Source organism: Paraburkholderia antibiotica (assembly GCF_012927125.1).
Classification (GTDB): domain Bacteria; phylum Pseudomonadota; class Gammaproteobacteria; order Burkholderiales; family Burkholderiaceae; genus Paraburkholderia; species Paraburkholderia antibiotica.
In genome coordinates this window covers 1-57,671 of the sequence record NZ_JABBFZ010000020.1, presented here as the reverse complement: position 1 = coordinate 57,671, position 57,671 = coordinate 1, and the positions used below count along the sequence as shown (strand labels likewise).

The 57,671-nt window shown below is 62.5% G+C and carries 48 protein-coding genes and 4 pseudogenes (1 of these 52 running past the window's edge); 23 read left to right on the top strand and 29 right to left on the bottom strand.

Going from position 1 to position 57,671, the window contains the following annotated elements; genetic code table 11:
• The 5 genes from HHL14_RS26130 to HHL14_RS26110 all read right to left on the bottom strand — a co-directional run.
• Window positions 1-384, bottom strand: the 5' end (the start) of a protein-coding gene (locus tag HHL14_RS26130; RefSeq protein ID WP_169500480.1) for an ABC transporter substrate-binding protein. Its footprint begins 801 nt before the window's first position; the window shows 384 of its 1,185 coding nt (coding positions 1-384); it begins with the start codon at window positions 382-384; the stop codon falls past the left edge of the window.
• 74 nt (window positions 385-458) lie between these two features.
• Entirely contained in the window at window positions 459-1,166 is a 708-nt protein-coding gene (locus tag HHL14_RS26125) for an ABC transporter ATP-binding protein (protein ID WP_169500479.1), read from the bottom strand.
• Window positions 1,153-1,917: an ABC transporter ATP-binding protein gene (locus HHL14_RS26120; RefSeq protein ID WP_169500478.1), complete on the bottom strand. Its 765-nt coding sequence runs from the start codon at window positions 1,915-1,917 to the stop codon at window positions 1,153-1,155. The genes HHL14_RS26125 and HHL14_RS26120 overlap by 14 nt, the downstream gene beginning before the upstream one ends.
• On the bottom strand, window positions 1,910-2,935 hold the full coding sequence (locus HHL14_RS26115) for a branched-chain amino acid ABC transporter permease (protein ID WP_169500477.1): 1,026 nt from the start codon (window positions 2,933-2,935) through the stop codon (window positions 1,910-1,912). The genes HHL14_RS26120 and HHL14_RS26115 overlap by 8 nt, the downstream gene beginning before the upstream one ends.
• Entirely contained in the window at window positions 2,932-3,795 is an 864-nt protein-coding gene (locus tag HHL14_RS26110; protein ID WP_206002522.1) for a branched-chain amino acid ABC transporter permease, read from the bottom strand. The genes HHL14_RS26115 and HHL14_RS26110 overlap by 4 nt, the downstream gene beginning before the upstream one ends.
• 597 nt (window positions 3,796-4,392) lie before the next feature.
• Between HHL14_RS26110 and HHL14_RS26105 the strand changes: the two genes are divergently transcribed.
• Together HHL14_RS26105 and HHL14_RS33845 are read left to right on the top strand one after the other, a co-directional pair.
• Window positions 4,393-5,160, top strand: coding sequence for a class II aldolase/adducin family protein (locus HHL14_RS26105; protein ID WP_169500475.1), 768 nt, complete (start codon window positions 4,393-4,395; stop codon window positions 5,158-5,160).
• 552 nt (window positions 5,161-5,712) lie between these two features.
• On the top strand, window positions 5,713-10,938 hold the full coding sequence (locus HHL14_RS33845; protein WP_169500474.1) for an autotransporter domain-containing protein: 5,226 nt from the start codon (window positions 5,713-5,715) through the stop codon (window positions 10,936-10,938).
• Between the two features lie 186 nt (window positions 10,939-11,124).
• Here the strand turns inward: HHL14_RS33845 and HHL14_RS26095 are convergent, their stop codons facing one another.
• Window positions 11,125-12,216 (bottom strand): porin, encoded by a 1,092-nt coding sequence (locus HHL14_RS26095; protein ID WP_407945307.1) that lies wholly within the window; start codon window positions 12,214-12,216, stop codon window positions 11,125-11,127.
• A 655-nt stretch (window positions 12,217-12,871) separates the two neighbouring features.
• Between HHL14_RS26095 and HHL14_RS26090 the strand changes: the two genes are divergently transcribed.
• The 3 genes from HHL14_RS26090 to HHL14_RS26080 all read left to right on the top strand — a co-directional run bounded on the left by HHL14_RS26090 (window position 12,872) and on the right by HHL14_RS26080 (window position 15,782).
• Window positions 12,872-13,177, top strand: coding sequence for a hypothetical protein (locus HHL14_RS26090; RefSeq protein WP_206002519.1), 306 nt, complete (start codon window positions 12,872-12,874; stop codon window positions 13,175-13,177).
• A 332-nt stretch (window positions 13,178-13,509) separates the two neighbouring features.
• On the top strand, window positions 13,510-14,439 hold the full coding sequence (locus tag HHL14_RS26085; protein ID WP_169500473.1) for a phytanoyl-CoA dioxygenase family protein: 930 nt from the start codon (window positions 13,510-13,512) through the stop codon (window positions 14,437-14,439).
• Window positions 14,440-14,654: 215 nt separating this feature from the next.
• Window positions 14,655-15,782, top strand: a complete 1,128-nt coding sequence (locus HHL14_RS26080; RefSeq protein ID WP_169500472.1) for a VIT1/CCC1 transporter family protein — start codon at window positions 14,655-14,657, stop codon at window positions 15,780-15,782.
• Window positions 15,783-15,828: 46 nt separating this feature from the next.
• Here the strand turns inward: HHL14_RS26080 and ampC are convergent, their stop codons facing one another.
• A complete protein-coding gene (ampC, locus tag HHL14_RS26075; protein ID WP_169500471.1) occupies window positions 15,829-17,010 on the bottom strand; it encodes a class C beta-lactamase in 1,182 nt (393 codons plus the stop codon).
• 219 nt (window positions 17,011-17,229) lie between these two features.
• Complete coding sequence (locus HHL14_RS26070) at window positions 17,230-18,144, bottom strand: LysR family transcriptional regulator (RefSeq protein ID WP_169500470.1); 915 nt, start codon at window positions 18,142-18,144, stop codon at window positions 17,230-17,232.
• 122 nt (window positions 18,145-18,266) lie between these two features.
• Between HHL14_RS26070 and HHL14_RS26065 the strand changes: the two genes are divergently transcribed.
• From HHL14_RS26065 to HHL14_RS26035, 7 genes and pseudogenes are all read left to right on the top strand, one after another.
• Window positions 18,267-18,935, top strand: coding sequence for a glutathione S-transferase family protein (locus HHL14_RS26065; protein WP_169500469.1), 669 nt, complete (start codon window positions 18,267-18,269; stop codon window positions 18,933-18,935).
• A 40-nt stretch (window positions 18,936-18,975) separates the two neighbouring features.
• Window positions 18,976-19,965: pseudogene (locus tag HHL14_RS26060) on the top strand (pyridoxamine 5'-phosphate oxidase family protein); the annotation flags it as partial.
• 637 nt (window positions 19,966-20,602) lie between these two features.
• Complete coding sequence (locus tag HHL14_RS26055; protein WP_230413201.1) at window positions 20,603-21,262, top strand: hypothetical protein; 660 nt, start codon at window positions 20,603-20,605, stop codon at window positions 21,260-21,262.
• Window positions 21,263-21,639: 377 nt separating this feature from the next.
• On the top strand, window positions 21,640-23,106 hold the full coding sequence (locus tag HHL14_RS26050; protein ID WP_169500466.1) for an amino acid permease: 1,467 nt from the start codon (window positions 21,640-21,642) through the stop codon (window positions 23,104-23,106).
• Between the two features lie 454 nt (window positions 23,107-23,560).
• Window positions 23,561-24,775, top strand: a complete 1,215-nt coding sequence (locus HHL14_RS26045) for an efflux RND transporter periplasmic adaptor subunit (RefSeq protein ID WP_169500465.1) — start codon at window positions 23,561-23,563, stop codon at window positions 24,773-24,775.
• A gap of 11 nt (window positions 24,776-24,786) precedes the next feature.
• Complete coding sequence (locus HHL14_RS26040; RefSeq protein ID WP_169500464.1) at window positions 24,787-28,005, top strand: multidrug efflux RND transporter permease subunit; 3,219 nt, start codon at window positions 24,787-24,789, stop codon at window positions 28,003-28,005.
• Complete coding sequence (locus HHL14_RS26035) at window positions 27,998-29,494, top strand: efflux transporter outer membrane subunit (RefSeq protein ID WP_169500463.1); 1,497 nt, start codon at window positions 27,998-28,000, stop codon at window positions 29,492-29,494. Before HHL14_RS26040 ends, HHL14_RS26035 begins: the two co-directional genes overlap by 8 nt.
• A 104-nt stretch (window positions 29,495-29,598) precedes the next feature.
• On the opposite strand, the gene HHL14_RS26030 is transcribed toward HHL14_RS26035, so the two are convergent.
• Window positions 29,599-31,014 (bottom strand): Do family serine endopeptidase, encoded by a 1,416-nt coding sequence (locus tag HHL14_RS26030; protein WP_169500462.1) that lies wholly within the window; start codon window positions 31,012-31,014, stop codon window positions 29,599-29,601.
• 441 nt (window positions 31,015-31,455) lie between these two features.
• Between HHL14_RS26030 and HHL14_RS26025 the strand changes: the two genes are divergently transcribed.
• The 6 genes from HHL14_RS26025 (at window position 31,456) to HHL14_RS26000 (ending at window position 36,937) form a co-directional block, all read left to right on the top strand.
• Entirely contained in the window at window positions 31,456-31,977 is a 522-nt protein-coding gene (locus HHL14_RS26025; RefSeq protein ID WP_169500461.1) for a 2,4'-dihydroxyacetophenone dioxygenase family protein, read from the top strand.
• A gap of 165 nt (window positions 31,978-32,142) precedes the next feature.
• Complete coding sequence (locus HHL14_RS26020) at window positions 32,143-33,444, top strand: MFS transporter (RefSeq protein ID WP_169500460.1); 1,302 nt, start codon at window positions 32,143-32,145, stop codon at window positions 33,442-33,444.
• Window positions 33,445-33,465: 21 nt separating this feature from the next.
• Window positions 33,466-34,194, top strand: coding sequence for an SDR family NAD(P)-dependent oxidoreductase (locus tag HHL14_RS26015; RefSeq protein WP_169500459.1), 729 nt, complete (start codon window positions 33,466-33,468; stop codon window positions 34,192-34,194).
• Between the two features lie 115 nt (window positions 34,195-34,309).
• The gene (locus HHL14_RS26010; protein ID WP_169500531.1) at window positions 34,310-35,236 is read left to right on the top strand and encodes an IclR family transcriptional regulator; all 927 of its coding nucleotides are present in this window, start codon (window positions 34,310-34,312) and stop codon (window positions 35,234-35,236) included.
• Between the two features lie 116 nt (window positions 35,237-35,352).
• Entirely contained in the window at window positions 35,353-36,396 is a 1,044-nt protein-coding gene (locus HHL14_RS26005; protein ID WP_169500458.1) for a rod shape-determining protein, read from the top strand.
• A 22-nt stretch (window positions 36,397-36,418) separates the two neighbouring features.
• Window positions 36,419-36,937 (top strand): SLATT domain-containing protein, encoded by a 519-nt coding sequence (locus tag HHL14_RS26000; RefSeq protein WP_169500457.1) that lies wholly within the window; start codon window positions 36,419-36,421, stop codon window positions 36,935-36,937.
• Window positions 36,938-37,094: 157 nt separating this feature from the next.
• Here the strand turns inward: HHL14_RS26000 and HHL14_RS25995 are convergent, their stop codons facing one another.
• Both HHL14_RS25995 and HHL14_RS25990 read right to left on the bottom strand, forming a co-directional pair.
• Window positions 37,095-37,790 carry a YceH family protein gene (locus HHL14_RS25995; protein ID WP_169500456.1) on the bottom strand — a complete coding sequence of 232 codons (696 nt, stop codon included), beginning with the start codon at window positions 37,788-37,790 and terminating at the stop codon, window positions 37,095-37,097.
• Between the two features lie 254 nt (window positions 37,791-38,044).
• A complete protein-coding gene (locus tag HHL14_RS25990) occupies window positions 38,045-38,440 on the bottom strand; it encodes a PaaI family thioesterase (protein WP_169500455.1) in 396 nt (131 codons plus the stop codon).
• 190 nt (window positions 38,441-38,630) lie between these two features.
• Between HHL14_RS25990 and HHL14_RS25985 the strand changes: the two genes are divergently transcribed.
• The gene (locus HHL14_RS25985) at window positions 38,631-38,861 is read left to right on the top strand and encodes a BON domain-containing protein (protein WP_169500454.1); all 231 of its coding nucleotides are present in this window, start codon (window positions 38,631-38,633) and stop codon (window positions 38,859-38,861) included.
• 91 nt (window positions 38,862-38,952) lie between these two features.
• Here HHL14_RS25985 and HHL14_RS25980 read toward each other — a convergent pair whose 3' ends face one another.
• Together HHL14_RS25980 and HHL14_RS25975 are read right to left on the bottom strand one after the other, a co-directional pair.
• The gene (locus tag HHL14_RS25980) at window positions 38,953-40,185 is read right to left on the bottom strand and encodes an acetate/propionate family kinase (RefSeq protein ID WP_169500453.1); all 1,233 of its coding nucleotides are present in this window, start codon (window positions 40,183-40,185) and stop codon (window positions 38,953-38,955) included.
• Window positions 40,186-40,196: 11 nt separating this feature from the next.
• The gene (locus tag HHL14_RS25975; RefSeq protein ID WP_169500452.1) at window positions 40,197-42,590 is read right to left on the bottom strand and encodes a phosphoketolase family protein; all 2,394 of its coding nucleotides are present in this window, start codon (window positions 42,588-42,590) and stop codon (window positions 40,197-40,199) included.
• Window positions 42,591-43,107: 517 nt separating this feature from the next.
• On the opposite strand from HHL14_RS25975, the gene HHL14_RS25970 reads away from it, so the two are divergent.
• Window positions 43,108-43,287, top strand: a complete 180-nt coding sequence (locus HHL14_RS25970; RefSeq protein WP_169500440.1) for a hypothetical protein — start codon at window positions 43,108-43,110, stop codon at window positions 43,285-43,287.
• A gap of 54 nt (window positions 43,288-43,341) precedes the next feature.
• Complete coding sequence (locus HHL14_RS25965; protein ID WP_169500451.1) at window positions 43,342-43,875, top strand: ankyrin repeat domain-containing protein; 534 nt, start codon at window positions 43,342-43,344, stop codon at window positions 43,873-43,875.
• A gap of 186 nt (window positions 43,876-44,061) precedes the next feature.
• Here the strand turns inward: HHL14_RS25965 and HHL14_RS25960 are convergent, their stop codons facing one another.
• The 6 genes and pseudogenes from HHL14_RS25960 to HHL14_RS25935 form a co-directional block, all read right to left on the bottom strand.
• Entirely contained in the window at window positions 44,062-44,760 is a 699-nt protein-coding gene (locus HHL14_RS25960; RefSeq protein WP_169500450.1) for an HAD family hydrolase, read from the bottom strand.
• A gap of 320 nt (window positions 44,761-45,080) precedes the next feature.
• Window positions 45,081-46,127, bottom strand: coding sequence for a phosphogluconate dehydrogenase (NAD(+)-dependent, decarboxylating) (gene gnd, locus HHL14_RS25955; RefSeq protein ID WP_169500449.1), 1,047 nt, complete (start codon window positions 46,125-46,127; stop codon window positions 45,081-45,083).
• A 397-nt stretch (window positions 46,128-46,524) separates the two neighbouring features.
• Window positions 46,525-47,868: a sugar efflux transporter gene (locus HHL14_RS25950; protein WP_169500448.1), complete on the bottom strand. Its 1,344-nt coding sequence runs from the start codon at window positions 47,866-47,868 to the stop codon at window positions 46,525-46,527.
• A gap of 220 nt (window positions 47,869-48,088) precedes the next feature.
• Window positions 48,089-48,214, bottom strand: a pseudogene (locus tag HHL14_RS25945) (IS481 family transposase); the annotation flags it as partial.
• 556 nt (window positions 48,215-48,770) lie between these two features.
• Complete coding sequence (locus HHL14_RS25940; RefSeq protein ID WP_169500447.1) at window positions 48,771-49,034, bottom strand: PAAR domain-containing protein; 264 nt, start codon at window positions 49,032-49,034, stop codon at window positions 48,771-48,773.
• A 263-nt stretch (window positions 49,035-49,297) separates the two neighbouring features.
• Window positions 49,298-49,885 carry a hypothetical protein gene (locus tag HHL14_RS25935; RefSeq protein WP_169500446.1) on the bottom strand — a complete coding sequence of 196 codons (588 nt, stop codon included), beginning with the start codon at window positions 49,883-49,885 and terminating at the stop codon, window positions 49,298-49,300.
• Window positions 49,886-50,096: 211 nt separating this feature from the next.
• Between HHL14_RS25935 and HHL14_RS25930 the strand changes: the two genes are divergently transcribed.
• The gene (locus HHL14_RS25930) at window positions 50,097-50,342 is read left to right on the top strand and encodes a hypothetical protein (RefSeq protein WP_169500445.1); all 246 of its coding nucleotides are present in this window, start codon (window positions 50,097-50,099) and stop codon (window positions 50,340-50,342) included.
• Window positions 50,343-50,405: 63 nt separating this feature from the next.
• Here the strand turns inward: HHL14_RS25930 and HHL14_RS25925 are convergent, their stop codons facing one another.
• Entirely contained in the window at window positions 50,406-50,867 is a 462-nt protein-coding gene (locus HHL14_RS25925; RefSeq protein ID WP_169500444.1) for an immunity 26/phosphotriesterase HocA family protein, read from the bottom strand.
• A 4-nt stretch (window positions 50,868-50,871) separates the two neighbouring features.
• Window positions 50,872-52,767, bottom strand: a complete 1,896-nt coding sequence (locus HHL14_RS25920) for an RHS repeat-associated core domain-containing protein (RefSeq protein WP_407945306.1) — start codon at window positions 52,765-52,767, stop codon at window positions 50,872-50,874.
• On the opposite strand from HHL14_RS25920, the pseudogene HHL14_RS34010 reads away from it, so the two are divergent.
• Window positions 52,739-52,804 (top strand): annotated as a pseudogene (locus HHL14_RS34010) (SymE family type I addiction module toxin); the annotation flags it as partial. The gene HHL14_RS25920 and the pseudogene HHL14_RS34010 overlap by 29 nt on opposite strands.
• A gap of 37 nt (window positions 52,805-52,841) precedes the next feature.
• On the opposite strand, the gene HHL14_RS25915 reads toward HHL14_RS34010, so the two are convergent.
• From HHL14_RS25915 to HHL14_RS25880, 8 genes and pseudogenes are all read right to left on the bottom strand, one after another.
• Complete coding sequence (locus HHL14_RS25915; RefSeq protein WP_169500443.1) at window positions 52,842-53,231, bottom strand: Imm50 family immunity protein; 390 nt, start codon at window positions 53,229-53,231, stop codon at window positions 52,842-52,844.
• Between the two features lie 25 nt (window positions 53,232-53,256).
• Entirely contained in the window at window positions 53,257-53,466 is a 210-nt protein-coding gene (locus HHL14_RS34005) for an HNH/endonuclease VII fold putative polymorphic toxin (RefSeq protein WP_407945308.1), read from the bottom strand.
• Between the two features lie 384 nt (window positions 53,467-53,850).
• The gene (locus tag HHL14_RS25905; protein WP_206002517.1) at window positions 53,851-54,219 is read right to left on the bottom strand and encodes a hypothetical protein; all 369 of its coding nucleotides are present in this window, start codon (window positions 54,217-54,219) and stop codon (window positions 53,851-53,853) included.
• Between the two features lie 331 nt (window positions 54,220-54,550).
• Window positions 54,551-54,697, bottom strand: a pseudogene (locus HHL14_RS33320) (RHS repeat-associated core domain-containing protein); the annotation flags it as partial.
• 12 nt (window positions 54,698-54,709) lie between these two features.
• Window positions 54,710-55,123 carry an SMI1/KNR4 family protein gene (locus HHL14_RS25895; protein WP_169500442.1) on the bottom strand — a complete coding sequence of 138 codons (414 nt, stop codon included), beginning with the start codon at window positions 55,121-55,123 and terminating at the stop codon, window positions 54,710-54,712.
• 2 nt (window positions 55,124-55,125) lie between these two features.
• Entirely contained in the window at window positions 55,126-55,383 is a 258-nt protein-coding gene (locus tag HHL14_RS33840; protein ID WP_329601732.1) for an HNH endonuclease signature motif containing protein, read from the bottom strand.
• A gap of 191 nt (window positions 55,384-55,574) precedes the next feature.
• Window positions 55,575-55,811, bottom strand: coding sequence for a hypothetical protein (locus tag HHL14_RS25885; RefSeq protein WP_169500441.1), 237 nt, complete (start codon window positions 55,809-55,811; stop codon window positions 55,575-55,577).
• Window position 55,812: 1 nt separating this feature from the next.
• Window positions 55,813-57,671 (bottom strand): RHS repeat-associated core domain-containing protein (locus HHL14_RS25880; RefSeq protein WP_206002516.1); only part of this gene is annotated, 1,859 nt, incomplete at its 5' end.

The window sequence follows — 57,671 nt, the reverse complement described above, 5'->3', positions numbered from 1 at the left end:
CAACAGCTTCTGCTGCTCGTTGCTGGTCTGCACCGCGAAGCCGCCGCCCGAATGCGGCACCAGCACGACCGCGGCCTGCTGTTCCTGGGCGAGACGGCGCGCGTTGATCGCGGTTTCGCTGGGGTTGTATTTGTCGTCGAGCGGGACGATCTCGAGCTTGATTTTCTTGCCCGCCACGTCGATACCGGCCTGGTTCACATCGGCGGCCGCCATCTGCATACCGTCGAGGACTTCCTGGCCGTATTTCGCGGCGCCGCCGGAGAGCGGGCCGGAGAAGCCGATGTGCACGACCTGCTGCGCCATCGCGGCGCCCGAGCCGAGCAGGGCGGTCGCGGCGGCGATCGCCAGCAAGCCGCTGCGAACGCGCAAGCGTTGTTTCGTCATACGTGTCTCCTTGGAAAGATGGTCCGGGATGGGTTCATGTCGGGCCGTACTCGCGCGCGATATGCGATGCGGCGTTAGCCGCCGACGTACGCGCGCCGTACCGCCTCGTTATTCATCAGACTCGCGTGATCGCCTTCGAGCACGATGCGGCCGTTCTCGATCACATACGCGCGATGCGCGATCTTCAGCGCCGCAAACGCATTCTGTTCGGCGAGCAACACGGTGGTGCCCGCGCGGTTGATCTGCTGGATCACGTCGAACACCTGCTTGACGACAAGCGGCGCAAGACCCAGCGACGGCTCGTCGAGCAGCAGCACCTTGGGCCGTGCCATCATCGCGCGACCGATCGCGACCATCTGCTGCTGGCCGCCGGACAGCGAACCGGCCGCGTGATCCTTGCGTTCGGCGAGCAGCGGAAAGAGGCTGAACACCTGTTCGAGATTGCGCCGGTTGCCGGCCCGATCGCCGCGATGCACGTACGCGCCGAGCGTCAGATTCTTCAGCACCGACATACCTGGAAACAGCTTGCGTCCTTCCGGGCACTGGATCACGCCGCTCCTGACGATCTGCGCGGGCGTCATACCGAGCAGCTCGCGATTGCCGAAGCGCAGGCTGCCGCCGGCCGCGCGGCGCAGGCCGCTCATGGTCAGGAAAATCGAGCTTTTGCCTGCGCCGTTGGCGCCGAGCAGCACGACGAGTTCGCCGTCGTCGGCATGCAGGTTGATGCCGTCGAGCGCGCGGAAACTGCCGTAATCGAGCGATACGTTGTCAAACTTCAGCATGCTCGCTCCCGAGGTAAGCGTCGATCACGGCCGGGTTCGCACGGATTTCGGCGGGCGTGCCCTCGGCGATCTTGCGGCCGTAGTTCAGCACCATGATGCGATCCGCGAGCTTCATGATCATGTTCATCTTGTGTTCGACGAGGCACACCGTGACGCCGTGCTTCACCAGCTTGCGGATCAGCTCGGCGAGGCCCTCGGTTTCCTCGGGGTTGACGCCGCCGGCCGGTTCGTCGAGCAGCATCAGGCTGGGCTCGGTGGCGAGCGCAAGCGCGAACGCGACGCGCTTGCGCTCCTCCTGCGAGATGTCGCCGGCAAGCCTTTCGGCCACCGCCGACAGACCGACGAAGTCGAGCGCTTCACGGGCTTTTTCGCGGCAGATGCGCTCCTCCTGCTGCAGACGTCGCGTATTCAGCAGCACGTCCCATAGCCCCGATTGCGTGCGCAGCCGATGACCGACGATCAGATTATCGAGCACGCTCGCGCGATCGAACAGCGCGGTCGACTGGAACGTGCGCGCCACCCCGAGCCGCGCCATGCGGTCCGCGCCGAGCTTCGTCACGTCTTCGCCGTTGAAGACGATCCGCCCGGAGCTCGGCAGATGGGTGCCGCTGATCAGGTTGAAGAAGGTGGTCTTGCCCGCGCCGTTCGGTCCGATGATCGCGTTGATCTTGCCGGCCTCGATGCGCGTGCTGACGTCGTCGACCGCGACGAGACCGCCGAAGCGCTTGCTGAGCGAGTCGATTTCAAGCATGACCGTCTCCATGCGTGGGCTGCGGCGCGCGCGACGCCTGCGCCGCGTTGACGCCGCCGTTCGGTGCCGCCGCGCGGCGCGCGCGCTTGTGCTTTCTCGACTGATACAGCCCGACGATACCGTTCGGCAGAAAGATCACCAGCAGGATCAGGATCGGACCGAACACGACGAAGCGGTATTCCTGCAGGAATTGCAGGTACTGCGTGAGCCACGGAATGATCAGCGCGCCGAGCAGCGGACCCGCGAGCGTGCCGATGCCGCCGACCAGCATGTACATCGTCATGTCGAAGGTATGGTCGACGCCCGCGAGGTCCGGTCCGAGAAAACGCACCGCACCCGCGTAGAGACCGCCCGCGAGTCCCGCGTAGATGACCGACAGCACGAACGCGAGCACCTTGTTGCGCATCAGGTTGATACCGAGCGATTGCGCGAGGCCGTCGCTATTGCGGATCGCCATGAAGGTGCGGCCGAGCAGCGAGTTGACGATGCGATGCATCAGCCACACGCCGAGCACCAGAAACGCGAAGGTCAGGTAGTAGAGCGCGCGCGGATTCTCGAACGACACGAGCCCGAAACCCGACGGCGCCGGAATGCCGATGATGTCCGTCACCCCATGCGTGAGCGAATCCCACTTCTCGATCACGAGAAACATGATGTAGCCGACGCACAGCGTGAAGATCGAAAAGTAGTGGCCGCGCAAACGTAGCGACACGATCCCGACCAGTGCGCCGAACACCGCGACCACCACGCCCGCCGCGACGAACGCGAGCCAGAACGGCACCTGGTGATCGACCGTCAGGATGCCGACCGTGTACGCGCCGAGCGCCATGAAGCTGCCGTGCGCGAGATTGAACTGGCCGGTGTAGCCGGTGATCAGGTTCAGACCCACGGTGGCCAGCGCGAAGATGTACGCGGTGGACATCACGGTGAGCATGTAGTCGTTGCTCGCGGCGAACGGAAACGCGAGCCCGAGCGCGAACAGCAGCGTCCAGCCCGTCTTGCCTTCGAATAATCTCATGATGCGCGCAGTTCCCTCGTGAAGAGTCCCTGGGGACGTACCGACAGAATCACCACCAGCAGCACGAACGCGATGATGTCCTTGTAGTCGGTCGAGATATAGAAGGCGCCGAAGCTCTCCGCCATGCCGATGATGAGACCGCCGACGATCGCCCCCGGCACGCTGCCCATGCCGCCGAGAATGATGATCACGAAGGCCTTCAGGATTACCAGTTGCCCCATCGCCGGATAGACGAGATTGATCGGCGCATAAAGCGTCGCGGCGACGGCGGCGAGCAGGCCCGAGATCGCGAACGTGAGCATCGTCACCTTGTTGGTGTCGATGCCCATCAGCGATGCGCCTTCGCGATCCTGCGCCATCGCGACGATGCTCGAGCCGACGACGGTGAAGCGGAGGAACAGTTGCAGTAGCACGACGAGGGCGAACGCCGCGCCGATGATCAGCAGCCGCTGCAACGGCGCGCTGACGCTGCCCAGATCGACGATGCCCGTGTAGGGTGTCGGCATGCGATGAAAATCGGCGCCCCACAATGCCTGTGCGCCGGCTTCGAGAAACAGCAGCAGACCGATCGCGGCGATCATCGGATGCAGTTCGGACGACTTGCGCAGCGGGTTGAAGACGAGGCGTTCGGCGAGAATCGCGAGCACCGCGACGGCGAGGCCCGAGCCGATCATCGCGACCCAGTAGTTCAGACCGAGCTTGCTGATCAGATAGAACGACACGAACGCGCCGACCATATAGAACGCGCCGTGCGCGAAGTTCGGCACCGCGAGAATGCCGTAGACCAGCGTAAGACCGAGCGCGACGAGGCTGTAAATGCCGCCTAGCGTCAAGCCGTTGAGGAGCTGCTGCAAGAACATATCCACGCTTCGACATCCTCCCACTGAACACACGGGGTGTGCATTGCGTTGGCTTCGATACATGCCGCGCCGCGAAGCGCGTCATGCACGCACGGAACGGTGGCCGCGCTGCACCTTCAAACCGGACGGCGGCTACCGATGCTTGAAAACGCAGCCCTTCGGTGTGAACTGCCGAACGCGAAGAGCAGCGGGGCGAGGGCAATTTGGCACGGGCGTTCACTTTTCGTCAATAGGTTTTTATGCCCGCATGTTCTGCATTGCAGATTATTGGGGAAGTCACTAAAGTTGTGACGGAAGATGATCGATGCGTACGGAAGCGCTGGCATGATGATGCGATGAGCCGCGCCAGTGCTTGCGATCACCGTGAATTGGATTGGCGGCGAACGTTCATGCGGAACAGATCGACATGCAGCGGATGCCGCCTTGGCAGCATGTTGAGCACGTTCGCATTCTGCAATGCAGAAGTTACTCGGGAGTTTCCCGAGGCTTTGCGAAGTCTCTTGCCGTCGCCATAGTCAGGCATGCGTTGCCTGCCTGTTTGTTTGCCTGTTTGTTTGCCTACTCATTTCGCCCGTTCACTCTCCTCGAAGGCCGCTCATGAATTCTCCGCTCGATATTCCCAGCGTTCGTCACATGGTGTCAGCCGAAGAGTGGCAGGTCCGCGTCGATCTTGCGGCCGCGTATCGGCTGGTTGCGTTGTTCGGCTGGGACGACCTGGTGTTCACGCATATCTCGGCGCGCGTGCCCGGACACGAGCACGAGTTTCTGATCAATCCGTATGGGCTGTTCTTCGAGGAGATCACCGCGTCGAGTCTCGTCAAGGTGAATCACGCAGGGCAGCCGGTCATGCCGACGCCGTTCGACGTCAATCCGGCCGGCTTCGTGATTCATAGCGCGGTGCACGACGCGCGGGCCAGCGTCAATTGCGTGCTGCACACGCATACGCCGTACGGTGTCGCGGTGGCCGCGCAACAGGATGGGCTATTACCGTTGTCGCAGCAGTCGGGCTTCGTGCTGACGAACCTCGCGTATCACGACTACGAAGGCGTTGCGTTGCGCGATGAGGAGAAGGCCCGCCTCGTTGCCGATCTCGGCAGCGCCAACTATCTCATGCTGCGCAATCACGGGCTGCTGACCTGCGGTCGCTCGGTGGCCGAAGCGTTTCAGGCGATGTATGTGTTCGAGACGTCGTGCAAGATCCAGATTCTCGCGCAGGCCGGCGGCCAACTGATCGAAGTGCCGCAATCGATCATCGCGACGATGGGCCAGCAGGCACGCGAGGTCAGCAAAGGGAAGGGTGCCGACCTGGTGTGGCCTGGTTTGCTGCGCCGACTGGCGCGGTGCAATCCCGGCTATGACGTATGAAGGCAGCGGATATCGCATGGCACGCTTCACTTCACGCGTCCTCGATTCAATGACGGTCGACGTCGACGTATCGACCTGAAGTGATTGAAGCAATGAAGGGCGGGGCTGCCGCAATGGCGGCCTCGTGAGCTTCCCGCTGCGTGGCAGTCTCAACCGCGTCACGACTAATCAGCGCTAGTCAACGATAACGCGCCATTCAATTGCGTGTCCTTTGCCATTCCTTGTCTTTGCCGAAGAGAGCCGATTGAATAGCGTCCGGTCTATAAAAAATCCAGTCTTTTCCGATATAAAGCGATCACTTTCATTCCCGTCCAATGCCGCTGTAGACGTGGCTTTAAATACCACCTCTAATATTTGTCAAATATCGTAAAACACTGATTACAAATGATCGTGTTGGGACTTGTCCGATTCAAAGCAAGACAGTTCGCAAGTTACGATGTAACCAAATGAAAGATTTGTGAGATTAATGCCCTGTCGGCGCGGAAACGCACGTCCGGAGTCTGTCGCATACGGGTTCGATAAATATCCATATTTGAATAACAGGTAATAGACGTGAATAAATCGTATCGCTGCATATGGAACGAGGCGTTAAACGCGTGGGTCGCGGTATCCGAACTCGTTACGCGCAGCGGCAAAAGCCAATCGGTGAAAGATAACACCCAGAGCATGCAATCAGCCGGCGCGATTTTCACCAGAAAGCCGCTCGTCGCGGCACTTGCCCAGCTTTCCCTGCTGGCGGTCGCGCCATTCGCTTCCGCGCAGGTCGTCATTCCGACGGGAACCGATATCGGCGGTTATCTGAATAGCGGCACGAACTGGTCCGCTTCCGCCTATCAATTCGCGATCAATTCCAATGCGACGTGGAATAGCGCCGTATCGATGAATTCGGCCGCGAAATCCACGCTTTCGCTGGACGGCAATGGTAATGCCATTACACGAGGTGGCAATCAGGTATTTAACCTGACCAGCGCGGTGGATGGTAATTCCATTACGCTATCCAATCTGACATTGGGACAAACCGCCAATTCGGCGTATGGCGTATTTTATGACAATGGCGGTACGCACACGTCGAATATCTATCTGAACAACGTTACGTTCGACGGCCTGCAGGGCGCATACGGCAACGTGTTCTATATGAGCGGCACCACCGGCAGCACGTTCATGAACGTGACCGCCGGTACCGGCGCGAATGGCGCGGTGTTCTCGAACAACGTGTCGACCGGCGACGGCGGCGGCGTCATTTCGCTTTACGGCGGCAACATGACGTTCAACGGCGACTATACGTTCGACTCCAATACCACCGACAACTACGGTGGTGCGATTGCGATGTATCAGAACACCGGCGTTCTGACGTTCAACGGCAACACCGTCTTCAACAACAATTCTGCCAGGAACTACTTCGGTGGCGCGATCGACATCTGGGGCGGCGCGTCGACGCTGACGTTCAACGGCGACACGACCTTCACGGGCAACCATGTGGTGACGTCGTCCACCGGCGCCGGCAATCCACGTGGCGGTGCAATCAACATCGGCTATCTGAGCCCGGGCTCGGGCGCCTCGGTGGTCGAGTTCAACGCTCCGGTCGTGTTCGACGGCAACTACGTCGTCTCGACCGGCGCGGGCGGCTCGGCTTATGGCGGTGCAATCAGCGCATACGGTAACGGCTCTTCGTACAATTATCAGTACCTGTTCAACGCCGCTGCGATCTTCAGGAACAACTACGCGATCAAGGCCGGTTCGGGCAGCGGCGCCGGCAATGGCGGCGCGATCTACTACGATTCGTCCGCGGCGCTGGTGAGCCTGTCGTCCGGTTCGCAATTCCTCGACAACTACGCGTCCACCAACGGTGGCGCGATCTATCTGCAGTCCGGCACGGTCGCGCTGAACGCGCTGAACGACAACATCGTGTTCCAGGGCAACAAACAGGGTGTCCAGTTCGACTCGTCGTATGCGCCCATCGCCGGCACCGGTACGCCGAACGCGATCTACCTCGGTTCGTCGGGCACGCTGAACCTGAACGCCAACGCCGGCTATCAGATCCTGTTCTACGACCCGGTCGGCTCGATCGCGGGTTCGACCGTCACGGTCAACAAGACGGGCGCGGGCGAGGTGGTGTTCTATGGCGACAACGGCGCGACGACGAACTACGACTCGGCCATCCAGGCCAACACATCGGTACAGGGCGGCACCTTCGTGCTCGCCGACGGCGTCAATTACGGCAGCACCTCGGGCGGTACCTTCACGATTACCACCGGCACCGATACGGACGGCAGCGCCACGGCCGGCACGCTGGTCGGCAACGACAACACGAGCGTGCGCGCGCAGACGCTGAATCTGCAAACGGGCGGCACGATCGACGTCGCGGGCGGTCTCTTCACGCTGGACGCGGCCAATATCAACGTGCAGGACGGCGGCCAGATCGCCGGCAGCGGCACGCTCGCATCCACCGGCAACATCACGCTCGGCGGCAACGCGATCATGAACGTCGACGCGGGCAAGACGCTGAACGTGACGGGTCTGCTCGCCGGTAGCGGCGGCCTCACCGCGCAGGGCGGCGGCATGCTCGAACTGTCGAACGGCGGCAACAGCTACACCGGCGCGACCACCATCTCGGCCGGTTCCACGCTGCTCGGCGGCGTCGCCAACGCGTTTGCCGCGAGCAGCGCGGTCGAAGTCGACGGCACGCTGGACCTCAGCCAGAACAATCTCGATCAGACCGCCAACGGTCTTTCCGGCACCGGCTCGGTGCTGCTCGGCTCGGCAGATCTGACCTCAGGCGGCACGGCCGCTACCACGTTCTCCGGCGTGATTTCCGGCACTGGGGCACTGACCAAGAGCGACGCCGGCACGCTCACGCTGTCGGGTGCCAACACCTATAGCGGCGGCACGACGATCGACGGTGGCACGCTGGTCGCGACGAACGGCAATGCACTCGGCAGCGGCGCGGTCGCCAATAACGGCACGTTGCAACTCGACTTCGCCGACAACGGCACGCTGGCCAACCAGCTCACCGGCACGGGCGCACTGTTGAAGACGGGCGGGGGCGCGGCCACGCTGAGCGCCGCGAACTCGTCGGCGGGTGCGGTCAACGTGACGGCCGGCACGCTGGCTTTCGATCAGAACGGCGTGTTCTCCGCGGACAGCCTGACGACCGCCAGCGGCGCGACGACGACGCTCGGCTTCAACTCGCAGCTGGAGATCGCCAACGCGCTCACGCAGTCCGCGGATTCGGTTCTCAACGTCAATGTCGGCGGTCAGAACGCGCCGCTCATCTCGGCGGACTCGGCGACGCTCGGCGGCACGCTGAACGTCGCCGGTTTCAGCTCGTCGGCGCCAGCGTCGGTCAGCGCGGCGGAGGATTCGACGTACGCCATCATCAGTACCACGAATGGTATTACCGGCGACTTCTCGTCGGTCAGCGTGGGCGGCGCAACTGCTCCGGTCGACTACCTCACGGTTGAAGCGCGCAAGAGCGCGGACAACCTGAGCTACGGCGTCGGCTTCGGTCTGACGTGGGACGCGGGCACGACCAACGGCAACGGCACCTTCACGCTGACGGACGCGTCGGAAGCGTTCAATGCCGACGTGGTGCTGGCGGACCAGGCGGCCTCGGCAACGGGCTGGAACGGCAAGGACCTGACCAAGAACGGCGCGGGCACGCTGACGCTGTCGGCGCAGAACACCTACACCGGTGCCACGACGATCAACGGCGGCACGCTTGCCACCGGCACCGAAAACGCGTTCGCCGACAGCTCGTCGGTGACGGTCAACGAAGGCGCGACGCTTGCGCTGAACGGTTTCTCGCAGACGGCGAACAACCTGTCGGGGGCGGGCACGATCGACCTCGGCTCGTCGTCGTCGGCAGTGCTGACGGCGAACGAGAGCTCGGACGCGACGCTGTCGGGCACGATCGAGGGCGCGGGTAGCCTGGCGAAGACCGGCGCGGGCACGCTCACGCTGAGCGGCACGAACAGCTACTCCGGCGGCACCACGATTGCGGAAGGCACGGTGATCGGCTCGGCGACGAGCTTCGGCTCGGGCGGCATCGTCAACGACGGCGCGCTCGTCATCGACCAGCCGAGCGCGGCCATCTTCGCCAACGCGATCGACGGCACCGGCAGCCTGACCAAGACCGGCGCGGGTTCGCTGAAGCTGACCGGCAACAGCAACCTGTCCGGCGCGACCACGGTCGCCAGCGGCCTGCTTAGCGTGAACGGCTACCTCGGCAATTCGGCGGTCACCGTGCAGAACGGCGCGACGCTCGGCGGCAACGGTACCGTCGGCGCAACCCGCATCGAATCGGGCGGCACGGTGTCCCCGGGCAATTCGATCGGCACGCTGAGCGTGAACGGAGACTTCTCGCAAGCGGCGGGCTCGACGTATCACGTCGAGGTCGATCCGGCCTCGGGCAGCAGTTCCGACAGGATCGTCGTGAACGGCGCGGCCACCATCGAGTCGGGCTCGACTCTCGAGGTGCAGAAGATTGCTCCGGGTGCGTATCCGGTCAACGCGGAATACACGGTACTGAGCGCAACCGACGGCGTGACCGGCACCTATGCGCTGACGGGCGACGTGAACGGCGCGTTCTACGCGCTGACCGATGCGTACGACGCCAATAATGTCTACCTGAAGGCCGTGAAGGTTCGCAACTTCGTCGACGCGGCGAAGACGCGCAACGAAATCGCCACCGCGGGCGCGTTGCAAACCCTGCCCGACGGCAATCCGATGAAGGACGCGGTCAGCATGCAGAGCAACGACGACGATGCGCGTCACGCGTTCAACCAGCTGTCCGGCGAACTGCATGCATCGGTCAAGACTGCGTTGATCAACGACAGCCGCTACATCCGCGATACGGCGATCAGCCGCGTGCGCCAGAGCTTCTGTGCACCGGGCGCGGGTAACAGCATTGCGACGGCCGGCGGCGCAAGCGCAGGGTGCTCGGGCAGCGAATCGCAACCCGCGGTGTGGGCACGTGCGTTCGGCGCGTGGGGCGATACGGATGGTGACGGCAATGCCGCCCGTCTGCGTCAGACGACCGGCGGGTTCATGATGGGCACGGATACGCTCGTCGGTGGGCGCTGGCGCGTCGGTGCGCTGGCCGGTTACAGCAACACCAGCCTCAACGTCGACGAACGCAATTCGTCGGCCAGCAGCGACAACTATCACGTCGGCGTCTATGGCGGCACGCAGTGGGGCAACCTCGGCTTCCGCACCGGCGCAGCGTTCTCGTGGCACTCGATCAGCACCGCGCGCTCGCCTTCGTTTGTCGGCTATTCGGACAATGTGAACAGCGACTACAACGCCCGCACGACCCAGGTGTTCGGCGACATCGGCTACCGCTTCACGCTGCCGATGGCGACGATCGAGCCGTTCGCGAACATCGCGTATGTGAACCTGCGCAACAGCAGCTTCAGCGAGCAGGGTGGCGCCGCGGCGCTGGCCGGCCAGTCGGGCACGACCAATACGGCGTTCTCGACGCTGGGCGTGCGCGGTTCGACCGATCTCGCGTTGGGCAGCAAGACGAAGGTGACGCTGAACGGTTCGCTTGCGTGGCAGTACGCATTCGGCAATACCGTGCCGGAATCGACGCTCGCGTTTGCCGGCAGCGATCAGTTCACGGTCGGGGGTGTGCCGATTGCGCGCAACGCGGCGCTGGTGCAAGGTGGCGTGGATTTCCACGTGACGTCGTCGGCCACGCTGGGCCTGAACTACGGTGGCCAGTTCGGCGGCGGCACGACGAGTCAGACCGTGCAGGGCACGTTCAAGGCGACGTTCTAAGCGGGGGCAAAGCCTCGCGCGCTGGTTTCGCTTTCTTCGGCTTCCTTCGGCTTTCGAGCTGGTCGAGCCGAAGGAAGCAGCTAGCGTTTTTCTTCTCTCCGCCGCATCGATCCACGGGCGACGCAATGCCGATCAGGCTTGCGTCGCCCGTTTTTGTTTGCGCGCTTGCTGGGGCATCGGCGCCGTTCAGAAGGTGTGGCGAATACCGATGCTCGCGCCGGCCGTCGTGCCGGTCGGCAGATCCAGCGCGTTGTTGACCGACAGCCCGGTATGCATGCCGCCGTGATTGGTCACGAAGCCGACCTGCGCATACGTGATCGTGGCCTTCGACAGCGAGTACTCGAGTCCGGTCGACGCGAGGATCGAATTGTTCGCTCCGTCGTTCGCATCGCGCGTAACCCACACACCCGCATCGATATTCAGTGCCGGCGTGATGCCGAAGCTCGCGCCGCCCGAGTAGACGCGATTGTTGAACGAGCCCGCGACCTTGTACTGAGTGTATGAGGCCTTCAGAGTCAATCTGTCGAAGGTATAGCGCGCGCCAAGTGTGCGACCGACGAATTCGACCACGCTCGGAATCGCGATCGACGCGGCGCTGCCGCCCGCGTTGCCGCTGTACAGCGCGCCATCGAGCGTCAGGCCGCCGAAGTGGTAACGCAGACTCGCCGAGTACTGGCGACCGGCCTGGAAGTCGCCGGCGGTACCGCCGAACGCGAACATGCCGCTGGCCTGCAAGCCGGCGATTTCCGGCGACGTATAGGAAATGCCGTTGGGGTTGAACAGACCCGTCACGTAGACGTTGTTCAGATAGGTGACGAGGCCGCTGCCGAAATAGGCCATTTCGCGCGGATCGGAGTCGTAGACCGACAGGAAGAACGGCGAGAACTGCAGACCGGCCTTGACCGTGCCGTAGCGGCTATCGATGCCGACCCACGCCTGGCGGCCGAACAGATTGCCGTTCGAGTTGTTCAATCCGCCATTGGCCACGCTGAAGCCGCTTTCGAGCTGGAAGATCGCGCGCATGCCGCCGCCCAGATCTTCGGCGCCGCGCATGCCGAAGCGCGAGCCGGTTAGCCCACTATCGGTAAACGCGTACTGATGACTGGCGCTCTGGCCGGTCGTCGTATTGAGCGTCTTGTTGGTATAGAGCAGCGACGCATCGACGATGCCGTACAACGTGACGCTGCTTTGCGCATTGGCATGCTGAGCCGTGCCGAACGCACATGCACCCATCAAGCCAAGAATGGCTCCCACCCTGTTGCGATGACTGACCGGCATGCTGCGTGTCTCCTTGTTTTTACGTTATCGGACAAACGGTGAAACGGGTGCTGCGCGGCGCGGTTCCGACGGGCCATGGCACACGCCTTCGCAATCGGCAAGGAATGCGAACTATCGGTGAATGACCGGGGACGTGGGGCGGGTCGAACGCGCTTCTTGTGTGAACTGAGTTCCTGATGACGAATGATTCGTGAATGAGTCGTGGTATGGACTCGATCCGATTTGCCCGGGGAATGCAGGCGCAATTTCGCACGATCGTTCGGACTGTGTCAACGAGGGAAATCGCCTGAAAAACTGCAATGCAGGCCTGTTAAGGGAAAACACCTAAAAACAGCTGCGGCGTTTTATTTCCGGAGTAAGTGGCTGTAATGGATAGAGAATTTTTAATTAATGCATTGAAAGGAAGATGATTTGCCAGCGAAGTCTATTCTGCATTGCAGAATAGAGGTATTGCCGGCATGAGTCGGCAACCGATGCCTATGCCGCAATGATTCTGCGCATCGGCATTGCCATTCACGCCGATATCCCACATTTCGCTTTTTGGCTGTAAGCTCCCGTTGACGGGCTCGCGTGGGAGCTACGCGGCCCGTTCTGATGCACACGATTCGCAGACGGACTCCAACTTATTAGCAATTCTCTACAAGGGATATCAGTTATGAAGAGCTTCGCCATCAAACGAATCATGCTTGGGATTTCGGCAGTGGCCCTGATGGCCGGCACGATCCCGTTCGCTGCCGCGCAGGGCACGACCGATGCCGCCGCGCAGCCGGAAACGAGCACCGCGAAGCCGACCAAGGCCGAGCGCAAGGCGGCCCGCAAACAGGCCCGCGCGAAACGCAACGCCGAATTGAAGAAGCTGGAAGACGCGGGCTACCAGCCGGCGGCTAACGACCCGAACTATCCGAGCAAGCTGCAGCAGGCCGAAAAGAAGGCCGGTACCGGCGCAGCGGCAAGCCAGTAATTGCCGTCGACTCGCCCGGCGCGACACATTTATGACAGATGGCGCGCCGGGTGTTTTGCGGAGTTCACCACGGTGTCCGTTTAGCCGCGCTTCATCTCTCGCCGTTCACCGCGATATCGCGCCACGCGTATTTACACGCGTCTCGATGTGCTAATCCTCGGCTTTCGTTTGCGATTCAAATGCGCCTGTTATGCGCATGCCATTTGCCGGCGCGAATAATTGCCCGGCCATGAGGTTCAATGTAGAATTTGCCGCAATGCGCCCACCGCTGGCGCTGCGCGGTATTCAGGCGCGATTTTGAAAACGCCAAGGGCCAATCAGGAAGGTGCATCGTGGATAGTCTAAAAGAAGACTTTGAAAAGAACGGTTTTGCAATTCTTCCGGGTTTTTACTCGGCTCAGCAAATAGACGCCGTGGTCGATTCGATTGCGAAACGCAAACTCGAACGACCGATGAACGTGACGATCGATCTGCTCGATACCGGCGAGCGCAGTCTGCTCGGTCTGCTGACGCCGAAAGAAATCGAAACGCGGCGCATGAAGATCAACGATCTTTACCTGGACATGACGGATGTCCGCGAGCTTGCGCTTTCGGAGCGGATCGCACCGGTACTTCAACAGCTATTCGATCAGTCTCCGGCGCTCTGCAACAGTCTTTACTTCGAAAAGGGCAGTCAGCAGCCGGCCCACGTCGATTCGATCTACATGACGCCGACCACGCCGGATCATCTGATTGCGATCTGGGTGGCGCTCGAAGATGCGCACGTCGACGCGGGGCAGCTCGAATACTATCCGGGCAGCCACAAGATCGAGCCGATGATTTTCAGCAACGGCCTGCGGCACTTCGTGCCCGACGAAATGCCGAAATGGCACGCTTACATCGAGGAAGAAGTCGCTCGGCGCGGCTTCGAAAAACAGGTGTTTTCGGCCAAAAAAGGCGACGTGCTGATCTGGCACGCGAATTTGCTGCATGGAGGCGGTCCGATTGCCGACCCGGCACGCACGCGCAAGTCGCTGGTGTTCCACTATTTCTCCGCACAGGACGCGACGAAGCTCGAAATGACGCTACGTCCGGTGTCGTGCGGATTCTGGATCGATCGTCCGATCCAGCAGGTGCCCGAAGAGGCGTTCGATCGCGCGCGTTTCGAAGAGGCGTATCTGGCGAAATATCCGGATGTCGCGCAAGCCGTGAAGGACAACACGTTCGTTTCCGGCACACAGCACTATCAGCTCTTCGGTAAAGCGGAAGGCCGTTCTGTCTGAACGGCTCGCGGGTCGGACAACGGCACTTCGCGCCAGTAGCGTGTCGCCGAGGCCCGGCCCCGAGAAAAAGATACTGCGCATACGGCATCCCATTGCCAGCGCAGATAAAAACAGGATTGCTTCTCGCTCACTTCATGCTTTAGGGCCTTTCCGGCCGCCGCTTCCGAATCGGTTACGCTTTGCCATCGGCAACATGGGCGGCAACGCACGAGATCATGGCAACGAAGCATGAAGTGAAGCGCTACAAGGCAAATCTCTCCGACGAGCTGCATAGCGCCGCCCTCTACGAGACGCTTGCGAGCGTCGAGAAAGACATGACCCGCAAGCAGGTCTACCAGGATCTGGCCCAGTCCGAACACAGTCACGCGCAAGTGTGGGCCGATAAGCTCAAGGCTAACGGCATCGAACCGAAAGGGCACGGTCATGCGGTGAAGACGCGTCTGATGAAGAACCTCGTGCGTCTGTTTGGCGCGAAATTCGTGCTGCCGACACTCGCCGCCGCCGAATACGCGGACCGCAATAAATATCAAGGTCAACAGGATGCCGGCCGTATGTCGGCCGATGAGCACCATCACGCGGCCGTCGTGCAGACGCTCGCGGGTGGCGGCGACCCGAGTCTCTCGCCGGGCGCGCGCATCGCCGCCGCCGAGTCGTGGCACAAGAGCGCGGCATCGGGCAACGATCTGCGCGCCGCGGTGCTTGGCGCCAACGACGGTCTCGTGTCGAACTTCTGTCTGATCATGGGCATCGCCGGCGCGGGCACCGGCAACAAGGCGATTCTGTTGACCGGTCTCGCCGGGTTGATCGCCGGCGCGTGTTCGATGGCGCTCGGCGAATGGCTGTCGGTCACCAATGCACGCGAACTCGCGAGCACGCAGATTGCTAAGGAAGCCGAAGAAATCGACGAGCAACCGGAAGCCGAAGAGCACGAACTCGCGTTGATCTACCGCGCGAAAGGGCTCGATGCGAACGAGGCGAAACGCGTCGCCTCGCAGATGATGCGCAACAAGGACAAAGCGCTCGACACCCTTACGCGCGAGGAGCTTGGGCTCGATCCCGCCGAGTTGGGCGGCAATCCGTGGTCGGCGGCGGCCGTGTCGTTCTGCCTCTTTTCGCTCGGCGCGATCTTTCCGGTGATGCCGTTTCTGTGGACTCACGGTGTCAACGCGATCGTGCAGTGCGTCGTGCTGAGCATGCTGGCGCTGGCGTCGATCGGTGTCTTCACGTCGTTGTTCAACGGCCGCAGCGCCGGGTTTTCGGCGCTGCGGCAGATCATCATCGGTTTGATTGCGGCGGGATTTACATTCGGCGTCGGGCGCTTGCTGGGCGTGTCGATTTCCTGAGCGCCGACGCAACCTGGCTCCGTTTCACAATGCCGAGGAGGGCGCTTTAGTGCGCGCTGCCGGCGAGTGCCGTGAGGATCTGATACGCGGCCGTCACACGTGCTTCGAGCGGAAAATTGCGGTTCGCGAGCATCACGATGCCGAGTCGCTTTTCCGGCACGAACGCGACGTACGTACCGAAGCCGTTGGTCGAGCCGGTCTTGTTGATCCAGACGTTCTGCTGCGGCGGCAGCGGCGGTTTGATTTCCGTCGCGGGCATTCCGTTTGAAACTACTTCCGGCGAATTGCCCGCCTGCAAGGCCTTCAGCGCAACCGGATACGGATACTGTTCCCAGATCAGATCCTGTGTGAAGGTGCTGGCCTGAAAGTAACCGGTGTGCGTCGCGGTGATCGCGCGCTGGAACGTGCTGTCGATCGGAATCAGGTTCATGTTCGCCTGCACGAAACGCAGCAGGTCCGGCGCGGTCGTCCTGATGCCGTACGCTTCCGCGGAGATCACGCCGCCGGTCAGGCGGGTCGGTGTGCCGTCCTTAGTGTAGCCCTGTGCGTAGTCCGGCATTTTTGCCGCCGGCACATGTAGATAAGTACTCGTCATGCCGAGCGCGGGAAACACGCGTTGCTCCATCAGCGCGGTGAAGTCCTGCCCCATGCTCTTTGCAGCGATCAGGCCGAGCGTGCCGATGCCAGGATTCGAATAAGTGCGGAAAGTACCCGGCGGATGAGCGGGTTGCCAGTTGCTGAAGTACTGCAGCAATTGCGCGTTGTTATGGATGTCGTCGGGTACTTGCAACGGCAAGCCGCCCGGCGTGTGCGTGCCGAGATTCAGCAGGCTGACCTTGCCGAACGGGCGGCCTTGCAGCGTCGGCAGATAGCGCTCGGTGCCGTCCGATAGCGACAGCTTACCGTTCAGTTGTGCATAGGATGCAAGCGTCGCCGTGAAGGTCTTGCTGACGGAGCCGATTTCGAACAGCGTGTCGCGGGTGACAGGTTTGCCGGTCTGCGTCGATGCGACGCCATAGTTGTACACGTACGGCTTGCCGTTTTCGATCACGCCGACCGCCATCCCGGCGATGTGGTATTGCGCCATCAGCGGGCGGATCGCCGCATCGACGGTGGGTTTGATCGCATCGGTGCCGACCTCGGCCGCGCGACTGGCAGGCGAGGTCGTGCTGAGCGCGAACAGCGCGAAAGTGGCGGTCGTGATGAGCTTGAGTGTTTTGGACTTCATCGGCAACGGTTCCTTGAGCAGAGTGGAGCGGAGTTGAGCGGTACACCAGGTGACTGCTTGTGCAGTCGGTGACGCAGCACTATCCGGCTTTTACGATCCGCTGACAAACGAGGATAAGTTGCGCGACGCTAAAGAAAAAGTTATGGGCGCGAGCATGCGGGCAGATGCGATGCCTTGCAGATGCAAATGTTCATGAGTTCGCTCGACGCGTCGTTCACGCTAATCCGCACGGTCAGTCGCGAGCCTACGTTTCAACGTGTCGATCAGCGCACGTACCTTGGCCGGCGGATGACTGGTCGGCGGAAATACCGCCTGGATGCTGGCCGGTGCGGTCGACCATTCGGGCAGCAGCCGGATCAGTCGGCCCGCGGCGATGTCGTCGGCGATCGAAAAGTCCGTGAGCAACGCGATGCCGCCACCCGCGAGCGTTGCCGCGCGGCACGCATCGGCGGTGTTGACGAGTAGCGCGGCTTCGCAGCGCACGCTTGCGGACTTGCCATCGACGTGGCGCAATTCGAGCGTCAACGGCTTCGGCAATACCGATAGCGCGCAATAGGGCAGTGCGGTCAACTCGGATGGTGAGCACGGCATCGCCACCGTTTGCAGGAATGCGGGACTAGCCACCAGCCATTTGACGAAACTGCCCAGTTTCACCGCGCGATAGTTCGAATCCGCGAGTCGCCCGAGACGGATCGCGATGTCGATACCCTCGGCAATCAGATCGACGTACCGGTCGTTGCTCAGTAACTCGACATCGAGCTGCGGATGCGTGCGGCGCAATTCGACCAGCGCCGGCGCGACGACGAGCGTACCGTAATCGATCGGTGTACTAACACGCAGCGTGCCGCGCAGCGCCGACGTTTCCGCGCCGAGCGCATTCAATGCTTCCTCTGCCGCATGCAGGATCTTCACGCTCGCGTCGTAAAACGCGCGGCCCGCTTCGGTCACGCCGAGCCGCCGCGTGGTGCGCACGAGCAGACTCGCGCCGACTTCGGCTTCGAGCCGCTGCATATGCGTGCTGACCATCGTTTTGGCGAGTCCGAGCCGCGTGGCGGCAGCGCTCAGCGAGCCCGCATCGACTACCGCGACGAAGATCGCGAGACGGTTGAGGTTGACGTTGCGCACATCGGCCATGATCGATTGTCCATCTTCGCTTGACTGTGTTTCCCGGATTATCGGGCTTCCGCGCGGCGATGCCTACGCTTTATCCTCGTCACATTCCTTCATCGTATGCATCACCGCACGCGGAGTCCGTCATGTCTGCCACCCAAACTACCCAGCACACTCAAGCCACTAAACCCGCGCAACCGATCAAGCTGTATACCACGCTGCTTTCCGGCCACGGTCATCGCGTGAAGCTGTTTCTGTCGCTGCTCGATCTGCCGTTCGAGATCGTCGAGCTGAACATGAAGGCCGGCGACAACCGCAAGCCCGAGTACCTTGCGCTGAACCCGTTCGGTCAGGTGCCGACGATTCAGGACGGCGAGGTGACGCTGTTCGATTCGAACGCGATTCTCGTTTATCTGGCGAAGCGTTACGGCGACGCGTCTTGGCTGCCGGAGGATCCGCTCGGCGCCGCGGCCGTGCAACGCTGGCTGTCGCTTGCGGCCGGACAGATCGCTTATGGGCCGTGCACCGCGCGGCTCGTTACGGTGTTCGGCGCGCCGCTCGATCACGAGCGCGCGAAGCAGATCGCGACGAAGCTGTTCGACGTCGTCGACAAGGAACTCGCGGACAAACCGTTCGTCGCCGGCGAGCACGTGACGATCGCCGATATCGCCGCGCACACGTATATCGCGCATGCGCCGGAGGGCGGGGTGTCGCTGGAGCCGTATCCGCACATTCGCGCGTGGCTGCGTCGTGTGGAGGCGCTGCCGCGTTTCGTTGCGATGCCGTCGACGAAAGCGGGATTGCTCGCTGCGTGATCGTGTTTCTGTGTTTTCGTCATTGCATAGGAGTCCAATCATGTCCGACTTCATGCCGCTGGATGGCTGGGGCACCGGGACGTCGCCGTTTCACGCCGGCGAGCAGGCTGCCCAGCAACGCGCGGGTGTGCGCGATGTGGCCGAGGCGATCGGACGTCGCGGGATTCGTCGCTTCATGCCCGAACAGCATCGCGAGTTCTTCACGACGCAGCCGTTTATCGTGCTCGGCGGCGTCGATGCGCAGGGCCAGCCGTGGGCGACGTTGCGAGCGGGCGCGCCGGGCTTCGTGTCGTCGCCGGATGAGCGGACGCTACGCATCGACGGCGGTGAATTGGCCGGCGACCCGCTCGCCGGTGACTGGCACGCAGGGTCGATGCTCGGTGCGCTGGGCATCGAGCCGGCTACGCGGCGACGCAATCGCGTGAACGGCGTGGTGCGCTCCGTGGACGGTGGGACGTTGCAGATCGACGTGATGCAGAGCTTCGGCAATTGTCCGAAGTACATCCAGAGCCGTACGCCGTCGTTTATCGAGCAGGATGCGAAGAGCCCGCGCTCCGATGCGCACGCGCAAGCGGAAAGCGTCACGCAGTTGAGTCAGGCGGACCGCGAATTAATCGCGCGCGCCGATACGTTCTTTATCGCCAGCGCAAATCTGAGCGAGGAGGCAGGGCTCGCGCGAGGTGTCGACGTTTCGCACCGCGGCGGCCCGCCGGGCTTCGTTCGCGTCGACGACGCGACTACGCTGACTACCCCCGATTACAGCGGCAACCGCTTTTTCAACACGATCGGCAATCTGCTTCACGACTCGCGCGCCGGCCTGCTGTTTATCGACTTCGAGAGCGGGGATCTGCTGCATCTGGCCGTGCGAGCGGAGATCGTCTGGGATGGCACCGAACTCGATGCATTCGCGGGCGCACAGCGGCTGGTGCGATTCAAGGTGACCGGCATACATCGCAGTCGTGGCGTGCTGCCGTTTCGCTGGTCTGAAGCTCAATTGGCGCCGCAGTTTACGGCGAAGGCTCGGGCAAGCGTATGAGGCTTTACCGGTGGTTTTGTCGTTATCGCGTGAACCTACGGCTACCGGTAATACGCCGTTATATGTACTTCCTCACAAGTTGAGCTGGACGGAATTCGGTAAAAATTATCAACCGTGTGGTTGAGCAACACGAAACCGGTCAGATCGGCTGTTATCGAAGAGCCTGTCCCTGGTTCGCGTCGACGGCAGCATCACCGGGACTTCATAACGGCCATAGCTGGCACGCCGTATGCGCAATTGAAACCGGTGAGGCGGACGAGCCATGGGGTTGGCTACTGCGATTCATAATTTGACATAACATAATTTATCAACATTTTTCGTCAGCCGATCATCGTCCGACACCCCTGTTTTTCGCCAAACTCAAGCACAAATCCACTTGCCCAAATCAAATTCAATCAGAGCCTAAACATAGCCAAATCGATTGAGAGAAAATCAATTTACCGTTCGGTAAGCGCGTTCAAATGCTTCATGGCGATGTGTACGCTGGTGTACATTGCCCCAAACGGGTAAAGCATAATTTTCATACGGGTCGTCCATCAAAATACGAAGGGAATTCATCGCTATGCAATCCCTGACAGACGTGCGTGGTCACACAGTAGCAAAACGGATTCGAATCGACAAAAGCGTCGCTTTGAAGTCATTTCATGACGTGATTCCGCTGCAAACAATTGCCGAAATAAACGAGGTCATCGACCATTCGTTCGGCAACGTGCCACAGCGTTCTCAATCGGGCGCGAAGATTGCCGAGATACTGCGTCGAGGCGAAGCGTTCCGGGAGCTCGAGCAGAAAATCTGCGCGAATACGCGTGCGCTGGTCGCCGAAGGCGGTCAGACAGATTTACCGACGGAGCCATTTCACGTGCTGCGGTGCTCCAGCATCGCCACGCTAGCGGAAAGTCATTGCCGTCATTACGACTCGCATCTGCTGACGCTGTTGATTCCGCTGCAACTCGCGCCCGACGGCGTCCACAACGGCGACCTCGTGATGTACCGCAAGCCGCGCCTGTCGGTCACGACGCTCACCAACGTGATCTGCAAGCTGCGTCACGGTTTCCTGCGCAGTCTACCGTTCAACTGGCGCAGCTGGCACACGCTGCACGACCTGCGCGTGGGCAACTGCAGACGCATTCCGGTGCAGGTCGGTAGCGTCTATGAGTTCAATGGATTTGCACTCCAGCACGCGAATCTCGACGTGCAGGACGGGCAGCGCCGCACTTTGCTGATCCACTACTACGATCCCGGCCATTCGCTCGGACTGAGCGAAATGCTGCGGCGCGGACGCATCCGTTGAGCGCCGTCGCGCAGGACTGAATTCGCCCGCTCCTACCGCTCGATTCCGCAGGCGCACATCGCGAGAGCCTTCTATTCCGCAATGAATAGGAGGCCTTGCGATCCGCAGTCCGCGAATCGTCTCTCACGCGCGCGGCACGCCCGACCCAATGCGAGCGTGCCGCGCGTTGCCCCTGCCCGCTCACCGACGCCCGCTGCGGCGAACATTTCCTTTGCTTTTAAACCGGCCTACACTGAATTCAGACTTTCTTCCGCCACACGTTATTTGTCGCTGTGGCCGTTGCTGTACGCGATGAAAGCGCTGTTTGTCGTGCTTCGCGAACCGTCGCAAGCCGAGCCGGTTCGTGCCCAGTCACCATTTGAACGGGACGACTCATCATGGCCGATACGGGTTACATGGCACGGAAAACCGTCGCCGATATCGTCGGCAGCGCCGATGTGGAGGAAGGCCACAAACTGTCGAAGACGCTCGGCGCGACCAGCATCACCGCGATGGGCATCGGCGCGATCATCGGCGCCGGCATCTTCGTGCTGACTGGTACAGCCGCCGCGCAATTCGCGGGACCGAGCATCACGCTGTCTTTCGTGCTGGGCGGCATAGCGTGCGCATTCGTCGGCCTGTGTTACTCGGAACTCGCGGCGATGTTGCCGGTATGCGGCAGCAGCTACACCTATACGTATGCGACGCTCGGCGAGATCTTCGCGTGGATCATCGGCTGGGACCTGATCCTTGAGTACGCGATGGGCGCGGCCACCGTCGCGGTCGGCTGGTCGGGCTATATCGTGAGCCTGCTGCGTAACGTTGGCATCGACCTTCCTCCCACCCTCACCGCCGCGCCCGGCACGGTCGTCAAGCTCGCCGACGGTTCGACGGTCACGGGCCTGATCAATCTGCCGGCGATCCTGATCGTCGCGATCCTTACCACGATGCTGGTGATGGGCACGAAAGAATCCGCCCGGATCAACAACATCATGGTTGCGGTCAAGCTGACCGTGGTGGTCGCGTTCATCGCGATCGGCTTCTTTTTCATCAAGCCGGAAAACTGGCATCCATTCATTCCGGCCAACACCGGAGAGTTCGGCAACTTCGGTCTGAGCGGCATTCTGCGTGGCTCGGCCGTGGTGTTCTTCGCGTTCATCGGCTTCGATGCGGTGTCCACCGCCGCGCAGGAAGCTCGACAGCCACAGCGCGACATGCCGATCGGCATTCTCGGTTCGCTCGTGATCTGCACGGTGCTCTACATTCTGGTCTCGGCCGTGTTGACCGGACTCGTGCCCTACGGCGAGTTGAACGTTCCCGATCCGATCGCCAAGGGCGTCGACGCCATCGGTCTGAACTGGTTCGCGATCCTGATCAAAATTGGCGCGCTGACGGGATTGACCACCGTGATACTCGTGCTGTTATATGGGCAAAGCCGGATTTTCTTCACGATGTCGCAAGACGGGCTGCTGCCGCCGTTTTTCGCGCGCGTGCACGATCGTCTGCATACGCCGTATCTGAGCCAGATGCTGATCGGCACCGTGGTCGCCATTGTCGCCGCGTTGACGCCGATCGGCGTGCTCGGTGAAATGGTCAGCATCGGCACGCTGTTCGCGTTCATCCTCGTGTGCGGCGCGGTGATCTATCTACGCCGCAGCGACTCCGACGCGACGCGGCCGTTCCGCGCGCCCGGCGTACCGGTCGTGCCGGTGCTAGGCATCCTGTTCTGTCTGTTGCTGATGGCCGGCCTGCCGCTCGTCACGTGGATGCGGCTGCTCGTATGGCTGGTGATCGGCATGGCGATCTACCTGACGTACGGGCGTCATCATTCGGTGCTCCGGCATCCCGAGAACCGGAGCAAGTGAGCCGATGAGAAAGGGCGCACGCCTGCTGCGCCCTGCTTTCTTCCTCTTTCTTCCGCTTTCTCCTGTCAGGCAGCGGCGACCGGTTGTATCTGCAACGGTCGGCCAATACCGGATATCCATAATCCGTCATTTCTTTTTTCAGGTTTTTCCAATACCAATGGTCTTTGATCTGTAAAAGAAATTCGTAACACCCTCCCCGTCGTCTCACCTGCGTCCTCCGAAATCCCCCGCGCTGCAAGGTTATACGACGCAAAACAAGGCCATTTCCCTCGCCGTGGCCAGGAATAAATTGACAAGTCACCCAGACACGGTACGATCAACGAAAATCTTTTCCGGGCAGCTTTTCGGGCACACTTGCGCCCCTGCCTATTTTCAATAGCTAATTCGTCTGTAAACCGCCAAGCCGTAATCGATCTCACGTGCAAAAAAAGACTGCCTTAACAAGGAGTTTCTCTTGCTTTGCTCCGCATTCCGCCTGCGTAGTCGTGCCGTATCGCTTCTGATCACCGGTTTGCCGCTTCTGCTCGCCGCCTGTAACGACCGGTCGGCCGCCCCCACTGCCGCGTCGATGCCGCCGGTTCCCGTGCTGGTCGAAACGGTTTCTCCCACCGCCGTACACGATGTCGTCGAATTGCCGGGCCGTATCGAGGCCGTGCGCACCGCCGAGGTTCGCGCGCGCGTCGACGGGATCGTCCAGCGCACGCTGTATCAGGAAGGCACCGATCTACCGGCCAATGCGCCGCTGTTCCAGATCGATCCGAGCGACTATCGCGCGCAATTGCAGCAGGCTCAGGCGGCGCTCTCGCGCGCGACCGCGGTGCGCGACAACGCGGCGTCCGTGGTCGAACGCTTCAAGCCGCTCGTCGGCCGTCACGCGGTCAGCGCGCAGGAATACGACGACGCGCTCGCGACGATGCAGCAGGCCCAGGCCAACGTCGCCGATGCGCAAGCGGCCGTGTCGCTCGCACAACTGCGGCTCGATCGCTGCATCGTGCGCACGCCGATCGCCGGCCGCGCGGGCCGCGCGCTCGTCACAGAAGGCGCGCTCGTCAGCGCCGGCGCGGCCACGCTGCTCACCCAGGTCAACCAGCTCACGCCGATCAACGCGGTGTTCACGCAGTCGAACACCGCGATGCTCGACCTCGAACAGCAGATCCAGTCGGGCACGCGCCAGCCAACCAGCATGAAGCACGTCGAGGTTCAACTGATCCTCGCCAACGGCCAGGTCTACAACGAGCCCGGCTTTCTCGACTTCGCCGATCTCGTCGTCGAGCCGTCCACCGGCACGCAGACGGTGCGCGCGCAGTTCGCGAATCCGGACCGCAAGCTGTTGCCGGGCCAGTTCGTGCGCGGGCGCATTATCGCGGCGGGCACGCTGCAAGGCATCCGCATTCCCGAGCGCGCGGTGCAACTCGACAACGGCGTGGCGAGTGTCGCGCTCGTCGCCGACGACGGCACCGTGGTCCGCCGCAACATCGATCTCGGCGAACAGGGCGAAGGCCGCTGGACCGTGCGCGATGGCCTGAAGGTCGGCGAGCGCGTGATCGTCGACGGCTGGCAGAAGGTGCAGCCGGGCCAGCGCGTCGACGCGCGGCCCGCGCCCGAAGCCCAGCCGGCGCCTGAGGCGCCGTTGGCCGGGTCGGCCGTGGCCGCTTCGAACGCGCACTGACAGGGCCGAAGATGAATCGATTCTTCGTCGCCCGTCCGGTTTTCGCGTGGGTCATCGCCCTCTTCACGGTGCTGTTCGGCGCGATCGCGCTCGCGTTGCTGCCGGTCGAACAGTATCCCGACGTCGCCCCGCCGTCGCTCAGCATCACCGCGGCCTTCAGCGGCGCCGACGCGCGCACGCTCGAGCGCACCGTCACCTCGATCATCGAAGACGAGATGAATGGCATCGAGAATTTCCTGTACATGTCGTCGACGAGCCGCTCGAACGGCACGATGCAGATCACCGTGGTGCTGAAGCCCGGCACCAATCTCGACATCGCGCGCACTCAGGTGCAGGACCGTCTGAGCCGCGTCGAGCCGCGCCTGCCGCTCGAAGTCCGCCAGGTCGGCGTGCGCGTGACGAAGGCGTCGTCGGGCTTTCTGATGCTGCTCGCGCTGCAGGCCACCGACGGCACCACCAGCGCGGTCGCGATGGGCAACTTCGCGTCGAACAACATCGTCAACGAGCTGCGTCGTATCGACGGCGTCGGCGACGTGCAGCTGTTCGGCTCGTCGTACGCAATGCGGATCTGGCTCGATCCGCGCAAGCTCACGGGCTTCGGCCTGTCGGCGAGCGAGGTGCTGCAGGCGATCCAGGAGCAGAACAGCCAGACCGCCGGCGGCGGCCTCGGCGACCAGCCGATCGCGCCCGGCTCCGAGTTCACCGCGCAGATCGTCACGCAAAGCCGCTTCTCGACGCCCGAGCAGTTCCGCGAAATCATCGTGCGCGCGAATCCGGACGGTTCGACCGTGCGGGTCGGCGATGTCGCGCGCGTCGAGCTGGGCAACGACAGCTACGGCAACCGCCTGACCGTCAACGGCAAGCAATCGGCCGGTATCGCGATCCAGCTCGCGAGCGGCGCGAACGCGCTCGCGGTCGCCAACGCGGTGCGCAAACGCATGACCGAATTGCAGTCGACCTTCCCGCGCGGCGTTACGTGGACCGTGCCGTTCGACACCACGCCGTTCATCACGACCTCGGTGCATGGCGTGATCCGGACGATGGTCGAGGCGCTGCTGCTGGTCACGGTCGTGGTGTTCCTGTTCCTGCAGGACTGGCGCGCGACGCTGGTGCCGACCATCGTCGTGCCGATCGCGCTGATCGGCACCTGCGCGGGGCTCTATCTGTTTGGACTGTCGATCAACATCCTGTCGCTGTTCGGCATGGTGGTCGCAATCGGCATTCTCAACGACGATGCGATCGTGGTCGTCGAAAACGTCGCGCGGATCATGCGTGAGGAAGGCCTCAGCGCGCCGCGCGCGACCGTCAAGGCGATCGGCCAGATTTCCGGCGCGGCGATCGCCAGTACGCTGGTGCTGGTCGCGGTGTTCATTCCGATGGCGTTCTTTCCCGGCTCGACCGGCGGCATCTACCGGCAGTTCTCGGTGACGCTCGCGGTGTCGATCACGCTGTCGACGCTGCTCGCGCTGACGCTCGGCGCCGCGATGTGCGCGGCGCTGCTCAGAAGCGAAAACGCCGCCGACGCGCGCCCGAAAAACGCCGCGGCGCGCTGGCTGCAGCGCGTATTCGACGGCTTCAATCGCGGACTCGACAGCGGCACCGTGCGCTATATCCGCGGTGTCGATTCGATGCTGGGCTCGCCGCTGCGCTGGCTGCTGGTGTTCGTCGCGGCCTGCGCGATCACCGCGTTCTTTTTCATGCGGCTGCCGACCGGCTTTCTGCCGACCGAGGACCAGGGGCATATTTTCGTCACTTACACCGGCGCGCCGGGTTCGACCGAGCAGCGCACGCAGCACGCGATCGACCAGGTCGAGGCGTTTCTGCGGCAGCAGCCGCAGGTGCGCAATATCGCGTCGGTGACGGGCTTCAGCTTCTTCGGTCAGGGGCAGTCGGCGGCGCTCTCGTTCGTCGATCTGAAACCGTGGGACGAGCGCACCGGCGCGGCCAATTCGGCGAGCGCGCTGGTGCGTCGCGCGAACGCGGCATTCCAGCAGATTCCCGAAGCGATCATTTTCGCGCTCGACCCGCCGCCGATTCCGTCGCTCGGCAACGCGACCGGCTTCACGATGAAGATCCAGGACCGCAGCGGCGTCGGCGGCGACGCGCTGCAACAGGCTGCCCGGCGCATGATGATCGAGGCGTCGCAAAGCCCCCTGCTCGCCGGCGTGCGTGCCGAAGGCATGCCCGAGGCGCCGCAGCTGTACGTCGAGATCGATCGCGTGAAGGCGCGCGCGCTCGGCCTGCAGATCGGTCAGGTCAATCAGGCGCTCGCGCTGACGTTCGGCTCGAACTACGTGAACGACTTCGTGTTCGAAGGCAACGTGCTGCGGGTGCTGCTGCAAGCCGATGCCGAGCACCGGATGCGCGCCGACGACGTGACCTCGCTGCGCCTGCGCAATAACCAGGGCGAGATGGTGCCGTTCTCGGCGTTCACGCGCGTGCGCTGGATTTCCGGGCCGCAGCAGCTCGAACGCTATAACGGCTTCCCGTCGGCGACGCTGTCGGGCCAGGCCGCGCCCGGCCGTTCGAGCGGCGCGGCGATCGCCGAAATGGAGCGCATTGCATCGCACGTGCTGACCGGCAACCTGACCTACGAATGGACCGGTACCGCGTTCGAGGAGAAACAGGCGAGCGGCCAGATCGGCATGCTGCTCGGGCTTTCGCTGGTAGTCGTGTTCCTGCTGCTCGCGGCGCTGTACGAGAGCTGGGCGATTCCGGTCGCGGTGCTGCTGATCATCCCGTTCGGCGTGATCGGCGCGGTGCTGTTGACGATGCTGCGTGGCCTGTCCGCCGACGTGTACTTCAACATCGGTCTCGTGACGATCATCGGCCTCGCGGCGAAGAACGCGATCCTGATCGTCGAGTTCGCGATCAAGGAGCAGTCCGAAGGCAAGGACGCATTGACCGCCGCGAAAAACGGCGCGCAACAGCGGCTGCGCCCGATCCTGATGACGAGCGTCACGTTCGTGCTCGGCATGCTGCCGCTTGTGATCGCAACCGGCGCGGGCGCCGCGAGCCGGCGCGCGGTCGGCACCGGCGTGATGGGCAGCATGTTGACCGCCACGCTGTTCGGGATCTTCTTCACGCCGCTGTTCTACGTGAGCGCGCGCCGCTGGCTGAGCCGCAAGAAGCGCAGCATCGATCTCGACGACGATCTGCCGCCGCTCGCGTCCGGGTCTGGGTCTGGGTCTGGGTCCGGCGAATCCGGCGGAGGACGACGCGATGCGTAAGCGCCTGCTCAATCCGCTGCTGTACTCGCTCGCGTGCGGCACGCTTGCCGCATGCAATTTCGCGCCGACCTATCAGCAGCCCAATCTGCCGATCGCCGATCGCTTCGATACTGCGGACTCTGGCAATCCGGCGGCCACGCATCTCGCGAGCGAAATCGACTGGCAGACTTTCTTCGCCGATCCGCAACTGAAGCTGCTGATCGAAACGGCGCTCGCGCGCAACCGCGATCTCGCGGCGTCGGTCGCGCGCATCGAACAGGCGCACGCGTTCTATCGCATCCAGAATGCCGCGCGACTGCCGCAGGTCAACGTGAACGGCAGCGCGACGCGTACCAAGGCGCCGCTCGGTTCGATCGACCCCGAGTTCGACAACTCCGATATCTCGCTGCAGTTCAACCAGTACAACGTGCAGGCGGCGGTGACGTCGTTCGAGCTGGATTTCTGGGGGCGCGTGCGCAATACCAGCGAGGCAGCGCGGCGCCGCTATCTGGCAAGCGTCGACGGGCAGCGTGCGTTCCGGCTATCGCTGATCGGCAACGTGGCGTCGAACTACTATGCGATCCGTTCCGGCGACGAAGGCATCGAACTCGCGCAACGCACGCTGGAGAGCCGCCGCTATGCGCTCGAAGTCGCGAAGCTGCGGCTCGATGCGGGCGTCACGTCGATGGTCGATTACGAACAGGCGAGGATTCTCGTCACCCAGGCGCAGACCCAGCTCGCGGAACTGCAACGTACCACCGCGCAGCAACGGCATCTGCTCGACGTGCTGATCGGCGGACTGGCTGGGGAAGCGCTGCCGCAAGCGTCGTCGATTGCCGATGCCGCGCAGTTCGGCGAGCTCGATCCCGGCCTGCCGTCGGCACTGTTGATCCACCGCCCCGACATCCAGCAGGCCGAGCAGCAACTGCGCGCGGCCAATGCCGATATCGGCGCCGCACGCGCGGATTTTTTCCCGCGGATCGCGCTGACGGGTAGCTTCGGTTATGTGTCGCCGGAACTCGGCGATCTGTTCGTGCCCGGCAAGCAGGCGTGGTCGGTCGGCGCGCTGGTCGGCATGCCGATCTTCGATGCGGGGCAACGTCGCGCGCAGCTTTCGCAGGCGCAGGCGCGGCGCGACGAACTGGTCGCGACGTATCAGAGCACGGTGCAGAACGCATTTCGTGAGGTGTCCGATGCATTGGTCGGACGGCAGCGCTACAAGGAGCAGATCACGGCGCAGGAAGAAGCCGTGGAAGCGCAGCGGCAGCTCGCGGAGACGGCTCAGCTACGCTACGACAATGGGATCTCGATCTATCTCGAGGTGGTGGATGCGCGACGCAATCTGTTCGCTGCCGAGCAGCAGTTGATCCAGCTTCGTGCGACCGCGTTGCAAAACGGCGTGTCGCTTTACGTCGCGCTGGGCGGTGGGCCGGACATGCCGCAAAGCGTGCCGGCGGGCGCGGCGCTGAATACGTCGCAAGCAAACGGGGCCGCGCCGCCGTCCAACTGATTGATGTACCGCCAATGCAAACACGGCGCGCCTGAGCGGCGCGCCGTGTCTGTTATTGACGAGACGCACCGGCATTGCACCGGCGCGTTCAAGCCGTCAGCGCATCAGCCGAGCGTGACGTCGACCGATGCCTGTTCGCCATCGCGCACCACGGTGACCGACACGCTGTCGTCGGCCTGCGCGATCATGCGGCGCAGTTGTTCGACGCTGCGAATCACCTTGCCGTCGACGGCGACGATGATGTCGCCCGGCTGAATGCCCGCTTCGGCGGCCGGACCGGTGGCCTGCTGCACCACCACGCCGCCCGGCAGCGACGCTTCCTGCTGCTCGTCTTCGCTCAACGGTCGCACGGCAACGCCCAGACGCGGACGGTTTTGCTGTTGCGGCTGTTGTTGCTGCTCGCGCGGCGCGACCTGGGCGACGTCGGCCGACTGCTGCGCGCCGATCGTCACCGACAGCTTGCGTTCGCCGCCGTTGCGCCACACGCTGATCGTCGCTTCGCTGCCCGGCGCCAGTTGCGCGACCTGTCCAACCAATTCAGTCGTACTACTGATGTGCTTGCCGTTCACGCCGACGATCACGTCGCCCTGACGCAGGCCGGCCGCTTGCGCGGGACCGTTCGGGTCGATCGAACCGACCAGCGCGCCGCCGTTCGACGCAAGGCCGAGCGCCTTGGCCTTGTCGGCGCTGAGCGGCTGCACGCCCACGCCGATGCGGCCGCGGCTCACGTGACCGGTACGCACGAGCTGGTCTTTCACGTGCATCGCCGCATCGATCGGAATCGCGAACGACAGGCCCTGGAAGCCGCCGGTGCGCGAATAGATCATCGAGTTGATGCCGATCACTTCGCCGTTCAGGTTGAACAGCGGACCACCTGAATTCCCCGGATTGACCGGCACGTCGGTCTGGATGAACGGGATCGGGCTGTCGTCGGACATCGAACGCGACTTCGCGCTGATGATGCCCGAGGTCACTGTGCTGTCGAAGCCGTATGGCGAGCCGATCGCCACGACCCATTCGCCGACCTTGCTGTTGTCCGGATTGCCGATCTTCACGGTCGGCAGGTTGGTCGCGTCGATCTTCACGACGGCGACGTCGGTGGCCTTGTCCTTGCCGATCACACGGGCGTGAAATTCGCGGCCGTCGGTGAGTTTCACACTGACGCTCGTCGCGCCGTCGACGACGTGATTGTTGGTCAGAATGTAGCCGTCCTGACTGATGATGAAGCCCGAGCCGAGCGCTTCGCCGCCGCTCTTGCGATTGCCGTTTTCGTCGACCGAGGCCGCTTCCTTGACGCCGATATGCACGACCGCCGGGCCATAGCGCGACACGATGCCGGAGAAATCCGGCGCCGACGAGCGCGAGCCGACGATATCCGCCACAGCGCGCAGCGAGGACGCCGGGCCTTGCGCATCGCTCACGGACGCATCGGCATTGCGATGGCTCAGCGCATACGCGCCACCGATCGCCAGTACAACGCAAACGGCAGCGCTGCCACGCCAGTATTTTTGGGTGCTCATAGTCAGGGATGTCGCGGAGGGTTACGAGGTGGATGCGTAATGTAGAGGCCTCCACTTAAACAAATCTTAAAGATGGTGTGCGATCGCAACGATTCGCTTGAACTGTGGCGGGAAACAGAATCCACGCTTCAGCAAGGGGTAAATGCGTTGCGCGGGGCGATGGATCAATCTGGCGATAGGCATCCGGCAGCACCGGATGCCGTGGACAAACAACGGTTCATGGCGAAGGACATGGGAATGGTCGTTCGCGGGTGTCGGGAGCATATCTTACGTTTAGCGTTGCCTATCGCCGCCCCCTTGCCTTATCGGATCCGCCCCGTGCTTTCCCCAGGATTGACCTCAATGGAAACGGTTCCGATAATGATATTGACCATCGGATGGACTAAATATCCACAATATGGACATCACGATCTTTCAGCTCACCGCGCGAGGAACGCTCCCATGCCCGAGGCCACCCACTCCGACCTGACGCCCTACCAGTTGCCGTTCCCGAAAGAGGCGCAGCAGGAAATCGTCGTGCCCTTCGCGATTCCCACCGACGAGCGCGTGTGGGTCCCGCAAGCCGAGAACGTGTCGTTCCGGCCGCTCTGCCTGAATGCGTCGCAGGGCTACTGGATGAATCTGCTGCGGGTGCGCCGCTCGGGCGTGCTCAGCCGTCATCGTCATCCGCAGAGCGTGCACGGCATGGTGCTGAAAGGCCGCTGGCGTTATCTCGAGCACGACTGGATCGCGACCGAAGGCAGCTACGTCTACGAGCCGCCGGGAGAGACGCACACGCTATACGTGCCCGACGACGTCGAGGAAATGATCACCTACTTCCAGGTCAACGGCGTGATGTTCTATTGCGATCCGTACGGCAACTACACCGGCTACGAAGACGTGTTCACCAAGATCGACATGTGCCGCAAGCACTACACGGCGGTCGGCCTCGGCGAAGACTACGTCGATCAGTTCATCCGCTGAACGCAGGCGGATCACGGCGGTTCCGGATCGCTTCGCGGCGGCGGCAGCCCGGCGATCTCCTTGCGACGACGTAACCGCGACGTCGCAACAACGGCCAACTTCGCAACACCCGAGCATCGCCGCCCCATTCCTACATCGGCAGGACATCTTGCGCAGGAGACAAACATGCTTCAGAAGTCGCAGCGTCTGAAACGGATCCAGGTGGTCGCGGTCGTCTTTCTGACGGTGGCGGGCATCGTCAACTATCTCGATCGCAGCACACTGTCGATCGCGAATCATCTGGTCAGCGAGGAGCTGCATCTGTCGGCCTCGCAGATGGGCTTGCTGCTGTCGGCGTTTTCGCTGTCGTACGCGTTCGCGCAGTTGCCGGTCGGCGCCCTGCTCGACCGCTTCGGCTCGCGCGTGATGCTCGGGCTCGGCATGCTGGTGTGGTCGCTCGCGCAGGTCGCGGGCGGTTTCATTCAGACACTCAATCATTTTCTCACCGCGCGTGTCGTGCTCGGCGTCGCCGAAGCACCGCTCTTTCCGGCCAGCGCGAAAGTCGTCAACGAATGGTTCGCGGTACGTGAGCGCGGCGCGCCGATCGGCACGTTCATCTCGTCGTCGACGGTCGCGCCGATGATCGCGCCGCCGCTGCTCACTGTGCTGATGCTGGCCTTCGGATGGCGAACGATGTTCGTCATCATGGGCGTGCTCGGTATCGTCGTAGCGATCGCGTGGTACGTGGTCTATCGCAATCGCGACGAAATCGCGCTGACTGAAGACGAAACCGCGCATCTGAACGAAGGCGCGATCACCCAGGAAAATCCGCAGGGCCTCAGTTGGGCGGAATGGGGCGCGCTGCTCAAACTGCGCAACACGTGGGGCATGATCTTCGGCTTCATGGGCGTGATCTACATGGTATGGCTGTATCTGACGTGGCTGCCGGGCTATCTGGAGCGCGAACGCCATATCAGCATCGCGCACACCGGCTGGCTCGTCGCGATTCCGTATGTCTTCGGCACGATCGGCATGCTGAGCAGCGGCCTCATCGCCGATGCGCTGCTGAAGCGCGGCATGGCGCCGATCCGCAGCCGCAAATGGCCGCTGTGCGTCGGCCTCGTCGGCGCGGCCGCATTCACCGTGCCGGCTGCCTATACCCCGAGTACGGCGCTCGCGATCGTCTACGTGTCGCTCGCGATGCTGTTCGTCAATCTGTCCAGCGGCAGCGCGTGGGCGCTCGTCAGCGTCGCGGCGCCGCGGCATCTGGTGGCGTCGCTCGGCAGCATGCAGAACTTCGGCGGCTATCTGGGCGGCTCGTTCGCGCCGCTCATCACCGGCATCGTGGTCGATCGGACCCACTCGTTCGTCAACGCGCTGCTGATCAGCGCGGGCGTCGCGTTCGCGGCGGCGCTCGTCTATCTGTTCGTCGTCAGGGAAGTGGCGCCCGCGCCGCTGCCCAAAGCGATCGAGACCCAACCCACCTGACTTCCCGGCACGGCCACGACGATGACATTCCAGCACCAGCTACTCGAAGGCAAACACGCGCTCGTGACCGGCGGCCGCTCCGGCATCGGCGCGGCGATCGCGAACGCGCTCGCGCAACTGGGCGCGCGCACGGTCGCCGCCGGCCTGCCGCTGCCCGAGGGCGCACCGGACACGCTGAGCCCGGAGGTGCGCCGCGCTACGCTCGACGTGCGCTCCGGCGACGACGTCGGCGCCGTCGTGAGTGCGTTCGAGCGCCTCGACATCGTGATCAACTGCGCGGGCGTGATCAGTCGCGTCGAAGAGCATCGGCTCGACGTGTTCGAACGCGTGATGGACATCAATCTGAACGGCACGATGCGCGTGTGCGCGGCCGCGCGGCCGTTGCTGAAGGCGTCGGCGGGCTGCATCGTCAACACGGCGTCGATGCTGAGCTTCTTCGGCGGCGGCCTCGTGCCGGCGTACAGCGCGAGCAAGGGCGCGGTCGCGCAGCTGACCAAATCGCTCGCGCTCGCTTATGCGGCCGACGCCATTCGCGTCAACGCGATCGCGCCCGGCTGGATCGCGACGCCGCTCACCCAGGCCTTGCAGGACGACGATGGCCGCTCGCAGGCGATCCTCGAGCGCACGCCGCTGTGCCGCTGGGGCACGCCCGACGAAGTCGCGCAGGTCGCGGTGTTTCTGTGCACGCCGGCCGCGTCGTTCATGACGGGCGCGATCGTGCCGGTCGACGGCGGCTATCTGGTGGCGTGACGCAGCGAACAAACGAAGAAGCGCGGGCGTGAAAGTGGCGGCGCACCGGCGTGCCACGCCGGTCAGCGCTTCGGGTAAAGGCATAATGGCTTCCCTTTTGCGCTGCTTTCGTGTGATGCCGACTTCCGTTTCCAAGCCCTCTTCGCGTGCCGCTGATGCGATCGCTGCCGATGCCGGCGGCGCGCGCGGTTCGACCTCGACCGCCGCCCCGGCAGGGTCCGGATCCGCCCCCGCAGCCCGGCCCGAAGCCCACCGCAAAGCCACCGACACTCAAGCCGTCGCGGGTGCCGCCGCGTTCTCGAAGTTCATCGCGGTCCTGCAACTGATCGCCGATGCGCCCCAACCGCCCAACGTCGCGAAACTGAGCGCGGCGAGCGGCTATCCGCGCCCGACCGTGCATCGGATCGTCGCCGCGCTGCAGGCCGAGGGGCTGATCGTCGCGACCGGCAGCGGCACGACGTTCGGGCTCGGGCCGCGCCTGATCGATCTGGCGAGCCATAGCTGGGAGCGCTCGGACCTGCGGCTCGCCGCCGTCGATGCATTGATGACGCTGCGCGATCTCACGTCGGAGACGATCCATCTCGCGGTGCCGAGCCGGGGCGAGATGGTGTACATCGAGAAGCTCGAAAGCCCGCACGCGGTACGGATGGCCTCGCGCATCGGCACGCGCGTGTCGCTGACCTCGAGCTCGGTCGGCAAGGCGTATCTGGCGACGCTTACCGCGGCCGAGCGCGAAACGCTGCTGCGGGACGCGCCGCTCGAACGCTTCACCGAGCACACGCTGACCGACCTCGACGCGGTGCGCCGCGAAATCGATGCGACCGCGCGGCGCGGCTACGCGGAAGATCGCGAGGAGAACGAAGTGTCGATCCGCTGCTACGGTGCGGCGATTTGCGGCCCCGACGGCCGCGCGCTCGGCTGCGTCAGCATCAGCATGCCGACGTTTCGCCACCGCGACGATGCGCGAGCCGCCTATGTCGAGCCGCTGCTCGCGGCCTGCCGCAGCATCGCGGCGCGGCTGGGGCCCGCCGGCGGGCGATAACTGCTATTCTTGCTGTCGCGCGGCCACCCTGGCCGCCCGCCGCGAGCAGGCGGCCGACCCCGACAGCCATCCCCGGCGGCGCTCACGCGCCCGACTTCGCAAAGACAGGAATAAGCATGTTCGGTTTTCTGCGCGGCTACTTCTCCAACGACCTCGCGATCGACCTCGGCACGTCGAACACGCTGATCTACATGCGCGGCAAGGGCATCGTGCTCGACGAGCCGTCGGTCGTGTCGATCCGCCAGGAAGGCGGCCCGAACGGCAAGAAGATCATCCTCGCCGTCGGTCGCGAGGCGAAACAGATGCTCGGCAAGGTGCCGGGCAACATCGAGGCGATCCGCCCGATGAAAGACGGCGTGATCGCCGATTTCAACATCACCCAGCAGATGATCAAGCGCTTCATCCAGATGGCGCACGAGTCGCGGCTCTTCGCGCCGTCGCCGCGCATCATCATCTGCGTGCCGTGCGGGTCGACCCAGGTCGAGCGTCGTGCGATCAAGGAGGCCGCGCACAGCGCCGGCGCGTCGCAGGTCTATCTGATCGAAGAGCCGATGGCCGCCGCGACCGGCGCGGGGCTCCCGGTATCGGAAGCGACGGGCTCGATGGTCGTCGACATCGGCGGCGGCACGACCGAAGTCGGCGTGATCTCGCTCGGCGGCATCGTCTACAAGGGCTCGGTGCGCGTCGGCGGCGACAAGTTCGACGACGCGATCGTCAACTACATCCGCCGCAACTACGGGATGCTGATCGGCGAACAGACCGCCGAGGCGATCAAGAAGGAAATCGGCTCCGCGTTTCCCGGCTCCGAAGTGATGGAGATGGAAGTCAAAGGCCGCAACATGTCCGAGGGGATTCCGCGCAGTTTCACGGTGTCGAGCAACGAGATTCTCGAAGCGCTGACCGATCCGCTGAACCAGATCGTCTCGGCGGTGAAGATCGCACTCGAACAGACGCCGCCCGAACTCGGCGCCGACATCGCCGAGCGCGGCATCATGCTCGCGGGCGGCGGTGCGCTGCTGCGCGACCTCGACCGCCTGCTCGCCGAGGAAACCGGCCTGCCGGTGTTCGTCGCCGAGGCGCCGCTCACCTGCGTGGTGCGCGGCTCGGGGATGGCGCTCGAGCGGATCGAGAAATTCGGCAGCTCGTTTTCCTACGACTGACGCGAGCGCGCAGGACTGAGCGATGCCGACCCTGCCCGCCTACGCGCCGCCGAGCGACGAAACCGAGCTGCTGCTGAAATGGATTCGCCGCGCGCGCGAATCGCAGATGAGCCATTACGACATGGCCGATCTGCTGTCGGCGCGCGAGCGCCGTCTCGGTTGGCTCGTGACCGTGCTGACCGCGTTCGTCGGCACGGCGGTGTTCGTGTCGCTGAGCGTGCCGCCGGCGTCGATCGAGATGCGGATTTTTGTCGGGCTCGTCAGCGTGACCGCGGCAATTTCGGCGGCATTGCAAACCTTTTTGCGCTACGCGGAGCGGGCCGAGAAACACCGCGCGGCCGGCGCGCGCTATGGCGCGGTGCGGCGGCGCCTTGAAGCGGTGTTTGCCGGCGACGCCGACGCGCGCGACGGCCACTACCTGAGTTCGATCCGTACCGAACTGGACCGGCTCGCCGAGGATTCGCCGAACGTGCCGCCGCGGGTTTTCTATCGCACGCAGCGGATGTTGTTCATGGACCGGCCGCATCGGCGTGATGTGTGAAACGAGCAGGCAATAGCGGGGAATCGGCCAGGATTCGTGCTTAGGTTCGGCGTCGGCAGGCGCTGAATAGCAGGTACCGAATGCGGCGGTCACGCCGACCATCGCCGCACTACTCTCATTGACTTCACGGCCTCTACGGCACTTCCTCCACTTCGCGTCAGGCCTCGTCCGTACTGATTCCCAGCTCCGTCGCCATGCGCCGCACCAGCGCCTGCAGGCGGCTCAGTTCGTCGGCGAGCCGTTTCTGCTCGGCTTTCAGCGCTTCGAATTCGGACAGCGGCACGCTGTCGGCATCGACCGCTGCAGATGCGCCGACTTCGCTCACGCTCACCTCGCCGCACAGCAGGTGCATCCAGCGATGCTCACGCTCGCCCGCCATGCGCGGCAGCCTGATGACGCGCGGCGGCTCGCTCGAGGCGAGTTCGTCGAGAAACGCCTCGACCGACGAGATGTCCGCGAAACCATGCAGCCGCGCGCTGTTCAGCCGCAATTCGGCGGCGGTTTGCGGACCTCGCAACAGCAGCGTGGTCAACAGCGCGATCGACTGGCCGGGCAGCCCGAGCACGCGGTTCATATTGTGCTCGAAGCGAGGCACGCGGCTGCTGCTGCCTTCGTTGACGAGGCTCAGACGCTTCAGGCCGTCGACGGCGGTCAGCACTTCGGCCTCGCTCGCGTTCATCACCGGCGCGCGGCCGGTCTTCTGGTTGCAGCCGAGCGTCAGCGCATTCAGCGACAACGGATAACTGTCGGGCACCGTGTGCTGTTTTTCGACGAGCACGCCGAGCACGCGCCCTTCGAGCGCGGTCAGCTCGCGCAGCGAGGGTCGGGAGGAAGCGTCGGGAGTGGAATTCATGGCGATGCGGGGTCTCGTGGAAAAGGCGCGCGCCGTTCGCAATCGGACGGCGCGTTCTGTTGGGTGGCCCCTATGATAAACGGCGCGGGCCAGTGCGGCGTACTGGAGCATGAGCGAAGGCCGACGCCGAGCCGCGCGGAATCCGACCATGCCGCCGCCGGCAGACCTGCGCGCAAACGGCCCGGCTTGCTGCGCGAGTTCAAACCCGAACCCAGGCTTAGCCCCACCTTCGGGCGCTCACGCGCGTGGCGGCCTCACGCCGTCTTCGCGTACTTGAACGTGCCCTGCGCGCTCGCGATCAGCAGCTTGCCGTCGACCCACGCTTCGGCGCGCGAAAAGAAAATCGAGCGGCCCGAGCGTTCGAGAAAACCCTTCGCGGTCACCGATGTGCCGAGTCCCTTGTCGAGATAATTGGTGGTCAGCGACAACGTGAAGCCGTGCCGTTCCGGCTCGCCGGCCGGCGCATAGAGGCCCGCGTAACCGGCGGCCGCGTCGAGCAGCGTCGCGATCGCGCCGCCTTGCAGCACGCCCTGGCGGTTGAGCTTGCTCGCGTCGATCGTCATCAGCAGCTCCGCGTAACCGTCGCGCCATTGCGTCAGACGCACGCCGAGCGATTCGAGAAACGGGTTGTCGATGGGGAAGTCGGACATGATTCGGCCTAGTTTCGGAAGGAACCGAGAGCATACCCGCGATCGGGTCGCGCGAGCGGCAAAGCTCGCATAGATCGTGCGTGGGTGTGAGCGTGAGTGTCGGTGTGGGGATGGACAGCGCGCGACTCGCGAGCAAAATCCACCGCATCTGCTAGTGTGATGGGATCAGCGTTCGTTCTGTGGAGCATGTATGTCGTCCACGCGCCTTAGCGATGCGCAGATCGCCGCCGAAGCGTTGCGCCGCCTCGCATGGGATGTCGCCGTTCCCGCTCACGCCGTGCGCGTGAGCGTCACGCGCGGGCGCCTCACGCTGTCGGGCGAACTCCAGCGCGAGCAGCAACGCACCGCGATGCTCGAAGACGTGACGCGGCTGTTCGGTGTCGGCAGCGTCGCGGATCGGACGGTCGTTAAAGTGGGCTGATCGAAAGCCACGTAACCATGCAGCTGCGGGGCCCTGCGTGAAACATCAGCCCATCAACCCACCCGCCCGCATCAACCCGCACCAGCCTGAATCAGCCAGTCCGCGCCGACATCAACGCCCGGCAGTGTCGCGCGATCTGCTTCTCCTCCTCGGTGTGCAACACCCTCACCTTGCCCGCCGGATCGTTGTCGACGAGACCGAGAAAGCCGAGCCCCTCGCACACGCGCCGGCGAATTTCCGCGCTGTGCTCGCCGATCCCGCCAGTCAACACCAGCAGATCGATGCCGCCGAGCAACGCCGCGTAGCCGCCGATGGTCTTGCGAATCGCGGTCGCGAACGCATCGAGCGCGAGCAAGGCCTGCGCGTCGCCGGCCGCCGCGCGTTTTTCGAGCGCCTGCATGTCGCTCTCGCCGTCGGCGTAACCGGCGAGGCCGCTATGGCGATTCAGCAGCGTCTCCAGTGCATCGGCATCGAGTTGCTCGGCGCGCAGCAGATACAGCAGCACGCCCGGGTCGAGATCGCCGCAGCGCGTGCCCATCGGAATGCCGCCCGTTGGCGTCAAGCCCATCGACGTATCGACCGAGCGGCCGTCGCGCAGCGCGCACACGCTGGAGCCATTGCCGAGATGCGCGAACACCGCGCGCGACGGCAGCGCGTCGCCCAGTTGCCTGACCAGCGATTCATACGACAGCCCATGAAAGCCGTAGCGGATCACACCGGCCTGCGCATACCGACCCGGCAACGGGAATTGCGCGGCGCGCGGCGGCAGCGTCGCATGAAACGCGGTGTCGAAGCACGCGTAATGCGGCGCGTCGCTGAAAATCCGCGTGGCTTCGTCGATCAACGCGAGCGCCGGCGGGATATGCAGCGGCGCGAAATGCAGTGCGTCGCGCAACTGGCGACGCACCTCGTCGGTGATGCGCTGGTGCGTGCGCAGATGCGGGCCGCCATGCACCACCCGATGCCCGACCGCCGCGGGCCGCCCGTGGTGCTGCGCGAGCACCTGCGCGAGTTTTTGCAGCGCATCGGTCTGCGATTCGAGCACGCGCTCTTCCTGCAACAGCACGCGGCCGTCCGCCGTGCGGATGCACAGATGCCCGTCGCTGCGACCGATGCCCTCGGCCGCGCCGGCGAGCAGCAGCACTTCGTCGTCGCTTGCGTTGTCACCCGGATCGTGACCGCTCGCGCCGGCCTGCCGCGCGAACAGCCCGAACTTCAGCGATGACGAGCCGCTGTTGAGCACCAGCACCGCTTGCGCCTGAGCTTGCGCTTCGGTTTGAGTTTGAGTTTGAGTCTGCCGCCGGGCATCACTGGGGTTGTGCATGGCGTCCTCGCTCAACCTTTCCACGTCCAGTTGCGGATTTCCTCCTTGTCGATGCCCTCGGCGTGCGCGTACGCGAGATGCTCGATCACCTGGCCGCGCAGCCATTCCTTCGTGTGATCGCCGACGCCGCGCAGCGACGGCACGCGGTCGATCACGTCGATCGCGAGCGTGAAGCGGTCGACCCCGTTGACGATCGCGAGCTCGAGCGGCGTGTTGATGTTGCCCTGCTCGCGATAGCCGTGCACGTGCATGTTGCCGTGATTGTGGCGGTTGTACGTGAGCTTGTGCACCAGCGCCGAATACGAATGGAAGTTGAAAATCACCGGCTTGTCGGTGGTGAACAGCGAATCGAAGTCGCGATCCGACAGCCCATGCGGATGCGCGCGCTCGGGCAGCAGGCGGAACAGATCGACCACGTTGACGAAGCGGATCTTCAGCGTCGGGAAACGCTCCTTGAGGATCTGCACGGCGGCGAGCGCTTCCATCGTCGCGATGTCGCCCGCGCACGCCATCACCACGTCCGGCTCGACACCCTGATCGGTCGATGCCCAGTCCCAGATGCCGATGCCCTTGGTGCAATGCGTGACGGCCGCGTTCATGTCGAGATACTGCAGATGCGGCTGCTTGTCCGACACGATCACGTTCACGTAGTCGCGCGAACGCAGGCAGTGATCGGCGACGCTCAGCAGGCAGTTGCCGTCGGGCGGCAGATAGATGCGCACCACGTCCGGGCTCTTGTTGGTGACCACGTCGAGAAAACCGGGGTCCTGGTGCGTGAAGCCGTTGTGATCCTGCCGCCATACCAGCGACGTGATCAGCAGATTCAGCGATGGCACCGGCTGGCGCCAGTCGAGTTCGCGCTTGGCTTTTTCGAGCCACTTCGCGTGCTGGTTGAACATCGAGTCGATCACGTGGACGAACGCTTCGTAGGTGGCGAACAGGCCGTGACGGCCGGTCAGCACATAGCCCTCGAACCAGCCTTCGAGCGTGTGCTCGCTGAGCATCTCCATCACGCGGCCATCGGCCGCGAGGTAGCCGCCGTCGGCGTCGCTGGGTTCGAATTCGGCGAGCCAGGTTTTCGGCGATGCTTCGTAGACCGCGTGCAGCTTGTTGCTGGCGGTTTCGTCGGGGCCGAACAGCCGGAACGTCGACATGTTGTTGCGCATCACGTCGCGCAGGAACGTGCCGAGCACCGCGGTCGGCGACGTGTACGAAGCCGCCGGCTTCTTCACCGCGACCGCGTAATCGCGAAACGGCGGCAGGTCGAGCGCCTTGCACAGCAGCCCGCCGTTCGCATGCGGATTCGCGCTGATACGCCGCGCGCCTTCAGGAGCGAGCGTGCGCAGCTCTTCGACGAGCCGGCCCTTGTCGTCGAACAGCGTCTCGGGCCCGTAGCCGCGCAGCCAGTCCTCGACGATCTTCAGGCTCTTGCGATTGGTCGCCGGATCGAGCACCGGCACCTGATGCGCGCGCCACGAGCCCTCCACCTTATGACCGTCGACTTCCTTCGGCCCGGTCCAGCCCTTCGGCGAGCGCAGCACGATCATCGGCCAGCGCGGCCGCGTGGCGTCGTTATTCCGGCGCGCATGCTGCTGGATCGCGCGGATTTCGCCGATGCACTGTTCGAGCGTCGCGGCCATCTGCTGATGCATCGTCGCGGGATTGTCGCCCTCGACGAAATACGGCTTGTGCCCGTAGCCGACCATCAGCGCTTCGAGCTCCTCGCGCGGAATGCGCGCCAGCAGCGTTGGATTGGCGATCTTGTAGCCGTTCAGATGCAGCACCGGCAGCACCGCGCCGTCGCGGATCGGATTGATGAATTTGTTCGAATGCCAGGAGGTGGCGAGCGGACCGGTTTCCGCTTCCCCATCGCCGATCATCACGGTGACGATCAGCTCGGGGTTGTCGAACGCGGCGCCGTAACCGTGCGACAGACAGTAGCCGAGTTCGCCGCCTTCGTGAATCGAGCCCGGCGTCTCCGGCGTGCAGTGCGAACCGATGCCGCCCGGAAACGAGAACTGCCTGAAAAAGCGTCGCATGCCGGCTTCGTCCTCGCTGCGATCCGGATAGACCTCGGAATAATGGCCCTCCAGATAGCAGTGCGCGAGACTCGCGGGCGCACCGTGACCGGGGCCGGACAGGAAGATCATGTCGAGATCGAGCTGGCGGATCAGCCGGTTCAGATGCACGAGCACGAAGCTCTGCCCGGCGTCCGAGCCCCAATGGCCGAGCAGCCGGTTCTTGATGTGCTCGGGTTGCAGCGGCTCGCGCAGCAGCGGGTTGTCGCGCAGATAGATCATGCCGACCGACAGATAGTTGCACGCGCGCCAGTAGCGATCCATGTTACGCAGCGTGTCGGGGTCCAGAACTTGCGGCGGGGCGGATTGCGAACTTGCTTCGGCCATGATGTCACTCCTCGAAAAGGACTGTCAGGCAGGTTGGCGGGTGTTGCGAAGCTTCGTGTGGCGGATGTGGCTGGTGCAGTTGATAACGCTGGTGTGGTGTTCGCCGCGGCGATGGTTCGCGAGGCGGCTGGCACGCGCTTCATTGCATGCGGGACGCGCGATGGTGTTGTGACCGGGCGCTGTCATATGACGCTGTCATGAGCAATGCGCGCAGACATGGATGACGCGACGGAACGTGGGACGCTGAGCGACCGCGTTCGTCTGGGATGTGACCGGTCCGGCGCGGCATGGTTCGTTGCAAACTGAACGAAGCGGGAACAAAGCGGGGACGAAGTAGAAACGAAGCCGCCACGTGTCGGTCGAACCTGTCAGGCTGCGCAACCGGCAGCGCCCTGCGCGACTTCCCCGCAGTATCGCGCGCGACCGGCGGCATTCGTACTGTATTGCCACTGCGCGCGGGGTTTTCCGTTCCCTCCCTTCTCTCTGGTCAACGGCCGCCATGTCGACATCTCCCAGTTTGCTCAAGGTGCTCATCGTCCTGATTCTGACGCTCGTGTTGCTGTGCGTGGCAATCGCCGTGCCGCTCGGCATCTTCGGGCTGCTGGTCAAGCTGTTCGGCCACGCCTGGCGCGGCGGCGCGCTCGCCGGTGTGCGCAGTGCGCGGACGGGCACGCCGCGAAATGTGTATGCTCGCTGAAAGACCGGATGCGGCGCGAGTGCTGCATCGTTCACCGATCGCAAGGAGATTCCATTGACCGATTCCACCGATAACACGTCCTCGTCACAGTCATCCAACCCCGACCTGCAGGCGCTCGCGCAGGAAGTCTTCGATCTCGCGCGACGCGGCGACGCGACGATGCTCGCCGCCGTGATCGAAAAAGGCGTGCCGCCGAATCTGCGCAACGAGCGCGGCGATAGTCTCGTGATGCTCGCGAGCTACCACGGCCACGCGGACGCGGTGCGCGCACTGCTCGACCAGGGCGCCGACCCGAACCTGCGCAACGACGCCGGCCAGACGCCGATCGCGGGCGCCGCGTTCAAGGGTTTCGACAAGGTGATCGAAGCCCTGCTCGCGCATGGCGCCGACGTCGAAGGCGCGTCGCCCGACGGCCGCACCGCGCTGATGGTCGCGGCGATGTTCAACCGCACCGCGATCGTCGATCTGCTGCTCGCGCACGGCGCCAATCCGCAGGCGCGCGACGCCAACGGCGTCAGTGCCGCCGATGCCGCCGCGCGGATGGGCGCGGGCGACACCCAGGCGCGGCTGAAGTCGCTGGGAGCGTGAAACGGTGAAGCAGCGCGTTGCGTGCTTGCCGCTCATACGTCGGCTGCGGCCGGTTGCGGCCAGCGTCGTGTGCGCAGCGCGCTGCATCGGCCGATGCTTCAGCGTGCATGTCGAGTACAGAGTCTGAGTAGCGCGCCGCGCGCGACCTCGATACCGCATCTTGCGTACCCGCGCAGGCGAACGCCGCTACTTCGCCTGCGCGCCGCGCAACAATCCGTCGATGTCGATCTGCGCCAGGTCGCCGATCCGCTCGACCGTCACATCGGCGGGCGGATTGCTCGCGATCTCCTTCGGATCGAACGCATAGTGTCCCTGGCGCGGAAACACGGTCGTCAGTCCCGCGCCCCAGGCCTTCTTCATCGCGTGCAGAATCCGCAGCTTGTCGTCCACCATCACGTAATGGCGCGCCGGATAGCACTCCATCACCTGATCGAGCATCAATTCCTTGTGGATGTAGATCAGCACGCGCCCGTCGACTTCGTCCCATAGCCCCGAGCGCGCAATCTTGCGCGGCTGGAACACGACGTCGCCATCGGACAGGATCACCGTCGGCCCGCGCTTGCCGAGATGCCGCAGCGCATCGAGCGCGCCCGGATAGAGGCGGTTCGCAAACGGATACTCGATCAGGAACGACGACATCAGCAACAGATGCGTGTCGCGCGGATGCTCGATCCGGTAGCGCTGTAACGCGCCAAGGTAATCCGCGTAGCCGAGTTCGGCGCGCAGGTTCTCGAAGATTTCCCAGTAGCGCGCGCTGTTCTGCTCGCCGAACTGATGCACCATGTGCGCGCGCAGATCCTGCAGCACGTGATCGTTGTCGAGCAGCGTGTTGTCGCAATCGAACAGAAACACGACGTCGTGCGGCGTGGCGGAGGTAACTGGCATCGTGGCTCCTTGTGACGGTGCGCGGGGACGGTGGCGGGCGCGGCGGTGCGCTGTGATGCGCGACGTTCAGGCGGCGCTGCCGGTTTCGAACGCTTCGGGCGTTTCGGGCTCCGTTCCCGGGTGTAGAGGATCGTGGTGGCGTGAGTCGTCGTCTTTCGCTGGCGGCTCGCGTAGCGTGGCTCTGAATGCTGCGGGTGTCGCCGCCAGCGTTGCCAGTGTTGCCGGTTTCCCGGCGCGACTGCTATGGTTGGCGTAAGCGGTGGCCTACTCGGCCGACATAGGCGCCGCCGCATGCAGCCCGCGGCGAGCCCACGCAAGACTTACCCGCCTGTCGGCGTCGCCGGCTTTTCCGCGTGACCGCCGAAATCGTGCCGCATCGCCGACAGCACGCGATTCGCGAAATCCGCGTCGCCGCGCGAGCTGAAGCGCGCGAACAGCGCGGCGCTCAGCACCGGCGTGGGCACGCCTTCATCGATTGCCGCCGCGACGGTCCAGCGCCCCTCGCCCGAATCGGACACGCGGCCGGTGTAATTCTTCAGCTCCGCATCGCTCGCGAGCGAACCGGCGATCAGATCGAGCAGCCACGAGCCGATCACGCTGCCGCGTCGCCATACCTCGGCGATATCGGCGAGATTCAGATCGTACTGATACAGCTCCGGCCGACGCAGCGGCGACGTTTCCGCATCGACTTCGCGCGCATGCTGCCCGGCGTCGGCGTGGCGCAGTACGTTCAGGCCCTCGGCATAGGCCGCCATCAGGCCATACTCGATGCCGTTATGGACCATCTTCACGAAGTGGCCCGCGCCTTGCGGGCCGCAATGCAGGAAGCCCTGCTCGGCGGTGCTGGTGCTGTTCGTACCGCTCGTACCCGCGCCGCGGCCGGGTGTCGGCTCTGCCGCGCCGACGCCCGGCGCGAGCGTCGAGAAGATCGGTTCGAGCCGCTTCACGACGTCGGCCTCGCCGCCGATCATCAGGCAATAGCCGCGCTCTCTACCCGCGACGCCGCCGCTCGTGCCGACGTCCACATAGTGAAGCTGGCGCGCGCCGAGTTGCTGGCCGCGGCGGATGTCGTCGTGATAGTAGGAGTTGCCGCCGTCGATCACGATGTCGCCCGGTTCGAGCAGCGGCACGAGCTGATCGAGCGTCGCGTCGACCACGGCGGCGGGCACCATCAGCCAGACGGCGCGCGGCTTGTCGAGTTGCGCGACGAGGTCGTCGAGCGAACTCGCGCCGGCCACGCCCTCCTGCTTCAACCGGTCGACCGCCGCCGGCTGCACGTCGTAGGCAATGCACTGCTGACCGCCCTTCGTCAGACGCCGCACCATGTCGGCGCCCATCCGTCCCAATCCAATCATGCCTAGCTGCATAACTCGCTCCGGAAGATGCTGCGTTGCGCTGTCCGATGCTCTGGTCGTCGTGGTGCGGCGGCGTGGCGATGTGCGCGGGGCTGATGTGGTCCGTGGTGGGCCACCGTGGCCTGTTCTCGCGGGATCTCTTCGTCTTCGTTACGAAGCACCGCTAACGGCGGTGGATGACGGATGACCGTGCTGCGTGGTCTTCGCGGTTACCTGTCGTCGCGATGTCGGCCACTCGGGCCATTCCTTCGCTTTGCATCGAGCGCCCGCCCGATTCGGCGTAGCTGCCCTTAAGCATAGGCGCTGCGAAGCGATGCTCGCCGGATGTGTCGCAAGAAGCCGCACTTTTTGCAGAGGCGCGGGGCGGCGTAAAGTTCCACATGCTTCTGTCGAGGCGCGGTCGGCTCCATCACTCGCCGCGCTCGGGCACCCGTCCGCCTTTGCGCGCCCGCAGCCTCGCGTATTGCTCCGCCGTGAAGCGCTTCACCGCGCGCCACATCAGCGGATAGCGATAGCCGGGCACCGCGAACAGCACCAGCGCGCACAGCGCGAGCAGCCCGCAGAACAGGAACGTGCCGCGATAGCTGAAGGCCTGCACCAGCAGCCCCGACAGCACGCCCGACAGGATCGAGCCGACCCGCGCCGCGTTGAAGAACAGCGCGGTCGCGCGACCCGGCGAATGCGGCATCAGATCCTGCACGTAGGTCATGCCGAGGCACGAGGTCACCGCGACCACGAATGCGTTGAGCATCTGCATCGGGATCAGCATGCCGACGTTGCCCGCCAGCGACATCGCGACGAAGTACACCGCATGCACGGCCGCGCACGCGGCGAGCCAGTTCGGCTTATGCAGCGACGACGACTTCGCGCCGAGCGCGAGCATCATCGGGATTTCGGTCAGCGCGCCGAGGCCGAGCATCACGGAGACGTCCAGATGCGTACCGTTCAGCCCATGCACGATATAGAGCGGTAGCACGATCATCGTCGCGTTCGCGGCGAGGCCGAGCAAGGTCAGCGCGGTCACCGAGCGCATGATGTCGTTGGCCGATGCGCTCGGCAGCGTTTCGTGCGCATCCTCGCCGGGTTGCCGCAGCGGCGGCACTGTGATCGATGCCGACGGTTCGGCGGCCGTGTCCTCGACCGTGTGATCGCCGAGATGGCCCTGCGGCTCGCGCATGCGCCAGACAATGAAGCCGCACGCGGCGAAGCTCGCGGCCGCGAACAGGAACAGGCCCGTGAAGCTCGTGGCGGCGAGCACCAGCGCGCCGACCGACGGCCCGAACACCCACGCGGCCGACAGGATCGTGCGCAGCGTCGCGCTCGCGAACACGCGCTCGGCGGGATTCGGCGCCGGCAGCGCCGCGCGGCTGAACGAGAACACCATCGAGATCGCCGAGCCGCCCGCGCCGATGAAGACGATGCCGACCGCCAGCAGCAGGCGGTAATCGCGCACCACGCACAGACACAGATAGCCGAGCGTGGCGGCGACGAGCGCCGCCAGCAGCAACGGCCGATGCTGTCCGCTGCGATCGCTCCAGCGGCCTGCGAGCGTACTCGCGAGCACGCCGCTCGCGGCGATCAGCGTCATGAATATGCCGAGCCGTAACGGCGTCATGCCAGCGCGTTCGATGCCGAATAGCGACAGATACGGAGCGGTGAACGACATCGCCACGCCGAGCATGAGGGTGGCGGCGGCCAGCGGCTTGAAGCCAGGGATGCGAAGCAGGTCGAAAAAACGCGCAGTTTTCAACACGGGGCGGAGGGTCTGGTGGAGCGAGCCTGAACGCGGCAGCAGGCGCCCGGAGGTGCCTGAAGATGCGAGAGGCGCCGGTGGTTCGGGGCCGGAACGACCGGGGCATTATCGACCGGAAGGGAGGCGCGCGTAAAGGTTGAGCGGAGTTGACCAGATGTTGTGGACCCCTGGACGGGGTGGGGTTTTCTTTGTTTCTTTGCTTTTGTTGGCCTTTCCTTGATTTGTAGCCGGTCTTTGCACTGATGCCAAAGCGTCGGCGCAGCTCACGCCGGTTGGCGCCTTCCTGCAAAGCCAGATGAACGAATTCCAGACGCAGGTTCATGGTGTCTCCCGGGTTCCAGGGCATGAACGGCTCCAGGCGACTCACTCGCCCGATGTGTTACCCATGTCCCCGCACACCTGTTACCCATGTCTCCGGTCCATACACAGCAGGCAAAGAAAGTAGGTACCGCCCCGCACAGGGGCGTAATAAGCGTAAACCCTTATCTCTTGCAAGCCTTGCCCCATAAGGCTTTCAGCCGTTGGGTCGGTTGCAGCGTCCGCTAAAACGCGTCGTGTGGGGAGCCAGTGGGGAAGTTGCGGAAGCTTTGCGCTCACGCGACTTGCCCAGGCGCTCGCAGCCCCGCACGCGCCGGACGGGCTCCGCTGAAGAAGTCACACCAAAGGAGACGCGATCATGATCCACACACGGCCAATGGACGCATCCGACAAGGAGAGCAACGAAGAACCGGAGACGGACGCAACAGAAGCTCTCGCCCGCACAGTCTTCACCAGGCTGCTGATGGTCGCGCGCTACCGCCGCCCTCGAAGGGCGCGAGATTGCCTACCGTGCCGTGCTGCATACGCTGCAAACGATGTTTAAGAAGCGAGAGCAGCAAGCTCGCCGACACGATCCCAAACCGTTAGCCGTGGATGGTGCCGTGGTCCCCGAGCGCGATAAGCCTGCACCCGCAGGCAGTACGATGGCCGTGCATGGCGAACTTCCTGCCGTCAACATCCGTCGCGAGGTCGGAGCCTTCGATGATCGGATTCGTGCCGTGCTCCGGGCACGTTACCAGATCACCCACGCGCGCTGCCTTGCGCCCGAGAATGTCCATCGTGTCGGAGCCGGAGATGATGAGTCCGCCGTGGGTGGTCTTGTCACCTACGCAAGCAATTGAGGTCATGTTTCTGTTTCGTTTATTGAATGTACAACGCCCATGAACGGGGCGTCGTGGTTTGAGTTGTATTAGCCGGTACTCGACCGGTCAGACAATGTCAGTGGAGATGTCACCTGTTCCCGACCAAGGGAATGATTCTCCGGGGCGAGTCGACCCTGTCCAAGAAACCCAAGCGGTTCAGTACTGCTGCAGGATGTACGGAGCGGCCGCCAAGTTAAGCACCTGAAGCGCGCTATTAAAACTGTATCGCTCTAATCTGCAGGTACGCCTCAATTTGTAGCCTCGGCGGATGCGAAGGCTTTATAGGCATCCGTCTTTTCGTACTCTTTAACCTCTTTTTCAGCTAGCTCTTTGAATTTCGAAGTCGAGTAGGTATGCTTGAAACTCCCGTCTGAAGAAAAAATGGTAAGCGTACCCTGCTTTGCCTGAATCAAAGCTTCAGTTATAGCATGAGGTCCAATCACCCCCATCATTCCTTTGCCCGCCATACCATACTCGCATTGTTTAACCATAGGTGCCGACGTTCCATTGATTAGAAGCGTGCTGGTGGTTGCTTCCATCCAAAGATTATTACATCTGTGAACGGGTTTGTCCAAGAACACCATGTCCATTTGTAGCCCAAGCGGATCTTTCCTAAAGGTAACGACTAGCTCTGTTTTTCCATCAGTAGAAGCTACTGCAATGGCTTTTTCCTCTTTTTTAGAATCTCCTCCTACCACACTCCAACCATCTAAATTGCTAGCGCCAGCTTTATACCTTGGCACATCTTCAGCGGTTGCAACCGAGCAATTAGAATCCACAAAAAAAACGGCCAATGCCAATACCGATCCGACCGAAAATTTCCTCAAAACCGTCATGACTAATCCTCCAGATTAATAAAATTCGCATGAAAACCATTTTTCAGATATACATTCAGAATATTTTTCTATATATCCGAAAAACTGATTTTATAATTTTTCAAGTTTCCAATTAAATTTTCTTTAGTTCAATCAAAAATATGCTCTCTTCTTTAATTGGGCCGCATCCATTCAATTATCCGATACACCACCGCGCCCGCAGTAGCCTTTCATGCCCTCGGAACACATCGACCGGTGGTTAGGTACAGAGGCGTTCTTCAGGACCGGACAGCGCGTCAATGTCTCGGTTGACTACATCCGGCAATGCCTCACCGTTACCCCCGAATACGACTATGCCGCCATAAAGCGCGAGAGCGAAGCGTTTGCCATCGAACGCAAGGTCGCCAATGACGAACTGCGCAAGGTATGGCGCGCGCAGACGGATAACTACAGGCGCGTGACCATTACCACCGGGTAGAAGAACGAAGGGCCGCGTTTTTGCGACCCTTGTTGCATGCATCAGTTGAAGACATCAAAGCTGCTACGCCTCAGGCAGCTTCAACGATTCAACCCACTTGTTCGGTACGCCAGCGAAATGGTCGCACAAGCGGTCCTCAATGTGCTCGGCCTCCCAGCCCGCAGCGCTTTCTAGGCCAATGCAGTCCTCTCTAGAAGAGGGAGTAATTTTCCCTCCGTGATAGATCGAGAACCGCTTGGCTAACATGTCGTAGACAAAAAATCTAGGTTCAGCCTTCAACGGCTCTTCTAGCGGAATATTGCCAACCACTTCCCATCTGTCCGATTTGATAGCACGGTACATGACCCCAATCATAAACAGAACAGATGAGCCAGTAACCACATCCGCCTTCATTGCTTCCGTTGACTGAAGATCGTAAAACGCCATCAACGGCTCTGGCAAAACCCTGCCATACCCGAAACGCCCATTACCAAGATCGATCTTCACCACATCGCCGACCTTGCCTCGTCCTCTTACTTTCGCCATTTCTTCACTCGTATGGAATTTCTGCTTTCGGATTTGGAATCATGCCATGTGGAAGATTCGCTCCACCTCCACCGCCAACTGCACCAAACTCTGCTTCCGCAGCTTCCATGAAAGTTGACAGTTTAGGATTGCTCGGCGAAATTCCGTTGATTGCATTGCCTGACGTACCGCCCATCGATCGCGCTCCACCGTTCGCTTCGATCATTGCCTGTTCCCGGCCACGGATAGCGCAGCGATTCGCTGATGATTGGTCGAGTCTCGCCGGGCCATAGCCTTGAGACGTCATGTGATGATCCCGATCTCGCGCAAGAATGTTTTGCAGCGGATCTCCATCGCCACTAGTTCGCCCTGTATAAACCTGCCCCCTTACAGGATTGGTCTTCGTGTACGTCTGGTAAGACTTTTCCAGCCCGAACGGGTCAACCCAGCCAACCGGATTGGGCGCATACGCATAAACATTGATCCCGCCAGCGAGCCCAATCGGATCTTTGCTAATAAACCGCCCTGTCCCCGGATCATAGTACCTGTACCGGTCATAGTGCAGCCCCGTCTCATCATCGCAATACTGCCCCTGGAAACGCAGCGCGTTAGCCGTGCCCACCGGATCCGGCCGCTCCCTCCACGTATCCTTCCACCCACCCCACGCCCTGTACCGCGCGAGCCACACCACCTTGCCCGACTCATCCGTCAGCTCCTGCGGCGTCCCCAGGTGATCGTTCTGGTAGAACAGCGTCGCATGGCGGGTCGTCGCCGGCATCTGCACGAAACGTCCATCGGTCCCGGTCGCCAGATACGCGGGCTCGACCATCGACTCATCCAGCCGCGCGAGCGGCACGAACGACCCCGGCTCATGCAGGTAGATCGACGCCGCCCGCCACTGATGCCTGTCATCCAGCGTATGCATGCGCTGCGCGACCGGCAGTGAATACGGGTCTTGCGCATCCTCACGCACCAGCCGCGCCGCGCGGTACTGATACGGACGGAACTCGCCGGTACGCCGCGGCGGCTCATGGAAGCGTTCCTCCATCAGCAGCACGTCGCCGTCCCACGTGAACACTGTGCGATCGATGCCACCGCCGGGCCGCTCCACCTCTTTCAGCGTGCGCCGCCCGAACGCGTCATAGCGGAACCGCACGACCCGCTCCGCACGCGCAGCGGTACGGCCCGCTCCCTCCGCATCAGACGCCCTCGCATAACAGCTCGCCTCCTCAAGCCGGTTCGCCGCATCATGCCGATACACCCACGTCCGCCCATCCGGTTCAACGCGCCGGCCCAGATTGCCCCGTGCGTCGTAGTCGTAGCGCGTCCGGTTCAGTCCGACCAGCACATTGCCGATGCACCGCAGCAGCGACCGCTTCCACTCATCCAGCTTCGCCGCGTCGTCCGAGCCACGTTTGTTGTGCCGCAGCGGCGGATACTGTTCATCAGGATGCGCGCGCAGCCACGCCGTATCCTCCGCCGATTTCCGCGCAAACCGCTCCGCCTTTTCCTGCGGCGTCTCGACGACCGGCGGCGGCGTCATCTTCTCCGCATCCACCGGATTGCCCGCCGGATCGAACGCAAAGATTTCCGTCAGGTCCGGCGTCACCGATTTCAGCAACCGGCCCACCGGGTCGTAGGTGTAGCCGGTCACGCCGCGCGTGCGGTCCTCGATACGCGTCAGGTGCCCCGCCGCGCTGTACTGCAGACGCCGCTCCGCGATCCGCTCGTGCGGGCCCGTCGCGCTCGCGGGCTTCACCACGAAGCGCGTCAGCCGTCCGGCCGGATCGTATTCGCGCTGCTGGCTGAACGCGGCATGCGTGCGCCCGGTTTCGCGGTGCAGCCAGACCAGTTCAATGGAGCTCTCCGGACGATGGATCGAGCACGCCGGCTTTGAAGCAGGGCAGCGCGTAAGAATCACCGTCGAATACGGCCGCCTCACCATCACCGCCGAATAAACGTACGAAGGGCCGCATGCGGCCCTTCGTCTACATGTCAACTATCTCCATTGAGATAGGCGGATATCTTGCATATGAACGCTGAGGTTGCCGTTAGCTTTGCTTCCGTTTCTCCTTGTACAACAACTTCCAGTGCGCCGTCTACGCTCTCCGACACTGTCAGGTTGCACCTATTGCCTCGTCCAAACTTGACCAGTTCGACAGAAAGTAATGGACCGAACGAAAGCTCTACCTGGACCGTGTTGAACTTTTCCCATTTCACGGGTGGATTCTTGGGAAACTCCTGCAAATCCAGTGTCAGAAGCACACTCGGCCCATTCCAGTCGAACTGCAGTCGCTGAAGATTTACCTCATCAAATTTAGGCAGATGGCCATAGATCTGACGCAACCCTTCGGGATTGTCTAGAAAGCATGTATCGGAAATCATTTTCTATTCAGAACGGGTAATGAGCCTAGGTCCCATCAACTGAACCCGTCTTCGTGTTGCTGATTGGCCTTACATTGAAATGCGGCCCCTGATTTCCAACTCCACCTTCACCGAAGTCGTGTCCGGCTCCGTGATCCTGAATCACAACGACAGTTCCATCTGAACGAGTGTATTGATATTCACGGGTAAGAACTCGTTTGTTACCGCATATCACCTGGCAACCCTTGCTGGTCATTGGTACGTGAGTGATTGAATCAGGCTGCTGAGACATCGGAATCCCTGCGTCACGTTTGGCCTGTCTGAAGGCGCCATTACGCCCCATCAACCCCAGCGGATCAATCCAGCCAACCGGATTGGGCGCATACGCATAAACTTTTTATCCGGATGCACCCGCCCCGCGCATCGACCGCTTTCCCCTGTCCGGCAAGCCTTCCAGCAGAACCGCACACCCTGGCGCAGATTTTTTCCCAGACGCGATTCTCTCCCGCGGCGTATCTCTTAACAACCTCAGCCCACCGGGTTTGACGGCTCCCGAAGGGAGACGGCAAACCCGGCGGAACAGGACCGTGCTGAACCACGTTCCTGCGTCCTGCTTATGCGGCGCTTCGTATGCTTAGGACTAGATAAATTCCACATCGATCCGATCGACCCGGATCGAAACCATCTTCCCATCCAAATACCCGAAATCGCTCAGAAATATTTCGTCAAAAAATTTAATTCCCGCGTCAAGAATTCCATCAGAAAGCAAACCTGTAATGACATAGGAGAAACTGTTTTCGATCTGACGCAATGATGCTTTCTTATCGTCCGACTCGTGAAGATCGTAATCGTTGAAGATAGCGAGCGTCAGTACTACCGGGTATGTTTCGCTCTCCTTTAGCGCATAAGGACAGACACCAGCAAAACATACGATCTCTACTCCATCGATTAGTAGTGTAACTTCCTCTTCGACAAGATCGCCGATCTTTTCGATTTTTGCCTTAACCACACCTTCCTCCTTGAGAGCTAATCGTTTTGTCCTTCGGATCGCCGTTAAGTGTCTTCCAGAAATATTTTCCGCTCTTTGTGTGGATTGTAGTTATATCCCCATCTGAATTTGTCCCAACAAATGCAAATTTAGAGTCGCCGCGAGACGTATTTCCCATGTATTGAACATACCCGGTTCGCAATTCGCCCTTGTGCTGATACTGGACCTGATCGCCATTTTTAATCACGCCATGTCCGATGTCTAAATATTCATCGGCACTTTTTGCGCCGAATTCGGCACCGTGCTTCTCAAAGTGACCTTGCAGCTTTTCTAATGATCCGAACTTCGGACATAGTCCGAACGGATCAATCCACGATATCGGATTGGGCGCATACGCATAGACGTTGATCCCGCCTGCCAGCCCTATCGGATCCTTCGATATGAACCGTCCGCTTTGTGGATCATAGTACAGGTGCCAATTGTAGTGAAGGCCCGATTTAGTCGTCAGCGCCTACACAGATCGGAGACCATCCAAGAATTGATCGAACGTGTCACACACGAAAAACTTCTCCTTGGTGTCGGCTGTAATTTGAAACACTGATCCGAAGCCAGAGGGCTCTGTCGAGATATAAAAGATGTTACTTCCTTGGTCATACGCAAACGGGATTGCGTTCGACAAACCGAAATCCTCTGCCAAATCTTTCTTCACGACCTCAATCGTCAAAGCGCCATATTTCAGCGGAAAAAAGCCATGAAAGGGGAAGACATAGTCCCGCCCTGACACCTCTTCCACGTCTACCGGATAACCTCCGTTGTGCGCGAGGTAGTGCCGTCTAAACGATTCAGGCAAATCGATCTGCATGGCATGCTCGAATTCACTGATGTCAGTGTCCGTCACAGTCTGATTAGTGTCCTCATACTGCATACTCACCTTCTGCATGGATGTGTGTAGGTTTGACCAGTTGCGGCCTGATACTGACTCACACCACCAACGTGTGGAACACCAGTATGAGCTTCCTGCTTCACGAGTTGCATAGTTCCAGTGTTCGTCTCCGTATCATAGTCATCGACATGATGCCAAACATAGCCACGCGGAGTCGACTTTTGTCCTAACGCTGCCATAGATCCATTCTGGAAATCCGTCCCGTAGTCGCCAGAGTAAGTGACGGTTTGTATGGGGTTCACTCCCGGCTTGTTGTAAAGAGCGTTACTACCGGTATAGTCCAGGCCGCCGTTGGCATTTCTAGTTACTCCGGTGAAACCACGATCAGCGAGTTTCTGGAGCGGACATGTCGCCAGACCCAGTGGATCAATCCAACCTATGGGGTTGGGACCGTATTGATAAACGTACAAAGGGCCGCGTCAGCGGCCCTTGCTTATTTCATGATGTACTGCGCCCAGCCCAGTGATTCTATTTCGCATTCATCGGGAGCTTCGACCATGCCAAACTTCCCTTGAGTTCCTGTTCCATTGGCAATAGCGTCTGGACTTGTCCATTCCGTCTCGCACTCATCGCAGCAAAGAAACAGTTCGCCGCTTGCTTTATCTTTTACAACCTCAACCCAGCCCTGGTTACATACCGGGCACCACTTGACCTTATGCTCGTAGCTCATCTTAGTTTCCTGCGGATGGGTATCCGGTAATTATCTTGTTTGTTCCAGCCTGAGTAACCACGGTAACGTAATTAAGATTTTGTCCTTGTCCTGCATACCCGCCCGCGTAACCAGAATTCTGGCTTGGGATATGATAAATATCTACACTCCCGTCGTTTATCGGCTGAATGTTTCCCTTCGAGTTCCAGACATCATTGATCTTGCTTGTGGGATCTCCATAAAACACTCCATGATCCTTTTTCTGCAAATCATTGACGCCGTGCTTATTAACGTGCGTGCACCGGCATTCGCCCTTCTTGCTGACGATACTCCAGTCCAATGTATTAGGAGTTAATCCAAGCGGATCAATCCAGCCAACCGGATTGGGCGCATAAGCATACGCGTTGACCCCACCGGCTAGTCCAATCGGATCTTTGCTGATGAACCGACCCGAGTGCGCATCGTAATACCGATGCCGGTTATAGGCGAGCCCCGTCTCCTCGTCATGATACTGCCCCTGGAACCGGATCCGGTTATCCGCGCCAACCGGATCGACGTTGCCGTACGGTGCACGCTTCACCCCACCCCACGCCTTATACCGCGCAAGCCACACCACCTTGCCCGACTCGTCCACCATCTCCTGCGGCGTGCCCAGGTGATCATTCTGGTAGAAGTAGGTTCCGTGCCGCGTCCTGGCCGCCACCTGCACGAAACGCCCGTCCGTACCCGTCGCGAGGAACGCCGGTTCCACCAGCTTCTCGTCAAGCCGCGCAAGCGGCACGAATGACCCCGGCTCGTGCAGGTAAAGCGACGCCGCCTGCCACTCGTGATGCCGCTCAAGCGTATGCATGCGCTGCGCGACCGGCAGCGAATACACATCTTCCGGCTCCTCGCGCACGATCTGCGCCCTGCGGAACTCCAGCCCGCGATACACATGCTCGCGCTTCACCGGCAGCCGGAAGCGCTCCTCCATCAGCAGCACATCGCCGTCCCACGTGAAGAACGTGCGCTCGATCCCGCCATCCGGTCGCGTCACCTTCTTCTTCGTGCGTCGACCGAACGCATCGTACGCAAAACTCACTTCCAGCAGCGGCCGCACACCACCACCCGCCACCGGTTCCCTACGCGCCAGCTCATCCGCCTCAGGCGGCTTCGCATAGCGCTTCGCTTCGATCAGCCGGTTCGCTGCGTCGTACCGGTACAGCCACGTCGTGCCGTCCGGCTCGACCCGCCGCACGAGGTTGCCATGCGCATCGTGTGCATAGCGTGTGCGGTTCAGTTCCTTCAGCACGTTGCCGATGCACTTCGGCAGCGACGCCTCCCATGCGTCCAGCCTGCGCCTGTCCTCCACGCCCCGCCTGTTGTAACGCAGCGGTGGATATTTCTCGCCAGGATTCGCCCGCAGCCATGCGGCGTCCTCGGCACGCTCCCGCGCGGCACGCGACGCCTGTTCCTCCGGCGTCTCGACCTCCGGCCTCGGCGGTACCGTCTCCGGGTCAACCGGATTGCCTGCCCGGTCGAACGCAAAGACTTCGGTCAGGTCCGGCGTCACGGACTTCAGCAGCCGACCGACCGGATCATAGGTGTAATCCGTCGCACCGCGCGCGTGGTCATCGATACGCGTGAGGTGGCCCGCTGCGCTGTAATGCAGCCGCCGCTCGGCAATGCGCTCATGCGCGCTGGCCGCGCCCATCTGCTTCACCGTGAACCGCGCCAGCCGCCCCATCGGATCGTATTCGCGCGTCTGGCTGAAAGCCGCATGCGTGCGACCCGTCTCGCGGTGCAGCCGGTCGCGCTCGAAGTCCACCAGCGGCGCGCCGTCGAGCAGCACGCCATGCACGTGCCCCGAGCCATAGCGCAGCCAGTCGACGGTGCGCGTGT

Bases quoted from the DNA above. Each gene is read 5' to 3' on its own strand.
- HHL14_RS26125 (WP_169500479.1), bottom strand. From the start codon at position 1,166: ATGCTGAAGTTTGACAACGTATCGCTCGATTACGGCAGTTTCCGCGCG.
- HHL14_RS26120 (WP_169500478.1), bottom strand. From the start codon at position 1,917: ATGCTTGAAATCGACTCGCTCAGCAAGCGCTTCGGCGGTCTCGTCGCG.
- HHL14_RS26115 (WP_169500477.1), bottom strand. From the start codon at position 2,935: ATGAGATTATTCGAAGGCAAGACGGGCTGGACGCTGCTGTTCGCGCTC.
- HHL14_RS26110 (WP_206002522.1), bottom strand. From the start codon at position 3,795: ATGTTCTTGCAGCAGCTCCTCAACGGCTTGACGCTAGGCGGCATTTAC.
- HHL14_RS26105 (WP_169500475.1), top strand. From the start codon at position 4,393: ATGAATTCTCCGCTCGATATTCCCAGCGTTCGTCACATGGTGTCAGCC.
- HHL14_RS26095 (WP_407945307.1), bottom strand. From the start codon at position 12,216: ATGCCGGTCAGTCATCGCAACAGGGTGGGAGCCATTCTTGGCTTGATG.
- HHL14_RS26090 (WP_206002519.1), top strand. From the start codon at position 12,872: ATGAAGAGCTTCGCCATCAAACGAATCATGCTTGGGATTTCGGCAGTG.
- HHL14_RS26080 (WP_169500472.1), top strand. From the start codon at position 14,655: ATGGCAACGAAGCATGAAGTGAAGCGCTACAAGGCAAATCTCTCCGAC.
- ampC (WP_169500471.1), bottom strand. From the start codon at position 17,010: ATGAAGTCCAAAACACTCAAGCTCATCACGACCGCCACTTTCGCGCTG.
- HHL14_RS26070 (WP_169500470.1), bottom strand. From the start codon at position 18,144: ATGGCCGATGTGCGCAACGTCAACCTCAACCGTCTCGCGATCTTCGTC.
- HHL14_RS26065 (WP_169500469.1), top strand. From the start codon at position 18,267: ATGTCTGCCACCCAAACTACCCAGCACACTCAAGCCACTAAACCCGCG.
- HHL14_RS26050 (WP_169500466.1), top strand. From the start codon at position 21,640: ATGGCCGATACGGGTTACATGGCACGGAAAACCGTCGCCGATATCGTC.
- HHL14_RS26040 (WP_169500464.1), top strand. From the start codon at position 24,787: ATGAATCGATTCTTCGTCGCCCGTCCGGTTTTCGCGTGGGTCATCGCC.
- HHL14_RS26035 (WP_169500463.1), top strand. From the start codon at position 27,998: ATGCGTAAGCGCCTGCTCAATCCGCTGCTGTACTCGCTCGCGTGCGGC.
- HHL14_RS26030 (WP_169500462.1), bottom strand. From the start codon at position 31,014: ATGAGCACCCAAAAATACTGGCGTGGCAGCGCTGCCGTTTGCGTTGTA.
- HHL14_RS26025 (WP_169500461.1), top strand. From the start codon at position 31,456: ATGCCCGAGGCCACCCACTCCGACCTGACGCCCTACCAGTTGCCGTTC.
- HHL14_RS26020 (WP_169500460.1), top strand. From the start codon at position 32,143: ATGCTTCAGAAGTCGCAGCGTCTGAAACGGATCCAGGTGGTCGCGGTC.
- HHL14_RS26015 (WP_169500459.1), top strand. From the start codon at position 33,466: ATGACATTCCAGCACCAGCTACTCGAAGGCAAACACGCGCTCGTGACC.
- HHL14_RS26010 (WP_169500531.1), top strand. From the start codon at position 34,310: ATGCCGACTTCCGTTTCCAAGCCCTCTTCGCGTGCCGCTGATGCGATC.
- HHL14_RS26005 (WP_169500458.1), top strand. From the start codon at position 35,353: ATGTTCGGTTTTCTGCGCGGCTACTTCTCCAACGACCTCGCGATCGAC.
- HHL14_RS26000 (WP_169500457.1), top strand. From the start codon at position 36,419: ATGCCGACCCTGCCCGCCTACGCGCCGCCGAGCGACGAAACCGAGCTG.
- HHL14_RS25995 (WP_169500456.1), bottom strand. From the start codon at position 37,790: ATGAATTCCACTCCCGACGCTTCCTCCCGACCCTCGCTGCGCGAGCTG.
- HHL14_RS25990 (WP_169500455.1), bottom strand. From the start codon at position 38,440: ATGTCCGACTTCCCCATCGACAACCCGTTTCTCGAATCGCTCGGCGTG.
- HHL14_RS25985 (WP_169500454.1), top strand. From the start codon at position 38,631: ATGTCGTCCACGCGCCTTAGCGATGCGCAGATCGCCGCCGAAGCGTTG.
- HHL14_RS25980 (WP_169500453.1), bottom strand. From the start codon at position 40,185: ATGCACAACCCCAGTGATGCCCGGCGGCAGACTCAAACTCAAACTCAA.
- HHL14_RS25975 (WP_169500452.1), bottom strand. From the start codon at position 42,590: ATGGCCGAAGCAAGTTCGCAATCCGCCCCGCCGCAAGTTCTGGACCCC.
- HHL14_RS25960 (WP_169500450.1), bottom strand. From the start codon at position 44,760: ATGCCAGTTACCTCCGCCACGCCGCACGACGTCGTGTTTCTGTTCGAT.
- gnd (WP_169500449.1), bottom strand. From the start codon at position 46,127: ATGCAGCTAGGCATGATTGGATTGGGACGGATGGGCGCCGACATGGTG.
- HHL14_RS25940 (WP_169500447.1), bottom strand. From the start codon at position 49,034: ATGACCTCAATTGCTTGCGTAGGTGACAAGACCACCCACGGCGGACTC.
- HHL14_RS25935 (WP_169500446.1), bottom strand. From the start codon at position 49,885: ATGACGGTTTTGAGGAAATTTTCGGTCGGATCGGTATTGGCATTGGCC.
- HHL14_RS25930 (WP_169500445.1), top strand. From the start codon at position 50,097: ATGCCCTCGGAACACATCGACCGGTGGTTAGGTACAGAGGCGTTCTTC.
- HHL14_RS25925 (WP_169500444.1), bottom strand. From the start codon at position 50,867: ATGGCGAAAGTAAGAGGACGAGGCAAGGTCGGCGATGTGGTGAAGATC.
- HHL14_RS25915 (WP_169500443.1), bottom strand. From the start codon at position 53,231: ATGATTTCCGATACATGCTTTCTAGACAATCCCGAAGGGTTGCGTCAG.
- HHL14_RS34005 (WP_407945308.1), bottom strand. From the start codon at position 53,466: ATGACCAGCAAGGGTTGCCAGGTGATATGCGGTAACAAACGAGTTCTT.
- HHL14_RS25895 (WP_169500442.1), bottom strand. From the start codon at position 55,123: ATGCAGTATGAGGACACTAATCAGACTGTGACGGACACTGACATCAGT.
- HHL14_RS25885 (WP_169500441.1), bottom strand. From the start codon at position 55,811: ATGAGCTACGAGCATAAGGTCAAGTGGTGCCCGGTATGTAACCAGGGC.